49 protein-coding genes are annotated in these 57,671 nt (G+C 40.9%); 24 read left to right on the top strand and 25 right to left on the bottom strand.

The window, feature by feature from the left end; translation table 11 throughout:
* Nucleotides 1–7: 7 nt before the first annotated feature.
* The gene (locus tag HUW48_RS18205) at nucleotides 8–505 is read right to left on the bottom strand and encodes a hypothetical protein (RefSeq protein WP_182412296.1); all 498 of its coding nucleotides are present in this window, start codon (nucleotides 503–505) and stop codon (nucleotides 8–10) included.
* Between the two features lie 72 nt (nucleotides 506–577).
* Nucleotides 578–1,015, bottom strand: coding sequence for an OsmC family protein (locus HUW48_RS18200; RefSeq protein WP_182412295.1), 438 nt, complete (start codon nucleotides 1,013–1,015; stop codon nucleotides 578–580).
* Between the two features lie 223 nt (nucleotides 1,016–1,238).
* Between HUW48_RS18200 and HUW48_RS18195 the strand changes: the two genes are divergently transcribed.
* The 4 genes from HUW48_RS18195 to HUW48_RS18180 all read left to right on the top strand — a co-directional run bounded on the left by HUW48_RS18195 (nucleotide 1,239) and on the right by HUW48_RS18180 (nucleotide 6,768).
* Complete coding sequence (locus HUW48_RS18195; RefSeq protein WP_182412294.1) at nucleotides 1,239–2,741, top strand: GH3 auxin-responsive promoter family protein; 1,503 nt, start codon at nucleotides 1,239–1,241, stop codon at nucleotides 2,739–2,741.
* 254 nt (nucleotides 2,742–2,995) lie between these two features.
* Nucleotides 2,996–4,150, top strand: a complete 1,155-nt coding sequence (locus tag HUW48_RS18190; protein WP_182412293.1) for a 1-deoxy-D-xylulose-5-phosphate reductoisomerase — start codon at nucleotides 2,996–2,998, stop codon at nucleotides 4,148–4,150.
* 96 nt (nucleotides 4,151–4,246) lie between these two features.
* Complete coding sequence (gene rseP / locus HUW48_RS18185) at nucleotides 4,247–5,584, top strand: RIP metalloprotease RseP (RefSeq protein WP_182412292.1); 1,338 nt, start codon at nucleotides 4,247–4,249, stop codon at nucleotides 5,582–5,584.
* A 2-nt stretch (nucleotides 5,585–5,586) separates the two neighbouring features.
* Nucleotides 5,587–6,768, top strand: coding sequence for a LysM peptidoglycan-binding domain-containing protein (locus HUW48_RS18180; protein WP_182412291.1), 1,182 nt, complete (start codon nucleotides 5,587–5,589; stop codon nucleotides 6,766–6,768).
* A gap of 59 nt (nucleotides 6,769–6,827) precedes the next feature.
* Here HUW48_RS18180 and HUW48_RS18175 read toward each other — a convergent pair whose 3' ends face one another.
* Complete coding sequence (locus HUW48_RS18175; RefSeq protein ID WP_182412290.1) at nucleotides 6,828–8,816, bottom strand: OmpA family protein; 1,989 nt, start codon at nucleotides 8,814–8,816, stop codon at nucleotides 6,828–6,830.
* A gap of 430 nt (nucleotides 8,817–9,246) precedes the next feature.
* Here HUW48_RS18175 and lon point away from each other — a divergent pair, with 430 nt between their 5' ends.
* The 3 genes from lon to hslU all read left to right on the top strand — a co-directional run bounded on the left by lon (nucleotide 9,247) and on the right by hslU (nucleotide 14,334).
* Nucleotides 9,247–11,745, top strand: a complete 2,499-nt coding sequence (gene lon / locus HUW48_RS18170) for an endopeptidase La (RefSeq protein ID WP_246343538.1) — start codon at nucleotides 9,247–9,249, stop codon at nucleotides 11,743–11,745.
* A 30-nt stretch (nucleotides 11,746–11,775) separates the two neighbouring features.
* Nucleotides 11,776–12,819, top strand: coding sequence for a type IX secretion system protein PorQ (porQ, locus tag HUW48_RS18165; protein ID WP_182412289.1), 1,044 nt, complete (start codon nucleotides 11,776–11,778; stop codon nucleotides 12,817–12,819).
* 105 nt (nucleotides 12,820–12,924) lie between these two features.
* Nucleotides 12,925–14,334, top strand: coding sequence for an ATP-dependent protease ATPase subunit HslU (gene hslU / locus HUW48_RS18160; RefSeq protein ID WP_182412288.1), 1,410 nt, complete (start codon nucleotides 12,925–12,927; stop codon nucleotides 14,332–14,334).
* Between the two features lie 242 nt (nucleotides 14,335–14,576).
* Here the strand turns inward: hslU and HUW48_RS18155 are convergent, their stop codons facing one another.
* The 3 genes from HUW48_RS18155 to HUW48_RS18145 form a co-directional block, all read right to left on the bottom strand.
* The gene (locus tag HUW48_RS18155; protein WP_182412287.1) at nucleotides 14,577–15,443 is read right to left on the bottom strand and encodes a DUF2911 domain-containing protein; all 867 of its coding nucleotides are present in this window, start codon (nucleotides 15,441–15,443) and stop codon (nucleotides 14,577–14,579) included.
* Between the two features lie 190 nt (nucleotides 15,444–15,633).
* On the bottom strand, nucleotides 15,634–17,469 hold the full coding sequence (locus tag HUW48_RS18150; RefSeq protein WP_182412286.1) for an ABC transporter ATP-binding protein: 1,836 nt from the start codon (nucleotides 17,467–17,469) through the stop codon (nucleotides 15,634–15,636).
* Between the two features lie 139 nt (nucleotides 17,470–17,608).
* The gene (locus tag HUW48_RS18145; RefSeq protein WP_182412285.1) at nucleotides 17,609–19,093 is read right to left on the bottom strand and encodes a sodium:solute symporter; all 1,485 of its coding nucleotides are present in this window, start codon (nucleotides 19,091–19,093) and stop codon (nucleotides 17,609–17,611) included.
* 141 nt (nucleotides 19,094–19,234) lie between these two features.
* On the opposite strand from HUW48_RS18145, the gene HUW48_RS18140 reads away from it, so the two are divergent.
* A complete protein-coding gene (locus tag HUW48_RS18140) occupies nucleotides 19,235–19,402 on the top strand; it encodes a hypothetical protein (protein ID WP_182412284.1) in 168 nt (55 codons plus the stop codon).
* Nucleotides 19,403–19,447: 45 nt separating this feature from the next.
* Here the strand turns inward: HUW48_RS18140 and HUW48_RS18135 are convergent, their stop codons facing one another.
* On the bottom strand, nucleotides 19,448–20,458 hold the full coding sequence (locus tag HUW48_RS18135; protein WP_182412283.1) for an MBL fold metallo-hydrolase: 1,011 nt from the start codon (nucleotides 20,456–20,458) through the stop codon (nucleotides 19,448–19,450).
* Nucleotides 20,459–21,152: 694 nt separating this feature from the next.
* Between HUW48_RS18135 and HUW48_RS18130 the strand changes: the two genes are divergently transcribed.
* The 5 genes from HUW48_RS18130 (at nucleotide 21,153) to HUW48_RS18110 (ending at nucleotide 27,095) form a co-directional block, all read left to right on the top strand.
* Complete coding sequence (locus HUW48_RS18130; protein ID WP_182412282.1) at nucleotides 21,153–21,527, top strand: DUF3140 domain-containing protein; 375 nt, start codon at nucleotides 21,153–21,155, stop codon at nucleotides 21,525–21,527.
* A gap of 201 nt (nucleotides 21,528–21,728) precedes the next feature.
* A complete protein-coding gene (locus HUW48_RS18125; protein ID WP_182412281.1) occupies nucleotides 21,729–24,224 on the top strand; it encodes a PIG-L family deacetylase in 2,496 nt (831 codons plus the stop codon).
* A 104-nt stretch (nucleotides 24,225–24,328) separates the two neighbouring features.
* The gene (locus tag HUW48_RS18120; RefSeq protein WP_182412280.1) at nucleotides 24,329–24,469 is read left to right on the top strand and encodes a hypothetical protein; all 141 of its coding nucleotides are present in this window, start codon (nucleotides 24,329–24,331) and stop codon (nucleotides 24,467–24,469) included.
* Nucleotides 24,466–26,178, top strand: a complete 1,713-nt coding sequence (locus tag HUW48_RS18115; RefSeq protein WP_182412279.1) for a sodium:solute symporter — start codon at nucleotides 24,466–24,468, stop codon at nucleotides 26,176–26,178. Before HUW48_RS18120 ends, HUW48_RS18115 begins: the two co-directional genes overlap by 4 nt.
* A 185-nt stretch (nucleotides 26,179–26,363) precedes the next feature.
* On the top strand, nucleotides 26,364–27,095 hold the full coding sequence (locus tag HUW48_RS18110) for an SDR family NAD(P)-dependent oxidoreductase (RefSeq protein WP_182412278.1): 732 nt from the start codon (nucleotides 26,364–26,366) through the stop codon (nucleotides 27,093–27,095).
* An 82-nt stretch (nucleotides 27,096–27,177) separates the two neighbouring features.
* On the opposite strand, the gene HUW48_RS18105 is transcribed toward HUW48_RS18110, so the two are convergent.
* A complete protein-coding gene (locus tag HUW48_RS18105) occupies nucleotides 27,178–28,455 on the bottom strand; it encodes an MFS transporter (protein ID WP_182412277.1) in 1,278 nt (425 codons plus the stop codon).
* Nucleotides 28,456–28,984: 529 nt separating this feature from the next.
* The gene (locus HUW48_RS18100) at nucleotides 28,985–29,476 is read right to left on the bottom strand and encodes a hypothetical protein (protein ID WP_182412276.1); all 492 of its coding nucleotides are present in this window, start codon (nucleotides 29,474–29,476) and stop codon (nucleotides 28,985–28,987) included.
* A 417-nt stretch (nucleotides 29,477–29,893) separates the two neighbouring features.
* Here HUW48_RS18100 and HUW48_RS18095 point away from each other — a divergent pair, with 417 nt between their 5' ends.
* From HUW48_RS18095 to HUW48_RS18080, 4 genes are all read left to right on the top strand, one after another.
* Nucleotides 29,894–31,318, top strand: coding sequence for an MATE family efflux transporter (locus HUW48_RS18095; RefSeq protein ID WP_182412275.1), 1,425 nt, complete (start codon nucleotides 29,894–29,896; stop codon nucleotides 31,316–31,318).
* 240 nt (nucleotides 31,319–31,558) lie between these two features.
* Nucleotides 31,559–32,110: a YfiT family bacillithiol transferase gene (locus tag HUW48_RS18090; RefSeq protein WP_182412274.1), complete on the top strand. Its 552-nt coding sequence runs from the start codon at nucleotides 31,559–31,561 to the stop codon at nucleotides 32,108–32,110.
* Nucleotides 32,111–32,549: 439 nt separating this feature from the next.
* Entirely contained in the window at nucleotides 32,550–33,917 is a 1,368-nt protein-coding gene (locus tag HUW48_RS18085) for a M16 family metallopeptidase (protein WP_182412273.1), read from the top strand.
* A 12-nt stretch (nucleotides 33,918–33,929) separates the two neighbouring features.
* Nucleotides 33,930–35,219, top strand: coding sequence for a M16 family metallopeptidase (locus HUW48_RS18080; RefSeq protein ID WP_182412272.1), 1,290 nt, complete (start codon nucleotides 33,930–33,932; stop codon nucleotides 35,217–35,219).
* Nucleotides 35,220–35,337: 118 nt separating this feature from the next.
* Here HUW48_RS18080 and HUW48_RS18075 read toward each other — a convergent pair whose 3' ends face one another.
* On the bottom strand, nucleotides 35,338–36,561 hold the full coding sequence (locus HUW48_RS18075) for an MFS transporter (RefSeq protein WP_182412271.1): 1,224 nt from the start codon (nucleotides 36,559–36,561) through the stop codon (nucleotides 35,338–35,340).
* Between the two features lie 406 nt (nucleotides 36,562–36,967).
* A complete protein-coding gene (locus HUW48_RS18070) occupies nucleotides 36,968–38,221 on the bottom strand; it encodes a hypothetical protein (RefSeq protein WP_182412270.1) in 1,254 nt (417 codons plus the stop codon).
* Nucleotides 38,222–38,365: 144 nt separating this feature from the next.
* Between HUW48_RS18070 and HUW48_RS27350 the strand changes: the two genes are divergently transcribed.
* Together HUW48_RS27350 and HUW48_RS18065 are read left to right on the top strand one after the other, a co-directional pair.
* Complete coding sequence (locus HUW48_RS27350) at nucleotides 38,366–38,497, top strand: hypothetical protein (RefSeq protein ID WP_262891454.1); 132 nt, start codon at nucleotides 38,366–38,368, stop codon at nucleotides 38,495–38,497.
* Nucleotides 38,498–38,676: 179 nt separating this feature from the next.
* Nucleotides 38,677–39,180: a DUF4126 family protein gene (locus HUW48_RS18065; protein WP_182412269.1), complete on the top strand. Its 504-nt coding sequence runs from the start codon at nucleotides 38,677–38,679 to the stop codon at nucleotides 39,178–39,180.
* Between the two features lie 117 nt (nucleotides 39,181–39,297).
* On the opposite strand, the gene HUW48_RS18060 is transcribed toward HUW48_RS18065, so the two are convergent.
* A complete protein-coding gene (locus HUW48_RS18060; protein WP_182412268.1) occupies nucleotides 39,298–39,699 on the bottom strand; it encodes a GlcG/HbpS family heme-binding protein in 402 nt (133 codons plus the stop codon).
* Between the two features lie 420 nt (nucleotides 39,700–40,119).
* Here HUW48_RS18060 and HUW48_RS18055 point away from each other — a divergent pair, with 420 nt between their 5' ends.
* Complete coding sequence (locus HUW48_RS18055) at nucleotides 40,120–40,515, top strand: cupin domain-containing protein (RefSeq protein WP_220463951.1); 396 nt, start codon at nucleotides 40,120–40,122, stop codon at nucleotides 40,513–40,515.
* 52 nt (nucleotides 40,516–40,567) lie between these two features.
* Here the strand turns inward: HUW48_RS18055 and HUW48_RS18050 are convergent, their stop codons facing one another.
* Nucleotides 40,568–40,849, bottom strand: a complete 282-nt coding sequence (locus HUW48_RS18050; RefSeq protein ID WP_182412267.1) for a hypothetical protein — start codon at nucleotides 40,847–40,849, stop codon at nucleotides 40,568–40,570.
* Nucleotides 40,850–41,022: 173 nt separating this feature from the next.
* On the bottom strand, nucleotides 41,023–41,496 hold the full coding sequence (locus HUW48_RS18045; protein ID WP_182412266.1) for a hypothetical protein: 474 nt from the start codon (nucleotides 41,494–41,496) through the stop codon (nucleotides 41,023–41,025).
* Between the two features lie 95 nt (nucleotides 41,497–41,591).
* Here HUW48_RS18045 and HUW48_RS18040 point away from each other — a divergent pair, with 95 nt between their 5' ends.
* Nucleotides 41,592–44,525 carry an FAD-binding and (Fe-S)-binding domain-containing protein gene (locus HUW48_RS18040; RefSeq protein ID WP_182412265.1) on the top strand — a complete coding sequence of 978 codons (2,934 nt, stop codon included), beginning with the start codon at nucleotides 41,592–41,594 and terminating at the stop codon, nucleotides 44,523–44,525.
* Between the two features lie 59 nt (nucleotides 44,526–44,584).
* On the opposite strand, the gene HUW48_RS18035 is transcribed toward HUW48_RS18040, so the two are convergent.
* From HUW48_RS18035 to HUW48_RS18025, 3 genes are all read right to left on the bottom strand, one after another.
* Nucleotides 44,585–45,016, bottom strand: a complete 432-nt coding sequence (locus tag HUW48_RS18035) for a DUF5675 family protein (RefSeq protein ID WP_182412264.1) — start codon at nucleotides 45,014–45,016, stop codon at nucleotides 44,585–44,587.
* Between the two features lie 186 nt (nucleotides 45,017–45,202).
* Complete coding sequence (locus HUW48_RS18030) at nucleotides 45,203–45,649, bottom strand: DoxX family protein (RefSeq protein ID WP_182412263.1); 447 nt, start codon at nucleotides 45,647–45,649, stop codon at nucleotides 45,203–45,205.
* Nucleotides 45,650–45,929: 280 nt separating this feature from the next.
* Entirely contained in the window at nucleotides 45,930–46,619 is a 690-nt protein-coding gene (locus tag HUW48_RS18025) for a hypothetical protein (protein ID WP_182412262.1), read from the bottom strand.
* Between the two features lie 206 nt (nucleotides 46,620–46,825).
* Here HUW48_RS18025 and surE point away from each other — a divergent pair, with 206 nt between their 5' ends.
* Nucleotides 46,826–47,644: a 5'/3'-nucleotidase SurE gene (surE, locus tag HUW48_RS18020; RefSeq protein ID WP_182412261.1), complete on the top strand. Its 819-nt coding sequence runs from the start codon at nucleotides 46,826–46,828 to the stop codon at nucleotides 47,642–47,644.
* Nucleotides 47,645–47,677: 33 nt separating this feature from the next.
* Here the strand turns inward: surE and HUW48_RS18015 are convergent, their stop codons facing one another.
* From HUW48_RS18015 to HUW48_RS18000, 4 genes are all read right to left on the bottom strand, one after another.
* Nucleotides 47,678–48,196 (bottom strand): energy transducer TonB, encoded by a 519-nt coding sequence (locus tag HUW48_RS18015; RefSeq protein WP_182412260.1) that lies wholly within the window; start codon nucleotides 48,194–48,196, stop codon nucleotides 47,678–47,680.
* 245 nt (nucleotides 48,197–48,441) lie between these two features.
* Nucleotides 48,442–49,053, bottom strand: coding sequence for an energy transducer TonB (locus tag HUW48_RS18010; RefSeq protein ID WP_182412259.1), 612 nt, complete (start codon nucleotides 49,051–49,053; stop codon nucleotides 48,442–48,444).
* Nucleotides 49,054–49,494: 441 nt separating this feature from the next.
* Complete coding sequence (locus HUW48_RS18005; protein WP_182412258.1) at nucleotides 49,495–51,180, bottom strand: M56 family metallopeptidase; 1,686 nt, start codon at nucleotides 51,178–51,180, stop codon at nucleotides 49,495–49,497.
* Nucleotides 51,173–51,550: a BlaI/MecI/CopY family transcriptional regulator gene (locus HUW48_RS18000; RefSeq protein WP_182412257.1), complete on the bottom strand. Its 378-nt coding sequence runs from the start codon at nucleotides 51,548–51,550 to the stop codon at nucleotides 51,173–51,175. Before HUW48_RS18000 ends, HUW48_RS18005 begins: the two co-directional genes overlap by 8 nt.
* A gap of 259 nt (nucleotides 51,551–51,809) precedes the next feature.
* Here HUW48_RS18000 and HUW48_RS17995 point away from each other — a divergent pair, with 259 nt between their 5' ends.
* Both HUW48_RS17995 and HUW48_RS17990 read left to right on the top strand, forming a co-directional pair.
* Nucleotides 51,810–53,204 carry a M20/M25/M40 family metallo-hydrolase gene (locus HUW48_RS17995; RefSeq protein ID WP_182412256.1) on the top strand — a complete coding sequence of 465 codons (1,395 nt, stop codon included), beginning with the start codon at nucleotides 51,810–51,812 and terminating at the stop codon, nucleotides 53,202–53,204.
* 105 nt (nucleotides 53,205–53,309) lie between these two features.
* Nucleotides 53,310–53,522, top strand: a complete 213-nt coding sequence (locus tag HUW48_RS17990) for a hypothetical protein (RefSeq protein ID WP_182412255.1) — start codon at nucleotides 53,310–53,312, stop codon at nucleotides 53,520–53,522.
* 272 nt (nucleotides 53,523–53,794) lie between these two features.
* Here the strand turns inward: HUW48_RS17990 and HUW48_RS17985 are convergent, their stop codons facing one another.
* The 4 genes from HUW48_RS17985 to HUW48_RS17970 all read right to left on the bottom strand — a co-directional run bounded on the left by HUW48_RS17985 (nucleotide 53,795) and on the right by HUW48_RS17970 (nucleotide 57,340).
* Nucleotides 53,795–53,968 carry a hypothetical protein gene (locus HUW48_RS17985; protein WP_182412254.1) on the bottom strand — a complete coding sequence of 58 codons (174 nt, stop codon included), beginning with the start codon at nucleotides 53,966–53,968 and terminating at the stop codon, nucleotides 53,795–53,797.
* A gap of 247 nt (nucleotides 53,969–54,215) precedes the next feature.
* Complete coding sequence (locus tag HUW48_RS17980; protein ID WP_182412253.1) at nucleotides 54,216–55,337, bottom strand: chorismate mutase; 1,122 nt, start codon at nucleotides 55,335–55,337, stop codon at nucleotides 54,216–54,218.
* Nucleotides 55,334–56,509, bottom strand: coding sequence for a pyridoxal phosphate-dependent aminotransferase (locus HUW48_RS17975; protein WP_182412252.1), 1,176 nt, complete (start codon nucleotides 56,507–56,509; stop codon nucleotides 55,334–55,336). Before HUW48_RS17975 ends, HUW48_RS17980 begins: the two co-directional genes overlap by 4 nt.
* Nucleotides 56,510–57,340 carry a prephenate dehydratase gene (locus HUW48_RS17970; protein ID WP_182412251.1) on the bottom strand — a complete coding sequence of 277 codons (831 nt, stop codon included), beginning with the start codon at nucleotides 57,338–57,340 and terminating at the stop codon, nucleotides 56,510–56,512. It abuts the gene before it with no gap.
* Between the last annotated feature and the right edge of the window lie 331 nt (nucleotides 57,341–57,671).

Genomic DNA, 57,671 nt, shown 5'->3' with positions numbered 1-57,671 from the left:
GTTAAACTTACGAACGGTTATTAGCGGAGGGTTGGCCTTCAGTTAACTCAAAATCAAATTTCAAGGCCATTAAGCGCAGTTGTTCTTTAATCTTTTTTAAGTTTTTACGGCGGCTAATAATTCTTAAATCAATCAGATGGTTTTCTCCGTTTTTATAATTTAACCGCAAAGACAGCGGAGCAATATGCAGGTGAGTTACATCCTCGAAAGAATAAACCGATTTAGGCCGAAAATGACCCCGTTTTAAAACAATATAGGCCGGGGTAATTTCAAAATAAGATTGAGTGCCAAAAATCGGAGTGTTCTGGGACAGAATATAAATTAAATAACCAATGGCAAAAATTAAGAAAACGTAATTTACGAAGTGGCTGTCGTTGGTAGGGTTATCGGTGAAAAGAAAGAAAATGGCGTAAATTAGTAAAAAAAACGCCAATGCTAACTGTACTCCAAACGAAACCCGGGCATTCCGGGATGGCCGCAGGCCGACGCGTACCAGTGATTTCATAGACAAAGATTTGGTAATAATGATTTAGTAAGTAAAAGCATAGCGGCCAGGTTTTGGCCGCTAACTGCTAATTTACGCATTTTTAAGCGATGCCTGCAAGGTAATTTCGGGCACGCCCCCTAAGGCCTGCGAAACTGGGCAGCCTTTTTTAGCGGTTTGGGCGTGTTGTTGTAAATCTTCTTCACTCAGACCAGCTACCTGTACTTCAGTGGTAACATCAATCCGGTCAATAAACGGACCTTCGCCTTTGCGGCCTAAATGCACTTTAGCCGAAGTGCGGATGCTATCGGCCGGATGGCCGGCTTGTTCGAGTAAACTGCTCAGAAACATGGAGTAACAGCTTGCTAAAGCCGCCCCAATTAATTCTTCCGGGTTGGTACCGTTCGGATCGTTTTCGAAGCGGGTACGAAAAGTATAAGCAGTATTTAATGCGCCGCTTTCGGTAGATACGGTGCCATTACCGTTTTTTAAACCGCCGTTCCAGACAGCGTTTCCTGTTGTAAATGCCATTGTTTTAAGTTTAGATCTTTCGAATGCTTGAATACGCGATTTAAGTAAAATAAGATAAGAAAACAATGCAGAGATAAGATGGTTTTGTTTTGGTAACAAGTTTTGAGTAAAAGATGAATGCCTTGAAGGATACCTTTCTCTTTCGCAAAAACTATCTATGAACATCACAACTAATAGCGAATATACCTACCTTTACTAACCGCAAAGTGTTTAATAGTAAAATATGGGGATAAAAGCTGCTTTAAGTAAACCATTTGCTGCCTACGTACATCAGCGTAACCAAGCCTGGATGCAGCAACCCGTCCAAACGCAGCAAAAAGTATTTACTTCCTTAATTCAAAAAGGAACTTCTACAGCATTCGGCCGGGACCACGGGTTTAAAGATATTCGCAATCACTCGGATTTTACCCAGGCCGTACCTATACGCGACTACGAAGGTTTAAAGCCCTATTTTGAAAAAGTAAAAAAAGGGGAGCCCAACGTACTATGGCCGGGTAAACCTATTTACTTTGCTAAAACGTCGGGCACTACGTCGGGCACTAAATATATTCCTATTACCGCTGATTCTATCTCGAACCACATTAACGGCGCGCGCAATGCTTTGTTAGCCTACGTGCACCAAACGGGTAAATCTGCTTTTTTAGACGGTAAACTTATTTTTTTATCGGGTAGCCCAGAATTAGACGAAGTAAGCGGCATTAAAACTGGGCGATTATCCGGTATTGCCAATCACCATGTACCAGCTTATCTGCGGCGCAACCAACTGCCCAGTTATCAAACCAACTGCATCGACGATTGGGAAGAAAAATTAGAGGCTATTATTACCGAAACCCTGCATCAACCCATGACTCTTATTTCGGGTATTCCGCCCTGGGTACAAATGTATTTCGACCGGATTACGACTAAAACTGGGAAAAAGATAAAAGATGTATTTCCGGATTTCTCACTGTTTGTTTACGGGGGCGTAAACTTTGAACCGTACCGGGCCAAACTGTTCGAGAGCATTGGTAAACCCGTCGATTCCATAGAATTATTTCCGGCTTCCGAAGGCTTTTTTGCTTACCAGGACGAGCAGGAAGATCCGGGTTTATTGTTGTTATTAAATAGCGGCATTTTTTACGAGTTTATTCCGGTAAATGAGTATTACAACGAAAAGCCGCGCCGGTTGCAGATTGAAGAAGTAGAAGTAGGGGAGAATTATGCGTTGGTTATTAGCAGCAATGCGGGCTTGTGGGCCTACTCTATTGGAGATACGGTTAAGTTTACTTCTACCAGCCCGTATAAAGTAGTAGTAAGCGGCCGCATTAAACATTTTATTTCGGCGTTTGGAGAACACGTTATCAGCGAAGAAGTAGAAAAAGCCATGCGCCAAACCATGCAATTATTTCCGGAAGTAGAAGTAATTGAGTTTACCGTAGCACCTTTCGTGAGTCAATCAGCAGGACAATCCTACCACGAGTGGCTGGTAGCTTTTGGGCAACCGCCGCAAGATGAAATGGCTTTTCGACAAGAATTAGATCAACAATTGAGGCAGCTAAACGTGTACTACGACGATTTAATTACTGGTAATATATTAGCCCCATTAAAACTGACCCCGCTTTTACCCGACGCTTTTCAACAATACATGAAATCACAGGGTAAGTTAGGCGGACAAAACAAAGTACCTCGCTTAAGTAACGACCGGATTATTGCCGACGCTTTACTGGAGTTAAAAGTTAAAAGTTAGGAATTATAAGTTTACTAAGAATTGCTAAAATATTAATTTACTAAATTAACAAAATTGAAATTGCCTGTGTAATTGTTGGTTATTAGTTGTCGTTGTTAGGTTGGTAAATTTATGATAAGCAACAACTTATCATAAATAATAATCTCCAGTAATTTCGTTGAAGTGCTTATTTAATAAAAATTTAATAAAAATAGGCCGGGTGTCTAATAGCTTGATACTTGTGTCTTATTATTTACTAAAGAAGAGATAATAACTTGAAGAAAAGAATTGCCCTTTTAGGTTCTACCGGTTCCATTGGTACGCAGGCGTTAGAGGTTATTCAATCGCAACCCGATGCTTTTGAAGTAGAAGTACTTACGGCTAATTACAACGCCGATTTGCTTATACAGCAAGCATTAGCGGTGAAACCCAACGTGGTAGTAATTTGCCGCGAAGAGTTGTACGATAAAGTTTTTGATGCCCTCGACTCACACCACATAAAAGTTTACGCGGGTAAAAATGCCTTAAACAGCGTGGTGCAAATGGAAACCGTTGATCTGGTATTAACGGCAATGGTAGGGTATTCGGGTTTAGAACCAACCATTAAAGCCATTGAAGCCGGTAAAAATATTGCGCTGGCCAATAAAGAAACCTTGGTGGTAGCCGGGCAATTAATTACAGAATTAGCCCGCGATAAAGGCGTTAGTATTTACCCAGTAGACTCCGAACACAGCGCTATTTTTCAGTGTTTAACCGGTGAATTTCATAATCCAATCGAAAAAGTAATTTTAACTGCTTCAGGTGGCCCTTTCCGGGGCAAAGACCGTCAATACTTGAGTTCCGTAACCAGGGAACAGGCATTAAAGCATCCTAACTGGGAGATGGGGGCTAAAATTACTATTGATTCGGCCTCGCTCATGAACAAAGGCCTGGAAGTAATTGAAGCTAAATGGTTGTTTGATTTAACAAATAGCCAGATCGAGGTAATTGTTCATCCGCAATCCATTGTGCATTCGCTGGTACAATTTAAAGACGGTTCTTTAAAAGCGCAACTAGGTTTGCCCGACATGAAATTACCTATTCAATACGCCTTAAGTTATCCGTACAGACTAAAAAACAGCTTTCCGCGTTTTAGCTTCATGGATTATCCGCAGCTTACTTTTGAGAAGCCCGATTTAGAGACGTTCCGTAACCTGGCCCTGGCATTTTCGGCAATGGAGCGGGGCGGTAACGCACCCTGCATCTTGAATGCCGCTAACGAAGTTGTAGTGAATGCTTTTCTGCACAATAAGATAGGTTTTTTGCAGATGTCGGACATAATCGAAAGCTGTCTGGCAAAAGTTGCGTATATTGCCGGACCGGCACTTTCCGATTACATTGCCACCGACCAGGAAACCAGGCGGGTAGCTCAGGAATTTATAAAAGAATAACTAATTTCTGTGGTAATCTGAGTGCAGGTAGTAAAGAATAAATAGAAAAATCTATTTCTGATTTTTAACTCTAAATTTTAAATTTTTATTTTTTTAATGGAAGCATTAATAATGGTGGGTCAGTTAATTCTAGGCCTAACAATTTTAGTTGGATTACACGAATTAGGACATATGCTATCAGCCAAGTGGTTTGGCATGCGCGTTGAAAAATACGCCATTGGATTTCCGCCTAAAATACTCAGTAAGCAAATTGGCGAAACGGAATACATGATTGGAGCAGTACCACTCGGCGGATTTGTTAAAATTTCCGGAATGATTGATGAGTCGATGGATACGGCTACTATGGCCGAACCTCCTAAACCTTACGAATTCCGTTCTAAGCCCGCTTGGCAGCGCCTGATTGTAATGATGGGTGGAATTATCGTGAACGTTATCACTGGTATTTTTATATTCATTTTTCTTATTTATATCTATGGAGAAAGTTATCTGTCAATCTCAGAAGCCAAATACGGGATTGTAGTGAACGAAGATGGCCGGAAAATGGGATTAAGAGATGGCGATAAAATAGTAAAAGTAAATGGTAAGACAATTAAGGAGTTCGAAGAAATATATGATATAGATGCTTTAATGGGTTCTAACAGTTATTATACTGTTAATCGCAATGGTCAGTTAGTAGATGTTAAAATACCGGCTAACTTAATTGAAACTATATCTGCCCCTAAAAATAAGCAGAGACAACAACGCTTTGCTGAACCCAGAATACCTTTTACAGTAGCAAGGGTGGAGAAAAACACGGCAGCCGCCAAAGCTAAATTACAGCCCGGAGACCGGATTGTTCAAATAGATAATCAGCCTATTCACTATTTCCATGAACTACAAGCTGCTTTAGCCGCGAGAGCAGAAAAACCGGTTACTTTAGGAATTCAGCGGGGAAATCAGTTTTTAACTGCTAAAACTACAATTGAAAAAGAGGGTACTTTGGGCTTTTACCCGAACATTCTTATAAATTATAACACGCGCTATTTTTCATTTTTAAACTCTATTCCCAAAGGTACGGAGCAGGCATTTTCTGTGTTAGTGACCCACATGAAAGGCCTTAAAAAATTAGTTTCCGGCGAAATGTCGTCAAAGTCTTTAGGTGGCCCGATAATGATTGCCCAAACCTATGGCAGTACTTTTGATTGGTTTAAGTTTTGGACTTTAACGGGTGTATTATCCATTATTCTGGCTTTCATGAATTTTCTGCCCATTCCGGCCTTAGATGGTGGTCATGTTATGTTCCTAACTTACGAAATGGTAACCGGGCAAAAACCATCAGATAAATTTTTAGAAAAAGCGCAATTAGTGGGTATGGTTCTATTAATTGGCTTAATGATATTTGCCTTTGGTAATGATATTTATTACCGGTTGTTGCCGGATTCATTAGTAAAATAAGGATGATAAAACGATTGGTTGGGTGGATTGGGTTGGTTTTCTGGCTATTGTTAAGCAATAGTTTCTCTGGCTGGGCACAAACTACTCTTCCTCCCGATACCAATGTTTTTAGTAAAAAAGAAAAGCTGGAATCGATTAAAAATGTGCACCAGGTACAACCCGGTGATACGTATTACAGCTTATCTAAAAAATACCAGATCCCGGTAGATTCTTTAATAAAATGGAATGGCTCAGATCTGCCAATTGGTAAACTTATCCGGATTGCCGCTGAATCATTAGCAATAAACACTACGGATCTGGATACCTTAATCCAGGTAGCTCCGCCATCTGAAAAAGTTATACCGGAACAAAGACCTAGTCATTCACCTGAGATTTCTGGGCAAGCGGTAGAAAAATCAACCACTACTCAATCGGCGTACGAAGAACCGGAAGAAGGGGCGGGTTCGGATAAAATGATGCAACGGGTATTGGTAATTCCGTTTGATCCTTACTTGTATTTTTCGGATGCCGACGAAGATATTGCCCGACAATCGGATTTGCCTAAGCAAAATATCCGGTATATTTTCCGCTCCCGCCTGAATGCTTTTCTGGACCCAAACGGTTTTGAAATAATTAATTTACTCGACGGAAATCATTCACCTACCTCCGAAGAATTAAAAAATGCTTATAAATCTTTGGCTTACAGCTATCAGGATGTTACTACCTCACGCTTTCATCTCGTACCCCGAAAACAAAAATCTTTTTTTAGCGGCCCCGAATCCTGGTTCCGGAAGCAAAAGGAGAAAGCTGGTTTAGCAAGCCCAAGCCCCGAGGAGGCGAGTGTGGCGGCCGAAGGCGAAAAGTATTACGGGGTAAAAGTAAAATCGCCGGATTTTTACCGACACTTTAACCAACGTTATAACCTGGATTATTACATTTTCATAAACCAGTTCGAAATTCACACGGATTACACGAATTGCATCGACCGAACCACTCAAAATTTTATTCGTGAATTTCTAGTTCATTATACCATCTTCGATTCTCAAGGTGAGCTAATTGCGGGCAATAAAGTAAAAATACCGTACGTCTCAAATGTGAATGAAATTAATAAAATTGTGCGGGACAATCTAAGCAAAATCGCGCAGCGCATTCTGGCCGATTTACCTAATCCGCAAGTTCCAAGTTCTGAGGCCGCTCAGAATTAGAAAGAGCTTATATAAGCCAGATTAAAAATTTGTACACACAAAAAATTAAAGAGTAAAATTTACTCCTTTAGGTTGGCGGGTTCTGGTTTTATTAACTTAAATTCTACGCGGCGGTTAATGCGGCGATCTTCTTCAGTTATTTCTTCGCGTAATTGTTCCGAACTGCCGTAGCCCCACGCCTCAATGCGGCCTTCGGGGATTTTGCCTTTTTGCTCAATGTATTTTTTTATAGAATCAGCCCTTTTTTGCGAAAGTTCGGTATTAAAGTCAACATCCCCGCTGCTATCGGTGTGGCCGCCAATTTTAAGTTTAAACGTTGGGTGATCGGCCATAAATAAAACAATCCGGTCAAGAATAGGCTCCATAACAGGTTTTATATTGGATCTTCCTTCGTCGAATTCAATATTTTTGAAAATGAGCGGTATTTTATAATCAATAGCCGTAGTCATAATCTTAAAAATAGTATCCTGCTTTAAGTCAATCTCTTTCTCTACGCTAAAAAAATCCGGGCTTTGAATTAAAAGCATATAGCGGCTTTGGTCGATTAAATCAAAATCAAAGGAGCCGTCTTTCCGGATGTACTTAGAAGCTACTTCAATGCCGCTGGTAAGATCAATAACCGATACAATGCCGGTCAGGGGTTTATTCGTAACAGAATCTAGTAAGGTGCCTTCGAGTCGGGTTACGGCCAGCGGATGTGCTTCCATGGGCAAGGGAAAGGAAAACAAATCCAAGTTTTTTAAATCATTTTCCTCAGAACGGGCATAATACAAATTTTCCGATTTACCGTCGATGGTAAAGTAATATTCGCTGCCTTTGCCGTTTACGAGCGGGCCAATGTTACGCGGTTCTTGCCAGCGCCCGTTAACGCGGTAAGTTTTATAAATATCGTAGTCGCCGTTGTTGAGTAATTGCCCCCTCGAACTAAAATAAAGTACCTGGTATTTAGGATGAAAGAACGGACTTACCTCGTTTTCGCGGGTGTTTATTACCGGGCCCATGTTCTGGGCGGGTGCCCAGCGGCCATTTTTTTGTTTAAAAGTAAAGTAAATATCAGAAGTGCCAAAACCACCCAAACGGTCGGAGGCAAAGTACAAGGTATCTTCGTTCTGCGAAAGGGCAGGTTGCGAATCCCAGGAAGGACTATTTACCTGTAAACCCAAGTTTTTAATGTTGCCCCAGGTACCGTTTTTCATTTTTTTAGCCGTGTATAAATCACAGTTGCCAAAAGAGTCGGGGCAGTCGCAACGGGCAAAATACAAAGTTTGGCCATCTTTGCTGAGGCAAGCAGAGCCCTCGTTGTATACGCTATTAATGGGTTTCCCAAACGACTTAGCCTGGTTCCAGGTGCCATTATTATTTTCGGCGTAAAATAAATCTTCGTTGTATCCCGAGTTAATGGAAGGCCCGCGGTTGCGACGCGAAGTAAAAATTAAACGTTCGGTATTGGCGTTTATAGTAGGGCCGTAGTCTTCGTACTTAGAGTTAATATCCGGCCCCATGTTAGTGTATACTCCTTTGGGGGGTTGAAAAGTATTAACAGCTTTCCGGTATTCTACGAGTTCGTAATAATAATTTAATGGTACGTAAAACGATTTCGTTTTTGCTTCCAGGGAGTCGTAGTATAGCTTAACTTTTTCAATATCAGAGCGATGGTGTTTTATAGCAAGGCGGTAATAACCTTTCGCGTGCGCCATATCGTTTTTACGCTCATATAATTGAGCCAGACGCCAAAGCATGGGTGTATTCCGGTAAAAATTCTCAATTCCGAAATTATTTACGTATTCCTGCAGTAGAGGCAAGGCTTTATTGTAGTCGCGCCGACGTTCCAACCGGTTTATTTCTCTAAGTTTACCCCGGTCTTGGTAGTACGGAATTTTATTGATATTCGGGAAATCAATAGCTACTTCGGCTTTTGGCTGCCCTTGATGCTGAATACTGTCGTTTACTACTTTTCTTTTAAGCGAAAGTTTAGTCTGCGCTTTTAGTGGTTCCAGAGTGTTAAAAAGTAAGGCTAAAAATAAGCTAACTAAAAGAAAACGACGCATACAACCAAATCAGCATTATCCGAGAGGATATTCGACAATTCAAATATACCTTAAAATATTTCAAAACTGCAAGAACTACAATAAATCAGGCACTTATTCCAAGAAAAGGCTTCTTTACACTTTCTAAATAATACAATTTAATTTATCTGATTAACATTTTTACCAATAGTAAGAGTACCCGTACTGACTATATTTAAATTTAATTTTACTTCTCCTTATTTAAAATTTTTTTCGTTTAAATAAAATATACCGGTTAATCTTGGTTTTAAATTAACTAAATACAGAAAAGGCCAATTGAAAATACTTTTTATCTGAAGTTTTGAAAAATGGCAGCGCTTGTATTGGCATAGGAGTTGACAAATACTTATATTGATTAAAAATAACGAATTACTTCGCCAGCCGCTGTCAATTTGGCGCGGCCCTGTACGCTATGAACTATAACTCCGCTACTATTCTTCAGCAATTGTTTCTCACCGATTTAATGAGCGATGATAATGAAGAAATGATTTCCATTATTACCACTGAACCTGAAAACGGTGAATTTAACAATAAAAAAGTGCCTGAAGTATTACCCATATTACCTGTGCGTAATACCGTTTTATTTCCGGGAGTGGTATTGCCCATTACAGTCACCCGTAAAAAATCAATCCGGCTGGTGCGGAAAGCCTACCGGAGTAACAAAATTGTGGGCGTGATAGCTCAAAAGAATACCAACAGCGATGATCCTACGCGCGATGATTTATATACCGTAGGTACCATGGCTAAAATCTTAAAAATGCTGGTGTTGCCCGATGGTAACACTACCATTATTATTCAAGGACAAACACGTTTTCAAATCCAGGAGGTAATTCAGGAATTGCCTTTTTTAACGGCTAAAGTAAGTTACTGTCCCGAATCTTTTCCGGCTAAGCCCAGCAAAGAAGTAAAAGCTTTGGTGCAATCGTTAAAAGATGCCGCCGCTAAAATGCTGAAACTCAATCCAGAAATTCCGCAGGAGGCGCAGGTAGCTTTAGATAATATTGATTCTCCCAGTTTTTTAACGCATTTCCTGTCGTCGAACATAAACGTAGAAGTGCAGCAAAAACAATCGTTGCTCGAAATTAACGATGGGGTAGAGCGCGGCACTACCTTGCTGCAACTCATGCTACGCGAGATACAACTACTGGAAATTAAGCACGAAATTCATACAAAGGTACACACCGATATTGACCAGCAGCAACGCGATTATTTTCTGCGCCAGCAAATAAAAGTACTGCAAGACGAACTCGGGTTTGATGGTCCGGATCAGGAAATTGAACGTTTCCGGGAAGCCGCTAAAAAGAAAAAATGGCCGGAAGCAGTTGCCAAACATTTTCAGAAAGAAGTAGAAAAATTAGCGCGGCTAAACCCAGCTGCTGCTGAATATCCGGTTTCGGTTAATTACGTGGAATTTCTGCTGGATCTGCCCTGGGGCGAATACACGAAAGATAATTTTAATTTAAAGCGTACTAAAAAAATTCTGGACGCTGATCATTACGGTCTGGAGAAAGTAAAAGAACGCATTATTGAGTATTTAGCCGTTCTAAAACTCAAGAACGACATGAAAGCGCCTATTTTATGCTTGTATGGTCCTCCGGGAGTTGGGAAAACTTCGCTGGGGCGTTCCATAGCTAAATCGCTAGGTCGTAAATATGTCAGGATGTCATTGGGTGGCGTGCGCGACGAAGCCGAAATCCGGGGCCATCGGAAAACATACGTGGGCGCCATGCCAGGTAAAATTGTGAGCCAGATAAAGAAAATAGGGTCGGCTAACCCGGTAATTGTTCTCGACGAAATTGATAAAATTAGTTCTGATTTCCGCGGCGATCCTTCATCGGCTTTACTCGAAGTACTCGATCCGGAACAGAACAGTACGTTCGTGGATAATTACCTGGAAGTAGAGTACGATCTTTCTAAAGTATTATTCATTGCCACGGCTAATGCGCTGGATACCATTCAACCGGCATTGCGCGACCGTATGGAAATTATTGATATTACCGGATATACCATCGAGGAAAAAATAGAAATTGCTAAAAAACATTTGGTTCCGAAGCAAAAAGCCGAACACGGCCTGGAGCCCAAAGATGTAACTTTTTCAACGGCGGCCATTCAAAAAATTATTGAGGATTATACCCGGGAATCAGGTGTTCGAAGCTTAGAAAGAAAGATTGGTGCGGTTACCCGCAACATTGCCAAAGCTAAAGCCCTGGAAGAAGAATTTAAAAAAGTAATTGATCCCGCCGATGTGGTAAAGATTCTGGGACCAGAAATTTTTGATAAGGAAATGTACCAAGATAACGACACGGCTGGGGTAGTTACCGGCTTGGCCTGGACCTCGGTGGGCGGCGATATTTTATTTATTGAATCTATCCTGAGTAGGGGCAAAGGAAAATTAACTTTATCCGGTCAACTGGGCGATGTAATGAAAGAATCGGCTATTACGGCTCTTTCTTACTTAAAAGCGCATGCCTCCGATCTGGATATTGACTACCGGATTTTCGATCAGTACGATTTACATATTCACTTTCCGGAAGGCGCCGTGCCAAAAGATGGTCCATCGGCGGGTATTGCTATATTTACTTCTATTGCTTCGGTATTTACGCAACGCAAAATACGTTCGCACCTGGCCATGACCGGCGAAATTACTTTGCGGGGTAAAGTTTTACCGGTTGGTGGTATTAAAGAAAAAATACTGGCAGCTAAACGGGCAGGCATTAAAGATGTGATTCTATGCCAGAAAAACCGGAAAGATATTAACGAAATTCCGGCCGACTACATTAAGGATTTACAAATTCATTTTGTAGATAAAGCCTCGGAAGTGCTTAAAATTGCTTTGCTGAACGAGAAAGTAGAAAAACCGCTTCAGCTCGATGTTTCAGAAACAGTGTCACCTATTTCGGTTGTTGCTTAAAAAAGGAGAAATGGCCGAAATCTGGAGTGCATGCAATTAATAAAAGTAAAGGCCATTTTAATATTTTTTTTTCTGATAAATGCATTTAGAGCCGAGGCGCAGATTGGTGGCCGGCATACTTTTGATTTTTTAGATTTGCAAGCGGGTGCCCGGTTAGCGGCTCTGGGTGGGGTAAACCTTTCATCGCCGAGTTCAGATGCCACTATGATGCAGGCAAACCCGGCACTTTTGCAATCAGGAATGCAAAAGCACTTGGCCTTAAGTTACTCCGATTACCTGGCTGATATTTCTTTAAGCTCGGTGTTTTATGCTATAGACCATACGAAGTATGGCCAGTGGGGAGCAGGAGTGCAGTATTTAAGTTACGGTGATTTTACGCAAACCGACCCAACTGGTCAGGCAACTGGTACGTTTTCGGTGCACGATTACGTAGTAAGTGTAACCCATGCTTCGGTTATAAAGCCATTTACTTTAGGCGCTACCCTAAAATTTGCTTTATCGGGCATTGCCGAGTACAAGTCTTCGGCGGCTTTAATAGACCTAGGGGGCGTGTATAAACATTCGGATAAAGATTTTTACGTAGGTTTGGTGCTCAAAAATATTGGTTACCAAATAAAAACCTTTGCTGGCGGCCCGCGGGAAAGCATGCCCTTCGATGCGCAAATTGGTATGACCTACAAGCCCGAACACATGCCCTTGCAGTTTTCCATTACAGCCCACCACTTGCAGCAATTTGATATCAGCTACCAGGATACTACCCAAACCGGAAGTTTTAATTCCGGCTCCCAGCAGAAAACATTTGGCGATAAACTGGCCCGTCATTTTGTTGTTGGCGGGCAATTTATACTAAGTAAGAACTTTAGCGTTATGTTGGGATATAACCATTTGCGTAACCGGGAGTTGCGCCTGGAAACAAAAGCCGGCGGAGCAGGCTTTTCTTTAGGTACCGCTATACGAATAAAAGCGTTTGAGTTAGCTTTTACCCGGGCTTATTACCACGTAGCAGGAGCAAGCAATACATTAACGGTTGTTACGCAGGTTTCCCAGGTTTTTAGAAAAAAGTCGCGGGTATAATCGGGCTTATTTTTCTTTTAATCGTATGAAATTCTTTTTACTATTGTTTATAATCTGATAAAATTCAAATTTTTGCCCTTATAGGCAATCCATATTGATCTTAATATGCTAGATACCTCCCATTATTTAACGCCGGTTCAAATTGTAACCGAACTAGATAAATACATTATCGGGCAACATGATGCCAAGCGGAATGTTGCTATTGCTTTACGCAATCGCTGGCGCCGCATGCACGCTGACCCAGACATGCAAAACGAAATTGTACCCAATAATATATTAATGATTGGCGCTACCGGAGTAGGTAAAACTGAAATTGCCCGTCGGCTGGCCAGTATTGCCGATGCTCCTTTTACCAAAGTAGAAGCCTCTAAATTTACCGAAGTAGGTTACGTAGGCCGCGATGTGGAAAGTATGGTTCGTGATTTGGTAGAACAATCGGTGAATATGGTGAAAATGCGCCGCAAAGAAGAAGTAAAAGTGCAGGCTGCCCAGGTAGTAGAAGATATCATTCTGGATGCGTTAATTCCGCCTATTACCACTACACCAACCCCAACTAAACCTTACGCGGGCTTTGCTACGTCCGCTAATGAAGGTACAATGCCGGATAACGACCAGGAGCTAAATGAACGTACCCGCGAGAAGTTTAGGGTTAAAATCCGCAATGGGGAACTCGATGAGCGGAAAATTGAAATTAAAGTGCAGCAAAACAGTTCTACTGGAGTAGGGGTATTAGGTCCCGGCATCGACGAAGCTTCCATGATGAATATTCAGGAAATGATTAGCGGCATGATGCCCAAGAAAACCCGCAAACGGAAAGTAACGATTGCCGAAGCCCGTAAAATATTACTGGAAGAAGAAGCCGTGAAGCTGATCGACATGGACGAAGTAAAAGAAGAAGCCATTCGGAAAGCGGAAAATGCGGGGGTAATTTTTATTGATGAAATAGATAAAATTGCTTCGGCCAGTAACAAAGGCGGCGGTGGACCGGATGTAAGCCGCGAAGGAGTGCAACGCGATTTATTGCCTATTGTAGAAGGTAGTACCGTAAATACCAAGTACGGCGTAATTAAAACTGATCATATTTTGTTTGTGGCTGCCGGTGCTTTTCACGTTGCCAAACCATCCGATTTAATTCCGGAATTACAGGGCCGTTTTCCAATTCGGGTAGAATTGCAAAGTTTAACCAAAGAAGACTTTTACCGGATTCTTAAATTTCCTAAAAATGCTTTAACCAAGCAGTACGAAGCGTTGTTGCAAGCCGAAGACGTAGAACTTACTTTTTCCGACGATGCCTTGCACAAAATTGCCGAAATTGCTTTTGAAGTAAATGCCGAGGTAGAAAATATTGGCGCACGTCGGCTGCAAACGGTAGTGAGTCAACTACTCAACGAAATATTATTTGATGTGCCCGATAAAATCGGGGCGAATGCGCACATTCTGATTACCCCCGAAATGGTAGATGAGCGCTTGACCAACATGGTTAAAAACCGTGATCTAAGCCAGTATATTTTATAATATAAAATCGTATCAAAAAGTACCATAGATTTTGTTTGGTACTAAGGGTTTTCTTTGGAGCCTTGCAAAGACTCCAAAGAACAATATCAAAGTCTATTAGAGCAACTACTTCTTACTAATGGGTATAATTTAATTTTATTAAAAGACTAAAAAAAAGCCGCTGATGTATTCAGCGGCTTTTTCTTTAATGCAATAATTAAATTCTTTTATCAATTTACTATTTGAAGTGGATACACTCCAAGTTACTTTGCTTTTGCCCACTCGGCAATAACTTGCTCGTTCATCCGTACGTAATCGTCGTTTTTGGCGGCTTTAGCTAATTCTATGGATTTTTGGGCAGAGGCAGTAGCACCTTTAAAATCTTTGGCCCGGGCCTGGATTTTAGCTTGCGTGTGCATGTTCCAGAATTTTGGATCTTTTTCGTTGGCTTTTTTCATCCATTGTAAGGCCAAATTATTATCCTTGTTGTTTTCGTAGTAATAGCTGGCGGCGGCAGCGTACATATCAGCGCTCACGTTTTGACCATTAATTACCTGATCCTGAATTTGCTTCATTACTTTGCTTTCTACTTCGGTTACTACTTTAAATTTAACCGAGGTATTTTCCCACAGTAATTCCACGTTAGCGGTTGCCGGGGTTAAGTCAGAGAAATTAATAGTAAATGTTTCGGTTCTATTGGTCAGTCTTATAGGCTTTACAGTAAAACGAGTCACATCTTCAGTGGTTTTATACCCTTCGGTATTGCCGCCCAGAGTTAAATTTTTGTTTATTACTATTGTCCATTCATTTTCATTCGGAATGGTATAAAGAGCGTATTCACCGGCCGGTACTTTGTTGCCTTGTACCGTTACATCGTCTTTAAAAGTAATTTTAGTAGTTCCGTTGGCACCCGTCCGCCAAGCCTGCCCAAATGGCCGAATACCGCCAAAAACCTTACGTCCTCTGGCACTGGGACGGGAATATTCCACTGAAATAGTAGTAAGGCCAACTTTTTGAGTAACGGTGGCTAGCGGACTAGCTTGAGGAGTTTCTAATTGAGCAAAGGTAACACCGGTAGAAAGGAAAAAAGCTAAAATAACAGCTGCACTACCTGTAATAAATTTTTTCATATAAACAGTTTATTGGTTTGGTAAATAAATGCTATCCGTAAAAATAAGAAAAACCTACCATTCAACCGAAGTAATTTTAAAAAGGGTGGTTACCTAAATTAAAGATGACTAAAATTAAATACCCCGCTGCCTCTTTGCTAAATCGAAAAGAAACATCGGGGAATAAATTACTAAATAATTAGATGAATAATTAACTTAATTCAAACTGAAGCCGAAGCAAATTGGCGTATAAGCCGGCTTCGTTCAACGACAGTTCTTCGTGGGTACCTTGCTCGGCAATCTGACCGTTTTCAATTACTAAAATTTTATCGGCTTTCCGGATGGTTGATAAGCGGTGCGCAATAATAATGCTGGTGCGGCCTTTCATCAATTCGTCCATGGCTTGCTGTACCAATTTTTCCGACTCGGAATCTAAGGAACTAGTCGCTTCGTCGAGAATAAGAATGGCAGGGTTCTTTAAAATAGCCCGGGCAATAGCAACACGTTGCCGTTGACCTCCCGACAATTTAATACCGCGTTCGCCTACTACAGTTTCTAGTTTTTCAGGGAACGATTGTATAAACTGATAGGCATTTGCTTTTTTAGCTGCTTGTAAAATTTCTTCTTCGGTAGCATCGGGCTTGCCATAGGCAATATTTTCGCGGATGGTACCGCCAAATAATAATACCTCCTGCGGCACAATACCTATGTTGCGGCGTAACTCGGTTAAATTAATATGATTTATATCCTGTCCATCAATACAAATCTGACCACCTTTCAGGTTGTAAAACTTCATGAGCAAAGCTACAATGGTTGATTTTCCGGCTCCACTAGGTCCCACTAAAGCCACTTTTTCGCCGGACTGAATTTGAAAGGAAATATCTTTAAGCACCGCAATATCGGGCCGGGTAGGATAGGAGAAGGCAACCTGATCGTATTCAATGTTTCCGCTCACCTTTAAAGCAGTCCCTATCTGGTTAGTTAAATTAGTAGGTTCTTCTGGTTCGTCTAATATTTCTAATACCCGGTCGGCTGCGCCCAGAGAAGTTTGCACTCTACCGTACATATCGCCCAAACCACCTACCGAAGCGCCAATAAAAGTGGTATAAATAATAAATTGTACTAACTGCCCAATAGTTAATTCTCCGCTTTCTACGAGTGAGGCACCAAACCACAAAACCAGAATAATACCGCCAAAAAGGCCCACAATAATAAACGAAACAAAAGCACCCCGGAAGTAAGAAGCTTTTAAAGCATTCTTTACAGCATTAGATAAGGTACGGTTATAACGCCCAATTTCAAAAAGCTCGTTCGTAAAAGCTTTTACCACATTAATGGCTTGCAGCGTTTCTTCAACAATTACGTTGGTTTTACCAATTTCTTCCTGGGTAGCTTTTGCTAGCTTTTTAATCCTTTTTCCAAACACAAAAGCCAGTAATACTAATACCGGAAAAGTGCCCAGCATAAATAAGGACAATTTTACCGATGTAACCATAATAATGACTACTCCTACAATTAAAGTAACCAATTGCCGGAACAGCTCGGCCAGCGTAATAGAAAATGTATCCTGCAGTTGCGATACATCGGAGGTAATACGACTGGTAATTTCGCCAACTCGTTTCTGCTCGAAAAACGGAATAGGTAACACCACAAATTTAGCATATAACGACCGCCGAATGTCGGCTACGGCGTATTCGCTTACCTGGGCAAAAAAGTAAATCCGAAAGAAGGAAAATATTCCCTGCAATAAAATTACGCCGAATAAACCCAGAGCAATCAGGTTAATGTTTTTCAGGAAAGCAATACCTGTACCCGTAGCGGCTCCTGTTGCCGAATCTACGAGTTGGCCCGTGAGCGCCGGGAATACCATAAAGGTAGAACTCGATAAGGCCAGAAATATAAGCCCAATAATAAATTTAACTTTGTAAGGAAGGGTGTATCGAAAAATTCGAAGGCCTTTCTGAAAGTTTTCTTTGGTTAGTGGTTTTTTGCCGGAGGCTAAGTCGTCTGCACTAGTATTTCTTCCCCCGAATCCGCGTTTCGCCATTAAATAATGTTATGCTGGTAGTAGTGTTTTCTGATAAACACAAAGTAAGTATAAATCGTTTGCAAAGGTAGGTAATCTAAACCAGATAGCTGGTTTTAACCGTCGGAATTCCAATTATTAGTTAATTAGTTTTTACTTTTTAAGTGTTTACCATTTCGCCAGTTGCTGGCTCCAGCACCTCCGTTGCAGGACGGGAAATACTGAGTAAGCCTAGAATAGTAATAAAGCCATTTAGTATTAGTATTTCGAAACCGAACTCGTAGCCCCAAAACCATTCTTTAGAATTTATGTTGATGATGTAAGTAAGAATAGGCGCTAAAAAGCAAACTACCGGAACTAATTTATCCTGTAAGTTCCGTCGGATAAACAAACCAAAAGCATATAAACCCAACAAAGGTCCGTAGGTGTAACCGGCAATTTTAAATACCGCAGTTACTACACTTTCGTCGTTAATTATTTTAAAAATGACAATAACCAGCATTAGCAACAGCGAAAAACCAATGTGCACGTAGAATTTGAGCTTCTGCCGCTCGGTTTCGGGCCGGTTTTTAAATTCCAGAAAATCGACGCAAAACGAAGTGGTAAGCGCCGTAAGAGCCGAATCGGCGCTGGCGTAAGTTATGGCTACAATACCCAGAATAAATGCTATAGCCGCAAATGCCGGAAAGTAGTTAAGCGCTAAAAACGGAAAAACATCGTCGCCTTTGGTGGGTAAGGTAATGCCTTTGGCTTGAGCAAAAATATACAGCAAAGCTCCCAAGGATAAAAACAAAATATTTACTAAAACCAGGATAATACTAAAAGTAAACATGTTTTTCTGAGCTTCGCCGAGGTTTTTACAGCTCAGATTTTTCTGCATCATGTCCTGGTCCAGACCAGTCATAACAATGGTAATAAAAGCGCCGGAGAAAAATTGTTTCAAGAAGTAACGGCTGTCTTTTACATCCCAGAAAAATACTTTGGAAAAGCTGCTTTCTTCTACGGTTTTTACTAATCCCTGAAACGATAAATTCAGTTCATCCGAAATCAAGGCTATACTGGCTCCCACGCAGATGAGCATGGCTAGCGTTTGAAAAGTATCGGTCCAGATAATGGTTTTCATCCCGCCTCTAAAAGTATACACCCAAATAAGCGCAATGGTAATAAACACCGAAATGTAAAAAGGAACTCCTAACGCATCGAAAACGGCTAATTGCAACACTCCTGCCACTACGTACAAGCGCAAAGCCGCCCCAATGGTACGCGCCAGCAAAAAGAAAAACGCACCGGTTTTATACGACCAATAACCAAAGCGCTGCTCCAGGTATGCATAAATAGAAATTAAATTTAAGCGGTAGTACAACGGCATTAAAATGGTAGCAATAACCAGATAGCCTAATAAATACCCAAACACAAATTGCAGGTACGAAAACTCGGCCTTATTTACCATACCCGGAATAGATATAAAGGTAACCCCAGACAACGAGGTGCCAATCATACCAAAAGCTACCACAAACCAAGGCGACTTCCGGTTGGCCAGGAAAAACGAATCGGTGTTATCAGACTTGCTACTGGTAAGGAAGGAGATCAGAATTAATACGCAAAAATAAGCCGCAATAATGCAGATAATAATGATAGGCGACATATAATATCAGAAGGTTACTGGCTGCAAGTTACAAGTTTTTTGGTTTTATGGTTGGAAAGTTAAAAGGTTGAAAAGTTATTTTGGTTGGAAGATTTTAAAGTTGAAATGTTGTAAAGTCGAATGGTTAGAAAGTTAAAATAAATGTGTCTAACGCGAGCGTCCTCGCTCGTGTTGTTTATCGTCCGGCCTCTGGCCGATGATAGAATTACTCACATTCTCGTAGCCAAGCCCTATCAGTTTGCGCGCCCAACTGCCTACCAAATAATTAGCCACGAGCGAGGACGCTCGCGGCAGAGAACAATAGATTGATTAATCATCGTTTAACCTTCAACTTTAAAACCTTTCAACCTGCAACTACAAAAGCACCCGCTCGCCAACGGCCGGAATTTTAAGTTTACCGTTTAATTTACCGGCGGCGGCTAGTTCCTGCATCCACCGGATAGGTTCGCCGGCAGGCTCGTCGGAAAGGTCGAAAGTGCCGTAATGCATGGGAATAAAAGTTTTGGCTCCTAAATCGTTACAAGCTTGCACGGCTTCCGGCGGATTCATGTGGCTAAGCTGCATCATATAAGGTGGTTTATAAGCCCCAATCGGTAAAATGGCCATATCCGGAGGACCAAAAAAATCCTTAATGTCAGAAAAGTGTTTTTCGTAAGCGCTGTCGCCGCCAAAATAAATAAGATTAGAATTAGTTTTAAATAAAAAACTTCCCCATAAAATTTTGTTCATGTCGGTTAAGCCCCTACGATGCCAGTGAGCGGCGGGTAAATAGTAAACCGCTACCCCTAAATTTTCTGGCAGGGCGTATTGCTGGTACCAACCGGCTTCCTGGTACGTAATTCCGGGTGCCATTTGGTGCAGCAACGGTCCCATGGCCAACGGAATAAGAGCTTTTACCTGCGGGTTATTTTTTGCCAATAATTTAATAGATTTCTCGTCCAGATGGTCGCGGTGCCCATGCGAGAGAACCAAGTAATCAATATGCCGGATGTCTCCCAAAGAACAAGGTAAGGGATGTCTTCGCCGGAGAAAAGGCGAATCTACTAAAACCGGATCTATGAGAAACGAAATCCCGTTTAATTGCAGGAGAAAGGAAGCATGACCTAGCCACACCAACAAATCGTGGTTAGAAGTAAATAGTTGAGCATCCGGAATAACCGGTGGAACAAAAGTGTCTTTCTCTTTTTCTTCTTTTTGCGGATTACGGGAAAGTTGCCATTTCAGTACAGTTTGAAGCGAAGGTGTATACAATTCGTCGCCATTAGCAAATTGGCCGTTTATAACTTTATTGCCCGGATAATTAGGCTTAATGGTTTTCAGGTGCTCGTTGCGCAAATAACGGATGTTCGGTTGGGAAGTACTCACGTATAGCTAGCTGGTAAATGACAAGGTTATTAATTCATTTTAAGGGTAGAAAGTAGTACGAATAATTATAAATTTTGTGCTTTTAAGTTTTATGTTCTAACAGAAACTGCAAAAGCAAACTTCTTACTAGATGTTTAGGTAGCGGTTGGCTTATCCGCAGAATTATAGCCACCAGCACTGGAAAAATTCTGGGAACAGGTGTAAAGAAAATGGTTTGATTTTATTGCGGAATGTAGTTGATAATTAATTGTTTTAAGTAAATTTTCTGCCTGATTACAACTGCTATCCGTTAAATAACTCAGTTGATTTTTCTTATTATCTGCTCCAAATATCTACATAAAGTTCAGCTCAACTTTAACTCTCTACCCTAATATCCCAAGTAACTTCATTTTAGGTGAATAGGAACAATGTAGTAGCAATATCAGTCCTATTTCTTAATATAAACCTGATAGCAATGGAACTCGTAAAAATGCTAGAAAAAGATTTATAAAAAAATTGAATATATTATAGATAATAGATAGAGTAGTATTTTCCCTAGAATACTTAAAAATAAGCATATTAATTAACGTTGCCATAAATACAAACTAAAATTTTATTTGTAAAATTGAACTATTAAGTGAAAATTAGAATTTGCTTTATATCCTGGTAATTTTCTTTTTTATAAATTTCATTTAGGTAAATTAATCAACGCAATATGTTACATCTACTAAAACTTTCTAAAACGGTTGTTAAAACAAAAGATCAGATTTACACGGAGTTTCGTGAGTTGATAAACATGGGATCTGGTGAACTGGGGAAATGGCTTTATTCCAAAGAGTCAAAATTAGTTGACGAGGAGCCAATGGAAACGGATATTCCGGCCCGTAAAGCCGGCGATCGCACCATAAAGATTTTACGTAAAAAAAGATTTGAGCTAACTAAAAGTAATTTCGACCACATGGAGCGGGTTATTGCTTATCTTCCTAATAAAATAGAAGAACGTCCGGAAGGTGATATTACTAACTCTATTTGGCGCTATACTCTTATGAGCTGGGGCTACGATCCATTAAAAGAAACTAAATCAAAATAACATGATAAAAAATTTACTTTAGCAAAAGCCTGGAAATTCTCCAGGCTTTTTTAATCTGTGGAGCTTCTACTTTTTTCATTTATTTAGGTAGTTTTACAGTAGTCGTTAACGACTCATTTTAACAGGTATTCTAGGAGAGTGTAAGAATCTTGTAAATTTGGCATTTTTACAAACCCGGATATCTCTATCTCAACTTATTATATGCTAAATCGTTTTTCGTTACGTTACATTGGTACTGGTTTTCTTTTTTATTTACTTACAATTCTCGCGCAAGCGCAGGCTCCTGCGCAATATACTGGCTCCGATATTCAACGGGCTATTAGCAAATTAAATGTACTCGGAACCGCTCTTTACGTAGCGGCCCATCCCGATGATGAGAATACCCGGTTGATTGGCTGGCTCTCCAACGAAAAGTTACTAAATACCGGTTATTTGTCTTTAACCCGGGGCGACGGCGGACAAAACTTAATTGGACCGGAAATACGAGAACAATTAGGCGTAATTCGCACGCAGGAATTATTGCAGGCCCGCCGGATAGACGGTGGAAAGCAATTTTTTTCGCGGGCCAACGATTTTGGTTTTTCAAAAGATTGGCAGGAAACCGTGCGCATCTGGGACAAAGAGCAGGTACTAGCAGATATGGTTTGGACCATCCGCAAATTTAAACCTGATGTGCTGATAACCCGCTTTTCACCTAAACCCGGCGGCACGCACGGGCATCATACTACTTCGGCTATTTTGGCAGTAGAAGCTTTTACGGCAGCCGGCGATAAAAACCGGTTCCCGGAACAATTAAAAACAGTAGAAGTATGGCAACCTAAACGAATTCTCTGGAATACGTCTACATTTTTTTTCGGTCAAGGGCAAAAATTCGATGAAACGGGTAAAGTAATTGTGGATGTAGGAGGCTATAATGCGCTACTCGGAAAATCTTACGGGGAACTAGCCGCCGAAAGCCGTAGTATGCACAAAAGTCAGGGCTTTGGTAGTAGTGGTTCCCGGGGCACAGCTAAAGAATATTTCGAAAATTTAAACGGCGATAAAGCAACTTCTGATTTATTTGAAGGAGTAGATACTTCTTGGAAACGAGTAAAAAACAGCGACAAAGTAAGTAAATTACTCTCTAAAGTAACTACAGGCTTTAATCCGGCGAAACCGGCCGCGATCATACCCGATTTGTTAACCCTGCGGTTAGCCTTGCAAGCATTACCCGGATCGTATTACCGCGATCTGAAACTTACCGAATTAGATACTATTATTAAGGCTTGCCTGGGCCTTTATTTGGAAGCAGTTGCGGCCGAACCAACGAGTACTCCCGGCACTGCTATGCAGTTAACAATAGAAGGAATTAACCGCTCCGAGATTCCGGTACAATGGCAGAAAATATCTTTTTTACCCGTTAATCAGGATTCTACTTTGCAGGCGGCCTTGCCGAACAACCAGTCCTTACTTATTAAAAGAAAGTTAATAGTACCGGTAAATACGCCTTATTCCCAACCTTATTGGCTTCAAAAACCTGGCACAACGGGCATGTTTACGGTAGAAGATCGAAATTTAATTGGTCGTCCGGAAAACGCACCAGCCGCCTCCGTAGTTTGTGACTTGCTTATTAATAAGCAGCCTTTTTCTTTTACCATTCCGGTGGTGTATAAACGAACCGATCCCGTGGCAGGCGAAGTTTACCGGCCATTTGAAATTACTCCGCCGGTTTTTGTAAGCATGCGCGAAAAAGTGTTTGTTTTTGCTGATGATCAACCCAAGCCCATTACGGTGCGGGTAAAAGCAGGGCAGGCTAATGTAGCCGGCGATGCTACCTTAACGGTTCCGGAGGGCTGGCGTGTAGAACCTCAACGTATTCCTTTCCAATTAACTCAAAAAGGAGAAGAAGCCAGCTACACCTTCACCGTTTACCCCAGCAAAAACCAAAGCGACGGCGAATTAAAAGCAACGGCTATTGTAAATAGTAAAGTTTACCAGCAAAGTTTAATAACGATTAACTATCCGCATATTCCTACACAAACTTTACTGCCAATTGCCTCGGCCCGCGCAACCAAGCTCGACTTAAAAATAAAAGGGCAACAAATAGCTTACCTCATGGGGGCCGGCGACGAAGTAGCAGCCAGTCTGGCACAAATCGGCTACCAGATAACTATGCTCGACGACAAAGATATAAATGCAAAAGATTTAGCTAAGTTTGATGCTGTAGTAGTGGGAGTACGGGCGTACAATACACACGATCAACTAAGATTTTTGCAAGCGCAGTTAATGGATTATGTTAAAAACGGGGGTACATTGGTCGTTCAATATAACGTCAATAATGGTTTAGTAACCAAGCAACTCGGACCTTATCCGCTAAACATATCGCGCGACCGCATTACCGATGAAACAGCCCCGATACAATTCCTACATCCGGAACATCCGGTTTTAAATTCACCCAACAAAATCACCCCGAAAGATTTTGAAGGTTGGGTGCAGGAAAGAGGCCTTTATTTTCCGGATAGCTGGGATAAAAACTACGAGGCCATTTTAGCAGCCCAAGACCCAGGCGAACCCGCACAAAATGGGGGTTTATTAGTAGCTAAATACGGAAAAGGCTATTATGTTTATACAGGTTATGCCTGGTTCCGGCAATTACCGGCGGGCGTACCTGGGGCTTACCGCATATTTAGTAATTTACTAGCCCTCGGAAAGAAATAAGCATCCGGTTTCTGACGTTACCTGAACAACATCATCCTTAAAAGACTGTTTTTAAACTGTACTTACATAATTAACTACTCAAAAATTTCCCAAATATAAAATACATGTTTGAGCCATCACCCGAAGAAACTAACATTGGAAAACCGCCTTTTTTTAAATCCTGGAACAGAATGTATTGGCTGGTAATAGTAAGTTTAGCGGTGCAGGTACTGGTATTTTATCTTATAACCCAAGCTTATAAATGAGTACTATAGATTGGGTAGTACTCATTGGAACCCTGGCTTTTATTGTTTCTTACGGAGTTTGGAAAACCCGGCTGGCCGATAAAAATATTGAAGGTTACCTGAAAGGAGATAATAAGGAACGCTGGTGGATGATGGGACTTTCCATTATGGCTACCCAGGCCAGCGCCATTACCTTTTTATCTACCCCAGGGCAAGCCTATGAAGACGGCATGCGGTTTATTCAGTTTTATCTGGGCTTGCCGCTCGCCATGATCATTATTGCCGCTACTATAATCCCGAATTATTACCGGTTAAAAGTATACACGGCCTACGAATACCTGGAGAGCCGCTTTGATTTAAAATGTCGTTTATTAGCCGCTTTCCTGTTTTTGGTGCAACGGGGCTTATCTACGGGTATAACCATTTACGCGCCTTCTATTATTTTGTCTACTATCCTGGGCTGGAGCTTACAAATTACTATTTTAGTAATGGGCTTGTTAGTAACTATTTATACGGTTTCGGGCGGTACCCGGGCGGTAAGTGTTACCCACCAGCAACAAATGGCCATTATGTTATGCGGCATGGTAATGGCGGGTATTACCGTAATGTATATGTTACCAGCCGATATTTCTTTTGGCCAGGCCATTCAGGTGGCAGGTAAAATGGGCAAACTCAATCTGATTGATTTTAATTTTGATTGGGATGACCGGTATAATTTCTGGTCGGGAATGTTGGGCGGCTTGTTTGTGGCCTTGTCTTATTTTGGGGCCGACCAGTCGCAGGTAGGGCGTTATTTATCCGGGGAATCTATTTCTCAAAGCCGATTAAGTGTATTGTTTAATGGCTTATTAAAGATTCCCATGCAATTCCTGATTTTATTTATTGGAGTGCTGGTATTTCTATTTTATCAATTTCATCAACCGCCCATATTCTTTAATCAGGTAGAAAAAAATAAATTAATTGATTCGGAGCATGCTCCGGCTCTAAAGCAATTAGAAACCGAGTATTCCAGTAATTTCCGGCAAAAGCAGCAACAGGTAAACCAATTAGTAGAAGCTCTAAAAACAGAGGATGAAGCTCAGATAAATGCCGTTCAACAAGCGCTAACAACAACCGAAACGCAAGGAAAAGACCTCCGCAAACAAGTAAGCAGTTTGCTGCAGAAAGTAGACCCCAAAGGCGAAACCCGCGATACGGATTATGTTTTCATTACTTTTATTATTACCTACTTGCCCCACGGACTTATAGGATTATTAATTGCCGTTATTTTTAGTGCGGGTATGTCGTCAACAGCGGCTGGCCTTAATTCTTTAGGCTCCACTACCGTTATTGATTTTTATAAACGCACCATCCGGCCCGAGGCTTCTTCCCGGCATTATGTGTTTATGTCGAAAATTTTTACAATTGGGTGGGCGATTACCGGGGTTTTATTTGCGACGCTGGCTTCTCAGTTAGAAAACTTAATTCAGGCTGTTAATCTTTTAGGGTCTTACTTTTACGGACCAATTTTAGGAATTTTTATAGTTGCTTTTTACGTGAAATATATTCAATCTAATGCTGCTTTTTGGGGAGCTTTATTAGCGCAAGCGGCCGTTATAATAATTTCCATAACCACTAAAATAGCGTATTTGTGGTGGAACCCTATTGGCTGCGGTTTAGTAATAATTTTTGGACTGATTATTCAGGTGTTCCTAAATCAAAAGCAACAAGTGCTTACCCTGAAAAAATAGTAACGCTTTGTTAAAGCCTATTATAGTTATTTAATAATAAGGTGCGTAAAAATATTCTGAAGTTTGTTTAAACTACTTCCGGAATATTTTAATTTATTAAACCACTAATTACTTCGTGTAGCTTGTTAAATCTGCATGAAATAAGAATGTTTGCGTATATAATCCGAGCAATCATCAGGAAAACTATGAACTACTACATCATTACGGGAACGAGTAAAGGCATTGGCAAAGCTTTAGCCGAAGCCTTGTTGCAGGAGGAACATAACTACGTGTACGGAGTATCGCGTAATTGCTCTATTTCCCATCAGCGTTACCACCATCAGCCTTTAAATTTATCAGATATTGTAGCTTTAGAAAATAACTTGCACAAAGTATTTCCAGTTTTGAAAGATGCAGAAAAAATTGTGCTGGTTAATAATGCAGGCGTAGTAGGGGAGGTGGCGTATATGGGTAGTCAGGCCACGCATAATTTTTCTTACGTGTTTGATGTAAACGTAATGGCACCGGCTATTCTAATAAATACCTTTCTAAGTGCCTATCATTCTGAAAAATGCCCCAAAATTATATTAAATATTACTTCGGGCGCGGGTAAACGGCCCGTAGATGGCTGGTCGGCTTATTGTGCTTCTAAAGCGGCTTTGGATATGCTTTCGTTAACGGTGCAACAAGAACAATTGCTGCTAAATAATAATGTGCGGGTTTTTTCCTTAGCCCCCGGCGTGGTAGATACCGCCATGCAAGACCACATCCGGGACGTAGATGAAAGCCAGTTCAGCGAAGTTGAAAAGTTTAAGAAGTATAAAAGTTCGGGTACTTTAAGGCCGCCGGAAGAGGTTGCCGAAAAAATGAAACGCTTTTTAGATAATTACCAGCAATATAAAGAGGTGGTTTTCCGGATTGAAGCAATTGAGCAATAACAGGATTAAACCTGATTATTGCTCAATTACCTAAATAATAAACTTACTCAGTACTCTTTTCCTTAATCTGTTTACTGAAATTTTAAACTGCCTGCTTTACAGGAACAGGTGTTTGGGTAGGTTTGCCTTTTACAGCGTATAAAGTTATTATAGCAGACACTAGTAACGAACCAGCCATAAAAAGGTAGGAGGTTCCAAAACCATTGGTAGCACTATTGAGGTAACCTACAATATAGGCCCCTGCAAACGAACCCAATGCCCCCATACTGTTTATTAAAGCCATTGCTCCCCCCGCCACATTCCGAGGTAATATTTCGGGGATAATCGCGAAAAACGGACCATAAGGAGCATACATGGCACCACCCGCTAAAACCAATAAGATAAACGATAACCAAAAGTTATCGGACCCTATAGCGTAAGAACCATAAAAAGCTAAAGCTCCAATTAGTAAAAACGGCCACACAAATGCTTTGCGGTTTAAGGTTTTATCGGAAAAATAAGAAGCACTGAACATGCCAATAATAGCCAGCACATAGGGTACCGAAGAAAGCCAACCGGTTTTAACAATATCCATGTTGGGAGCCGCTTTTATAATAGAAGGTAGCCACATCACAAAGCCATAAACGCCAATGCTCCAAAAGGCATATTGTAGACTTAGCAGAATAACCGTGCGGGATTTAAAAGCTTCGGCGTAATTTTTAACCGGTTTAATACCTTGCTGTTCGGCTTGTAATTGTTCGGCTAAAGCTTGTTTTTCCGGTTCTGATAACCATTTAGCGGTAGTAGGTTTATCGTCTACTAATCGCCACCAGAAGAAAGCCCAAACTACTGCCGGCAGTCCTTCAATAATAAACATCCAGCGCCAGCCAACACTATTTATTAAATACCCAGATAAGATCGACATCCAAAGAATAGTAGCCGGATTTCCTAAAATTAAAAAAGTGTTGGCCCGGGAACGTTCAGTTTTAGTAAACCAATTACTTAATAAAATGAGCATGGCGGGCATTACTGCGCTTTCCACTACCCCTAACATAAACCGAATCACAATTAAGAGCCGGACATCGCTAACTAAACCAGTAGCTGTAGCTAAACCTCCCCAGAAGATTAAAGACCAAAAAATTAACTTTTTGGCGCTGTTATGGGCCGCATAATGTGCTCCCGGAACTTGAAAAAAGAAGTAGCCTAAAAAAAACAAAGAACCTAACAACGAAGAAGTAGCAGGAGTAATGTTTAAATCAGCGGCCATGCCGCTGGCAGCGCCAAATCCAAAATTAGCCCGGTCGAGGTAAGCCAGACTATACGTAATAAAAGCTATTGGAATTAAGCGATACCACCGCGAAGCAGCCAATGTTTTTTCCATGTTGATGTTGATAATGCTTTTTTGTTTGTAATTCGTAAATAAAGCAATCAAAGTAAACCTTTTTTTGCCAAGCTGCAAGAAACTGAGGTTTTCCGTGGAAATTTGATGGATTGTAAATGCCAGCGGCTCAACTTAAACTAACTGATTTTAAGTATATAAAGAAGAAATACTAACAGCTACATACTTTTAAGTTTACAGATGAGGCAGATTGATTTCTAGTTGGTTAAAAAAGAATACTCTACAGTAGTGGGAGGCAAACTGAATTAATAAGGTGGGTAGTAATCAAGCAAATTAAATCAAATCTAACCTAATAGAAGTACATTTTGGTAGCAAAGGTTAATGCTGCTTATTTGGAAAGCTTAAGTAAAAGAACGCAATGGAAAAAGCGGCTGGGTAAGTTTAGTTGGATTTTAAAATAAACGTGGATGTGTAAAGGAACATGAATACTATTCAAGGGCAAGCTCTTTGAACTTGCCCCTGAATAGTATTTTGTTGCCTAAAGGGCTTTCATTATAAAAAAAAAGAATAATTATGGCTTTTCCCCAACAGTCCAACCTTCGCGAAGTACCGGTTCGCTGGCTGGACCGGAAATGAGCAGATCGGCAACCGCGCCGGTGGTAAACGCATAAATTCCTTTATGTACTAAATCTATCACTTGTTCGTCTTTTGGCCAGGTCCAGGGTAGGGCACCAACACCGGTAGCATTCTCTAAGGTTTGATCGTTAAGCAAACGTACATTCATAAACAAAAACGAACCTACCGGTCCTCGTACCCCTGACTCGGCCATTATACCCCGTACAATGCCCATGAGTATACCTTGACCCCAGTGCATGGTCCAATTTAAGGCAAGTCGTTCTTCGTCGGGTTTAGGCGGTAAATTGAGTAATCGCTCTAAAGTATGTGCAGGTACGTAAGAGTTGGGCCGTTTAGTAATTAATTGCTCTATTTTTTCGGCCAGGGTCATGGCTGCTACCCCCACTAACCCTGCTGCTAGTCCATTTAAAATTGCCTTGGTCGTCATGGTAATTACTTTTTCAGGTTCTTTTTAGACACTTAGAATATTGTAAATTAGTTTTTGAATCTGCCTGATGTGTAGGTAAATTATTTGATTTAAAAGTTAAAAGTTCCTGCTTTTACGTTTGAAGTGGCGGATAGTTCTATTGTTCGAGCGCCGGATTTTTACGGTAAATAAGATGCCGTAAGGCTATTTTTTATACCCTTATTGTTACTATTAGATGTATCCAATAAAAAATTTTAAAGAATTATCTTGCGCGTAAGTATTTAAAAAACATATATTTGCGCGTCAAATGCGAAGAACGATGATTGTTTTAGCAGCCCTCCCTTTTCTATAGGGCTCCATTCCTTTCTTAGTTAATCTGTAAGGCCATGCTTTAGCATTGTGCCTCCTTATTTTATTCAATCATTTTTTCTTTTTAACATGTCGCAAACTGTCAAAACCCAGAGAAAGCAGTCTGCTTTCTATTCCTTACTTAAAGAATCTTTATACGGGGGCGAAATAGATTATACTATTGGTAGTATTCGTCGGTCGGTTATATTGCTCGCCATTCCCATGGTACTCGAAATGATCCTGGAGTCGGTATTTGCTTTGGTAGATCTGTATTTTGTGGGGCATTTACACAATAGTAGTTACGCTATTCAAACCGTTGGATTAACCGAATCGGTTTTAACTGTTATTTACTCGCTGGCCATTGGTATAAGTATGGCGGCCACGGCTGTAGTAGCCCGGCGCATCGGGGAAAAAGATCCGGTAGCGGCGGCCAAGGCGGGTATGCAAGCCATTTTAATAGCGTTGGCCATAAATACTTTCATCAGTATTGTAGGGTTAGTGTTTGCCACTAATATTTTACTATGGATGGGAGCTTCGCCGGAAGTAGCGCAACGCGGTACACCCTTTATGCAAATTATGATGGGAAGCAGTATTTTTATTATGCTGTTGTTCCTGATTAATGGCATTTTCCGGGGGGCTGGCAACGCTGCTATTGCCATGAAAAGCTTGTGGGTAGCGAATGCCGCTAATATTATTCTTTGCCCGGTTTTTATTAATGGCTTCGGGCCAATACCTGCTTTTGGACTTACCGGAGCAGCTTTGGCTACTACTATAGGCCGTGGCTTAGGGGTAGCGTACCAGATTTACCACCTGGCTAATGGTAAAAGCATTTTAAAAGTATTTGCCAGCCACTTTATTCCGGATTGGGAGCAAATTAAATCATTAGTTAAAATTGCTTCACCGGCCGTGTTGCAATTTGTAATTGCTTCGTGTAGCTGGATATTTCTGGCGCAATTAGTGGCTACTACCGGCGGCGACCATGGTTCGGCGGGTTACCAAACGGCCTTGCGGCTCCTGATGTTTTTTATGCTGCCAGCCTGGGGCTTAAGCAACGCTGCTTCTACGTTAGTAGGCCAGAATTTAGGGGCCCAACAAGTACAAAGAGCCGAAGATTCAGTAATTAAAACCGCTAAGTACAATGTAATATTTATGGCGGTTATTACGGTACTTAGTTTGGCCGGAGCCCGGTTATTTGTTTCTTTTTTTACCAACGATCCGCAAATTCAGGAAGTAGCGGTACAGGCCATTCGATTTATGAGCCTGGGGTATATTTTCTACGGAATTGGTATGGTGTTAATCAATGCTTTTAACGGAGCCGGCGATACCTGGACACCCACCTGGGTAAATCTTTTCGGCTTCTGGTTGTTTCAGATTCCGCTAGCCTATTTTCTGGCGAAGACGATGGAATTAGGGCCAACGGGCGTGTTTATTGCCATACCCATTTCCGAAACATCTATAACCTTAGCCAGCGTTGTTCTTTTCCGAAAAGGAAAATGGAAAAAGATTAAGGTGTAGGTTACAAGTTAAAAGTTAATTTTAGAAGCTTTTCAAGTTTAAACCCGGCAAGTTGTAAGAACTTGCCGGGTTTTTAATGCAAATCAGCAATGGTTTTTACCAAAGTACTACAAGTAAAAAGAGCATCTACTATTCTGCCAGCTTTGTTTCTCAACTCGATTTTACTTGGATAAAAGCCCATAAACCAGTATTAAATTTTCTGAAATTTTAGTAAATCGCTCTTCCAAAATAATTGATAACATGGAACACTTGCAGTACCCCATTGGCCGTTTTCAACCTAAACCAGATTATACTCCCGAAGAAAATGCCGCTCTGCTGCAATATTTAGAAAAAGCTCCGGCACTTTACGAAGAATTAATGGCTAACACCTCCGAAGCAGATTTAACAAAAACCTATCGGCCAGGTGCCTGGTCGGTGCAGCAACTGGTGCACCACGTAGCAGATATTCATTTGCTTAACTTTTTGCGCCTGAAAAAAGCTATTACCGAAGAAAATTACGAAATAACCTTAATCCGGATGGATAATTGGGCCGCTTTGCCCGATTCTACGCAGCTACCTATTAATAGTTCCTTGCTGATCTTTAAAGGCGTAAACCAACGGTATATTCATTTACTAAAAACATTAGATGAACAAACGCTTTCTAAAACGTACTACCACGCTGCCCGGAAACTAGATTTAAGTTTAAAACAATTACTGCACATGGCCACCTGGCACGTAGGCCATCATTTAGGCCACATCGAACTAGCCTTAGGGAAGCAGCCGCAAGAACTAAAAGTAGGTGCTGAGTTATAGTTGGCTCAGTAAAATTGCAGGAGTGTACTTAGCCTGGTAAAATCCATGAAGAACAATTCTTAGTTAACTCTACCGCTATAATGCTATAATTTTTGCTATACTTTTTTTAGCAAATTACTTCTTTAATCATCTAAAAGTCTACCCGAAGCAAAAGCGGCCATTAGAAAAGCTTGTTGTTCGAAGCAATATATAATATTAGCGATTAGCTCACCAGACTTTGAGCTAATCGCTCACTCCTGATATTTATAAACGGTAGTAAATCCTCTTGCTTCCATCCTCATTATTACCTTCCTAACGCATGCATGATCCGGATTTACTAAATTTTCGAATCCGGTAATTAAAATATTAAAAATTCTATATGTGATCTTGATTTTCGGAGCGCTTTTTGAAACGTATGTACAAATATTACTTCACTTTCATAGTTTAATATATTTTGCTTATGCGTAAAACTTTTACCCTTAGTATTATTTTATGTTTATTCATCGGGACTGTTCAGGCTCAACTAAAACTGCCGCCTAATATGTTTTTCCAGAAGCTGCCTAATGGCTTGGAAATGTTGGTAGTGGAAGACCACACGGTACCCATGGTAACCATAGAAATTGCCTGCAAAAATGGTTCATTTACCGAAACTCCTGAGTTTAATGGCTTAAGTCACTTGTACGAGCACTTGTTTTTTAAAGCAAACAAAGATTATCCTAACCAAATAGCCTATCATAACCGCGTAAATGAGCTGGATATTGATTTTAACGGTACTACCCGCGAAGAACTGGTGAATTATTACTTTTCGCTGCCCAAGGAAAATTTAGTCGGCGGCCTTAAATTTATGAATTCGGCCATTCGTTATCCTAAATTTAAAAAGCAGGACATGCTGCAGGAAAACGAAATTGTAAATGCTGAATTTCAGCGAAAAGAATCTAACCCGTATTATGCTTTAAAAGATGCCGTTGATCGTCATTTATGGGGCGACTTATATTCGCGCAAGCACGTTATCGGCGACCACAACATAATTCTAACCGCCACTCCGGATAAGATGGAAGTTATCAAAGACAAATATTATTACCCCAATAATTCTGTTTTAGTAATTGCCGGCGATATAAACCACGAAAAGGCATTTGCCGAAGCGAATAAAGTATTTGGGAGTTGGTCTGCTTCTAAGTTTGATCCTTTTCAGAAATGGCCTGTGCCGGAGTTTAAACCTTTAACTAAAACAGATTATTTCGTGGTTGAATCGGATATAGCTCAGGTGCCTAGTATTATGTTTTCGTGGCATGGCCCCGATACCCGTAATGATGTAGCCGGTACATTTGCCGCGGATGTTTTTTCTTTTATTGTTAACCAACAAGCCTCTCGGTTGTTTGAGTCGCTGGAAGCTTCGGGTTTGGCCTTAAGTACCGGCGTAAATTATTACACCCAAAAGTACGTGGGGCCGATTACTTTTTATGTGACTCCCAATCCCGACCGGATTCAGGAATGCCTGGCCGAAATGAAAAAGCAAATTGCCTTGTGGGACTCGGAGGATTACTTTACCGATAAGCAAATTGAACGCGCCAAACGTTTGCTGGCCATTGAGCAGGTTCAGCAAAACGAAATAACCGAAGAATACGCGCATACTTTATCGTTCTGGTGGGCTTCGTCGTCGGTAAATTATTATACTACTTACCAGGAAAACCTGAACAAAGTAACTAAAGCCGATTTGCAGGCTTACGTGCGGAAATACATTAAAAATAAACCTTATTGTGCCGGCCTGTTGATTAACAGCGCTATGAGCCGGGAACTTAAACCAACCGAATTTTTTAAAGAAAATTAATACCCTCCGGGCATGAAAAATATTTACTTATTGCTTTTTATCAGCTTACTCTCCCTCACCGTTGCCGCCCAGTCCGAAACAACAACGTTTACGGTAAACGGCTTAAAAGTAATTTTTAAACGTACGCAAAAAGAAACCATTAGTGTAAGTATGTTTTACCGGGGTGGAGTTACTAATTTTACTTTAGCTCAGGCAGGCTTAGAGAACTTAACTTTGAGTGCCGCTACTACTGGGGGTACCCAAAAATATAAAGAAGAAACTTTTCGCGATATGGCCGATGAACACGGCATTGATATTTCGGGACATTCGGGCTACGATTATGGTACTATTACCCTGGATTGCGTGGCCGGTAATTTTAACGAAGGCTGGAACTTATGGAGCCAGGCAATTTTAACTCCTACCTTTGATTCTAAACCTTTTGCTATGCAACGAGATCGGATAATGGCCGCTATCCGGAGCCACACCTCTGATCCCGAAGATCGGCTGGCGCAGCTAGCTATAGGATTAAGTTTTGCCGGTACACCTTACGCGAAAAGCCCGTTGGGCGAAGAAGAAACTATCTCTAAATTTACTGCTGATAGCGTTAAAAATTACTATTATCAACATTTACTAAATAAAAACCGGATGTTTTTGGTAGTGGCCGGTAAAATTTCGCGCGAAGACCTGGAACAAAAAATTAAAGAATCTTTCTCCACTTTACCCAATAAGCCCTATACGCCTTATGTGTATACTAACTCGCTTTTTCAGGAGCAACGGTTGGTTTGGGAGCAGCGCGAATTAGCTACTAATTACATGTGTGGTTTAATTAATGCACCAGCCATGACTAGCCCGGATTTTCCGGCTTATCTGTTAACCATAAAAGCTTTAAGCGGACGGATTTTTCAGGAAGTAAGAATTAAGCAAAATCTATCTTACGATCCGGGAGCAAGCCTTAATATCGGCCAGTTACCTTATGCTACCCTGTACGCCAGTTCTACTAATCCCAAAGCTACTTTGCTAACTATTGCCAGCGAGTACATTAAAATGCGCCAGAGCGAAGTATCGGCTGAGTTGCTGACTTTATTAAAGAAAAGTGTAAAACAAGGTTATTATCATACCCAGGAAAGCTCCCGGTCTTTAGTAAAAAGTTTAGGAGAGTCCGAAATTTTAGGCGACTGGAAATTGAGCGAAGATTTGTTAAGTAAAATAAATAACGTTACCACCCAAGAAATGAATGTTGCTTTTCAAAAATATACCAAGGGCATTCGGTGGGCTTATTTAGGCGATAAACAATTAGCGAAAGAAGCTTTTAATCAAAAATAAAAGAATCAAAAATTTTAATAAAAAGGCTGACTTTAATCCAAGTCAGCCTTTTTATTGTGAGTATAGAATTTTTATTAATAAGCTTGAAATTTTCTACAACTGATTAAAATCCCAGAGGTTAAGATTTCTTTTTTTCCAGGTTTGGTAAAAAAGTAGTTAATAAACCAATTAAAGGTAAAAAGGAGCATATTTTAAAAACAAAATTAATGCTGGTTTGGTCGGCTACTTTACCGAGGATGGCGGAACCAATACCGGCAATACCAAAAGCAAATCCGAAGAATAATCCGGCAATAAGGCCAACTTTACCTGGTACCAGTTCCTGGGCATACACCAAAATAGCCGAAAAAGCAGAAGAAAGTATTACTCCGATACACACAATTAACACTCCCGTCCAGAATAAATTAGCGTAAGGCAGCAGCAACGTAAAGGGCGCTACCCCCAGAATGGAACCCCAAATTACGTATTTCCGCCCGAATCGGTCACCAATAGGACCACCGATAAAAGTGCCCGCCGCTACCGAAAATAAAAATACGAACAAATACATCTGAGAGCTTTGCACCGACAAGTGAAATTTATCGATCAGGTAAAAAGTAAAATAACTGGTCATACTGGCCAGGTACACGTGCTTCGAAAAAATAAGAATAAGTAAAATCACCAGCGACGCGATAACCTTGTTCCGGGATATAGGCAGGCGCGTTTCTATGGGAGCGGCTACTACTTTCTTTTTTATTTTTGCCGTGTGATTTTTTTGCCAGGTACCTACCCAACTTAATACCAACATAGCCAGTAAAGCAGCCAGCGAAAACCAACCCAAATTAGTCTGTCCGTAAGGTACAATAATTAAGGCTGCTAGTATAGGGCCCAGCGAACTGCCCGCGTTACCACCCAATTGAAACAGTGACTGCGCCATTCCCCGCCGGCCACCCGAAGCTAAATGCGCCATACGCGAGGCTTCCGGATGAAAAATAGAGGAGCCCACCCCCACTAAACCAACCGATAGCAAAATCAATCCGAAATTAGTAACCCGCGATAACAACAATAAACCAATTAAAGTAAAGCCCATACCAATTACCAATGCATAAGGTTGGGGCTTTTTATCGGTATAATGTCCTACAAACGGTTGCAGAATAGAAGCGGTTAACTGGTTGGTAAGCGTAATTAAACCGATCTGAGTAAAATCTAAGCGAAAAGAATTCTTCAGTAAAGGGTATATTGCCGGAATCAGCGATTGCATAGTGTCGTTGAGCAAATGCGAAAAGCTAATAGCAAAAAGAATCGGAAAAACTGTTTGCTGCGCAATTTGCTTAGGCAAAGATGTTTCTTCGGTAAGAGTATTCTTCATAACACAAAATATTCGGTTATACGGAAAGCATAGCTGTTATGGCAATTGTTTCGTAAAGGATAAATCGCCTTTACAGCACAAATTTTAAATATAATGCTAGAGCTTTCCGGTCAAATAATGCTGTAAAGGTATTATAAAAAATACCTCGTCTAAATATTTCAACCGGGGAAAGATATTGTTTTAGGTAAAAAAAGTTGGGAAAATGATTTTTCTGGTATTATAGAATCTTAACCTAATTAAACAAAGGTTAAAAAAGGTAGCATGAAACAAAATCAACTTAAAACAAATCCGAATTTTCTATAACTGTCGTTCAAGAGGAACTTATATGCCATGTAGCTAAATAGTTTTCTCCTGAAGGACCGAATGGCTTAAATTTATTTAATTCATATCCTTATAAATTAATGGATTAGTCAATTTGATTTAAGCGGACGTTCACAACGGAATTGTTTGTGGAGCCAAACGTATAACTAATGCCAACTTGCGAATAGTAAAAAAACTTAGTGGGCAATTGCCGTCCGCCTAAAAGTATAACGTCTTCTTCGCCGGTAGCTTTTGCCAATGAAATTTGGTCGTTAATAAGCGAAACCGAACCTGAAAGGGTTACCGATAATCCTTCCGCCACCCGAATAGTAAGTTGATTATCCAGGCTTAAGCGGTTACGTTGAAAGTCGTTGAGAAAGGTGGATGCATTTAAAACGGTATTTACATTGCCCCAGGTTTGGGTATAATCTACCACTACCGAAAATTTATGGTAAGGAATAAGTTGACGGGTACGGTTATAAACAGTTTCTTCCAGGAAAGAGACCCGGTTATAACCAATCTGGTAGGCTAACCGGAACTGCCGCCGGATATTCTCGGAATAAGGAAATAAGTTATACTCCAGGGCGGGAGCTAAGCGCTGCGAGGTCCGGATATTTTCGTACACGGAGTGATAAAACGAATAAATAAGCCCACTGGACCAATGTTCGGTAAAGCTTTTTACGTAGCGGGCATCTAATCCGTAACTGGTGTAACCTACGGCCACGTCCTTCTCATTTACCTTAAATTTTTTATTATCGTAATTAAAGTAACCATCCAGGCTGGCGCGTGCTTTATTGGTAATTCGTTTAGCGGAAAAAGAATTATCCAGCGACATTGATTTTGAATTGCTTTCGCCCTGAAAAGTACCGCTGATGTTAGGCGTAAATACCCAGTAGTTCCACTTGTCCTGGGCTACCATGGCTTCCTCCGGAGTTCTTTTTTTAAATTCTAAAGTAATCTCATCGGCTAAATCAGTACGGGCCAGATAGCGAATTAATCCTTGTTTCAGTTTTTGAATAAGTTGCTTTTGAATAATAGCTTCGGTGTCGGAAGCTTTGGTAGAAAAAGTAAGCGTATCCTGAAGTTCCTGAAAATGATTCTGACCAATAAACGTTAAGGTATACAGCTTTCCACCACCTGCATTATCGGCATCAATTACTAGTACTTGAATATCAGCCTGAGCCTGATCGCGTACAATATCAAACAACGAAAGTTCAGTTTTAACAAAATCCTGAAAACAATTTCCGGGGCAGTTGAGGAATAATTTAGGTGGTTCTGTTTTAGAAGAATCTGGGGTTTGCGCCCATAGAGAATGTCCCCCAAATAAGAAGATAAATACAACTAGTAGTTTTTGTTCCATGCCCCACGTTTCTTTGTTGCCCGAGCATGTAACGGTTTACTTAATAACTTGTTACAAGATTATTGGTATAACTTCTAAAAAAGAAAATAATAACAAAAAGTACGAGTAAGTTGCTTGTTGTAAAATAAAATTTTAGAAATAACAATGAACATAACTCTGGAAACTGACCGCTTAACAGGCGGTACTAAATTATGCTTTTACACAATTACATTTTACTTATTTGGTGCTACCTGCAACTCGCCGCATCTGGCTTCTAAAAAGAATGAGAGCGACTAGGTATGCAATTAGTTGCCGAGAGAAATATGGATAATCAGGATATTACTTTTTATCGGATAGAGGCAAATAGTAAGTGAAGGGTCAACTAAATTTAAGTTGTTAGTTCTTAAAAGTTTAAGATTTCACGTGTTGGAATATTAAGGTTTGCCGTATATGAGTATCTATAATCTTTATTATATATGGCAACTACATCTTATACTGTTAATTGGCAAGCTTTCGACTGGGGAGCAATGGCTGGTATGCGCAGCTTATCGGCTCTTGCTTTCACCAGTCATTTTCTTTCTAAATCACCAGATGCAAGTTTATCGAATTCATTTCTGGGCTTTCTGCAATCAGAACGGGTTGCTACTACTTTAAAGGTTTTGGCTGCTACAGAAATTATTGGTGATAAATTGCCAAATGCTCCCAATAGAATTGCCGCTCCCGTATTATTGGTAAGGCTTTTATCGGGCGCTTTAGTTGGATCGGCCTGGAGCCAGCATAATGGTCAATCGAAGGAAGTAGGAGCTTTATGGGGCGGCGTTGGAGCTTTAGCCGCCTCTTATGGTTTTTATTATCTGCGGACCAAATTAAGCGCTAATACTTCTGCCCCCGATTGGGTATGGGCGCTTTTGGAGGATGGACTTACGGCATCGTTAGGCATAACTTTGGGCCAAGCTTCCCTCCAGAAAGAAAGTGTATAAGCCGAGCAAGGTAGTACTACCAAAAGACCTATCCAAGCGGCGAAAAATTTACTATTTTCATCAATATCAAGAATAGAAATGCTCCGGAAAGCATCTCTATTCTTGATATTTACTTTTTTATTGGATTCCCTGAATACCCGCTTCTGCTACGGTATGATCGTTTTCTACGGAATCTCCCGAAACACCAATAGCCCCAATTATTTGATCATCGCTATTCCGGATAGGAATACCGCCCGGAAAAGTAATTAATCCCCCGTTAGAATGTTCAATATTATACAACGGACCGCCAGGTTGGGAGAGTTTGCCAATTTCGCCGGTGTTCATATCAAAAAAGCGCGCTGTTTTTGCTTTCCGGATGGATATATCCAAAGAACCAAGCCAAGCTCCGTCCATGCGGGCGAAAGCAGTTAAATTGGCTCCGGCATCTACTACGGCAATGTTCATTTTAACACCCAGTTCCTGGGCCTTTTGTTGGGCAGCCTGAATGGCGGCTTCTGCTTGTTTTAAGGTTATGCTCATTGTTTATTTAATAATAAGTTTGAAAACGTAATTGAGGCACTATGTATATTTACTAGAATGCTTTAAAGACAAGGTAATTACCTTATTGTTTAGAAGGGAAGCAAATTTTTGCCTAAATTAATAGGTCGAACATACCTTCTATTTTATATTTATGGTCAAAGGGTTAAAGGAAAATATGCTTTTTGGAAGAAAAATTTTACTTACTGGCGGAGTAAAAATGTAAACCAGAGGTAATTATTTGGGCAGAAAATTACAGAAAACAGCATTGCTTATTACGTATAATCCAGTATATTTCCTGAGTGTTGTGGGTAAGTTGCCTGTATTAGCGGCGGTACAAAAAGCAAGTACAATTAATTTCTTCATTTATAGCCCACTAATAGTATTTCAATTTTATCTGTAAACCTTAAGTTAAAGAGCAATATGAATACGACCGATACTCTTTTAGCCCCTATGCCGGGTGCGGAACACCGCCTGGTGGGAGGGGTGCAACTGGATTATATGCAAACCGGTGCGGCCCGGGTGAAACGAGTAATTTACCCGGTGGGCTTCCGTTGGTCTACGGATATGAAGCCTATTATTGGGACCGAACTATGCATGCATGCTCATGCCGGATTTTTAGCACATGGCCAGTTGCGGATTCAATATGAAGATGGTTTTATCGAAGACTTTATTGCGCCGCAAGTAGTATCTATTGAGCCGGGGCACGATGGCTGGGTAGTAGGCGAGGAACCAGCCGTATTAATTGAGTTCGATTTTCTGGGTGATACCGTGCAGCATCTGCAAATTCCGGAAGTGCATTCGCACGGAGCTAAATAAGGCGGCTTCACCAAAAAATTTACTTTAGTAACTTTGGTGGTACGGACCGTGGCTATTTTAAAATACTAGAAACTAGTCTGCCTAATACGATATGGCCTAGAATGGTTTCGTGAGTACTTTCTTTAATCTGGTAAAAAGCAGCTTTGTTTTGTAAAAGAGGTTTTAATGGATGAGCTAAACTTTTAAGGTTTTCGTTGCCACTATTCACTATGCGAGATTTTGCTTTTTTAATTTCAATATCTATCTGAATCAGAAGCTTGTTGATAGAGGATTGGGGATAATACATTGCTACAAAAAAAATCACTGCAATCTCCAGTGGTAGAGGTTGGGTCAATTAGTAAATTTAGTAAAGGCGAATTTTTTACTGCCAGATGGGCTGCAATCCGGTAGCCCAAATAAAATTTAAGAATTACAATTTTATTTTCAGGATAGCTTTTTTTCAAAACATGGTACCCGGTTTGAGCATCAGAATAAAAGTTTTCTAATGATATTTCACATTTGCTTTTGTCATGTTGCCGGTATTCGGTGATAAGAATATCGTAGCTTAATATCAAAAACTGCGGTGCAATTTGTCCCCAATTTTTCAAAGTTCCCCGTTCCCTTTCCAAAAGCAAATAACTCTTTTCGAACTAATGCCTCTAAACAATAAAGCGTTTGTAATCCGCCATTTTTAGCCGGAAAGTTATATTCCTCAAAAACGTTCTTAAACGAATATTTAAAGTAATCCGGAGGCTTTTGACCTTTAAAGATATTTCCTTGTCCATCTTTAATGGATATCAAAAAGGCAAAAATTCCGAAGTAAACCAGTACTGCCAAAGGAAATAAGATTAAAATAGGATGTATTTTATCATTATTATGGCAGCAGTATAAGTAAGAACGTGTCATATACTGCGCAATAATACCCAAAGCGGATCCGGAAAAAGTAGCACGGGCATTGTCCGAGAACTGGTATTGCAACTTAGGAATTCTAACATTTTCCATCACCAACTCGCTGGTTAGCGGCTTGTGAATTACTGTTAGCTCTAGCTAGTCGAAACTTTTGCATTTTTGTTAAGAGTTTCGATTATTTTTGTTTTATGACAAACAGCCTTTCGGAATTAAAAAAAGCGTTACAAGGTGAATTTTATTACCAGGAAACCGGACTGGACAATGCTATGCGCCTGGTTTACGCCTCCGATGCTTCTATTTACCAGGAAAAGCCTTTGGCCGTAGCGTTGCCCAAAAACGAGGCTGATTTAAAAACCCTTATTCAATTTGCCGCTACGGCCCATGTCACGCTTATTCCGCGGGCAGCCGGTACTTCTCTGGCCGGGCAAGTTGTAGGAAACGGTATTGTAGTAGATATTTCGAAATATTTCGATCAGATTCTGGAAATTAACCCCGCTGAAAAGTGGGTACGGGTGCAGCCCGGCGTTATCCGCGATGATTTGAATAAAAAATTAAAACCATTCGGGCTGATGTTCGGCCCCGAAACGTCTACGGCTAGCCGGGCTATGATTGGGGGTATGGTAGGTAATAATTCCTGTGGTTTACACAGCATTCGCTGGGGCTCTACCCGCGACCATTTGCTGGAAGCCAAAGTATTGCTCAGTAACGGCGAAGCAGCCACTATTGGCGCCCTGACTGAATCTGAGCTAAATCAACTAGTAGCCGATAACGGCTATTTAGGTTCTATTTACAAAAATCTTTTTCAATTACTCCAAAAGCCGGAGAATCAATCCTTTATTCAGGAGAAATTTCCGCATAAAAATATTACCCGCCGGAACTCTGGCTATGCACTGGATGCCTTGCTGGAAACCACTCCGTTTTCTTCGATTCACGAGCCTTTTAACTTGTGTAAATTAATTGCCGGTTCCGAAGGTACGCTTTGCTTTTTAACCGAACTAAAGCTGCAATTAATGGAATTACCATCAGCCGAAAATGCCTTGTTGTGCATTCATTGTACGAGCGTAGGAGAGGCACTAAAGGCTAACCTTATAGCGATGCGCCACGATGTTTACGCTTCCGAGTTGGTAGATAAGCGCATTCTGGATTTTACCAAAGATAATCTTCACCAACGGCCTAACCGTTTTTTTATTCAAGGCGATCCGGGAGCTATTTTAATGGTAGAATTTTTTACCGACGATCGGGAGCATTGCTTGGTTATGGCCGAAGCTTTAATCCAGGAATTGAAACAAGCAGGTTTAGGTTATGCGTTTCCGGTATTATTTGGATCGGATGCAGTAATGGCTTGGGACGTGCGTAAAGGTGGTTTGGGTTTGCTGCGTAATATGCCCGGCGATGAGCAACCAGTTAACCTCATTGAAGATTGTGCCGTTGCGATTGAAGATTTACCACAATACGTGGCAGATTTAGATCAGTTATTACACCGGCACGGATTAGTGGCTTCGTATTATGCCCACGCCGGAGCAGGCGAGCTGCACGTGGAACCCATGCTCAACTTAAAAACCGCCGAAGGTAAAATGCTGTTCCGAACGGTTTTGGCCGAAACGGTGGAATTAGTAAAAAAATACAATGGCTCATTAAGCGGCGAACACGGCGATGGCCGTTTGCGCGGTGAGTTTATACCGGCAATTATGGGGCCGGAAGTGTACGAGTTGTTCCGGGAAGTAAAACGCATTTTTGATCCGCACTTTATTTTTAATGCGGGTAAAATTGTAGATACGCCACCCATGGATGAATACCTGCGGTACGTGCCCGACCAAACTACTCCCCAAATTAATACCGTTTTTAGTTTTGCGGGTCAGGGAAGTATTTTAAGGTTAGCCGAAAAATGCTCCGGATCCGGCGATTGCCGTAAAACGCAGCTTACCGGGGGCGTGATGTGCCCTAGTTACATGGCTACCCGCCAGGAAAAAGATACTACCCGCGCCCGGGCCAATATTCTCCGCCAATTTTTAACCCAGGAAGGTAACGTTAACGGCTTTAACCACGAGGAAATTAAAGACGTAATGGATTTGTGCATTAGCTGCAAAGGCTGCAAATCAGAATGTCCGTCGGGAGTGGATATTGCCAAAATGAAGGCCGAATTTTTACAGCATTATTATGATGCCAATGGCACGCCCCTACGAACCCGCCTGATTGGCAATTTCACTCGCCTCAATGCCCTAGCCTCAAAAATGCCTTGGGCTTATAATACTGTAATGAATAATGGTTTAACCGGAAAACTAGCCAAGCAAATGGTAGGATTTGCTCCGCAGCGCACTCTTCCGCCATTAGCCAAAACTACTTTGCGTAGCTGGTACAAACAATGGAAGAAAACAGCGCCGGTTTCCGGTAAAAAAGTATACTTTTTTGCGGATGAATTTACTAATTACAACGATGTAGAAATTGGTATTAAAGGAATTCAGCTACTTACAACTTTAGGTTATAATGTCATTATTCCGGAACACGTAGAAAGCGGCCGGACGTACCTGTCGAAAGGTTTGGTGCGGGATGCCCAAAAAATTGCCATCCGCAACGTAGAACTGCTAAGTAGGATAGTTACCAAAGAGGCGCCAATTGTAGGTCTGGAACCCTCGGCTATTCTAACTTTAGTGGATGAATATTTAGATTTAGTACCCGATTTTTTATTAGCTCAAGCCAACGCTTTAGCCCGGCATAGTTTTTACCTCGACGATTTTTTGGCGGCCGAAGTAGCCAATGGCTTTATTCGTCCGGAACAGTTTACTACAGCGTCCCGGCACATTAAACTGCACGGGCACTGCCACCAAAAAGCATTATCCACGCAAGCTACTACGGTCTCTTTACTGTCGTTACCTACCAATTATCAAGTGAGTGTTATTCCGTCGGGTTGTTGCGGCATGGCAGGTTCGTTTGGCTACGAAGCCGAGCATTACGACGTATCCATGCAGATTGGTGAGCTGGTTTTATTTCCGGCAGTACGCGCGGCAGAACCCGAAGTACTTATTGCTGCTCCTGGCACTTCTTGCCGGCACCAAATTAAAGATGGTACTTCGCGGCAAGCATTACATCCGGTCGAAATTTTATGGGAGGCTTTGCGTAAGTAAATGAGTTTTTTAAAAGCTGATTTTTACTAGAAGAAAGAGAGCTGTTGTTGATAAATTTATTAAGCAATAGCAGCTTCTTTTTCTATCTCGATCCAGATTTTTTCTTTTTTCTCTACGGCTTTAAGCAAAGCAACCAAACTATTTACTTTACTGGCACAATTCCAGATTTTATCCTGCATGTTGCTTTGTTCCCCAATTAAAATGCAACCCAGAGAATCTTTACAGGTATTACCCCCGTGAATCCGGATACCTTCAAAGCAGGGAACATTGAGCAGAAGCGGTAAATATTTCTGAAAATTATTACTAAAACTAAGTACTACCGGGTAGGTACCACTAACAATCGCGGTTTGACTTTTTTGTTTTTTCTGGCAATCACCTTTTAGGTTTCTATCGGTATCTTCTAAGGTATACGCGAAGAATTCGCTGTTAATAAACATTTTGCCTAAAGTGGAGGTAGGCGAATAAACCGAGCGAACAACTTTTATTTGCATAAAAAATAAATTTAGAGAGAATTAATCGGATTCATTTCTCTTTCAAAGTTCTGCTCCCAAAAAGGTAAACGCAATATTGATTTTTCAGTATTTTAATAAAACTGTAGAAGATAATAGGTTTGTACTTAATGCTTTAGTGTGTGTTGTGCAAGATTTTAATTTATAGAAATTCCGATTACATAAATACTAGCTGTTTAACCGGCGGCTATGGCTGGGAGCTTTAAATAATTTTTCGTCTAGGCTGATCTTTCCCGGGCCAATAAAGAACAAACTGATAAATAAAATACCGGCTTCTAAAGCGTGCGAATATGTATTAAAGTCATCGCCATTACTAATGTGCGAAGTAGTGGCAATGCACATGGTAAAAAACAGCATAAGCGTAACTGGCCGGAAAAACAATCCTAACAAAAGTAAAAAGCCGCCACCAAACTCCGCAAAAGCACCCAAAAAGCCCCAGAAAGTTGGTGCAAAGGTAATTCCCAAATTACCCATGGCGCCACCCAACTGTTCCCAAAATCCAGGTCCCCCTTTTATTTTAGGAAAACCGTGCATCATGAACGCCCAGCCAATTCCGACGCGTAAAAGAAGTAAACCTAAATTTCGGGTTGGGTAATAATTGCGGAAAAAATTCATAGTTCTTAGTGTGTAATCAGAAATAAAAATTTAAAAGTTTGGGCAAATATAGGGGCATCTGGCTTTTTCTACTAACTTTAAATTAGAGTTTCAGCAAGCAATTTCTTGGAATAAAGCAGGTAAAATGTTTCCTAAGCCCACCAGAATTTACTTTTTAGTAACGGAACAAAATTAATCTTATATACTTATTGTCGAAATAGACAAAATAATAAATTGATAACCTGTTACTTACATAAATAAAAGTCTAACATCTACTATCTTGGTACTGCTGTCTCTTTTTTTATAAAAGCAGCATCCCGATTATCGGCGTAGTATCCGGAGTGTTTTTTAAATTAAGGTGCGGAACCTGTTTAGGGGGAACTTTGCTTACATCGAGCATAAAAGTAAGTTTTGCTTCGTCGGCTACTGCAACAATTTCGGTTTCGCCGGCGCCTAAGTAAGTAATTTTGTAATGTTTTTTCACGTCGCCCAGGGTAGATCCTATTCCTAAACCTTCTTTTGTTTTGTAGGCTGAATCATATACCAGCACCCGCCATACCTTACAAGTGGGTTCACAAGTTTCTTCTACCCGCAAGCCAGCTTTATTTTCTTTTTCGGAACGCCGGATTTCGTAGGCCAGGTTGCCTCGTCCTTCTTTGGTAATCGGAACTTCTTTTAGTAACGCTGCTGGCACTGTTTTACGCATTTCGTTTATGGTCATACCAATCCGGATCGGACCTATTTGGCCACGAGAAATCAGCCGATTGTTAGGAGAATCAGAATTGGCTGCAACCGGGTTCGGGGCCGGGGTAGAAGCTGCTTCGCCCACAGAATCCAGCCGGGTAACGGTTCGGTCCGGCGGAACAACATCAGGCTTTGCCGAATCAATCGCAGCAGAAGTAGTAGCAGTAGTTGCATTGTCCTTAATCTTTTTCGGTTGACAGGTAATTAAAATAATGCCCAGCGCTAGTGGTAACAAAAATTTTTTCATAGGTAGATAAATAACGTATACAGCGTATTATTCTGCCTTCTTTAACTAAAGTGGGTAGGGTAAGGTTATGCTTAAGGTAATTGTTGATGCGGAAAATAGGTGTTTGCTTAACCCTTAGGCTATTTTCCAGTATGGGTAAGTAAAGATTTGTTACAACGGTACTGTTATATTTCACTTAACTTGCCGTAAAATTTACCGCTTTTATTATGGCCTCAAAAAAACCTTTAATATTAATTTCGAACGACGATGGCATTACTGCTCCTGGTATTCGCACCTTAGTAAACGTAATGAAACGGATTGGCGAAGTGGTGGTAGTTGCACCGGATAGTCCCCAATCCGGAATGGGCCACGCCATTACGGTGGCGAATACCTTACGCTTAGATAAATCTACTGCTTTTGCCGATGTAGAAGCCTACGAATGCTCCGGCACTCCCGCCGACTGTGTAAAGCTGGCTAAACACCACGTACTTAAAGACCGGCAACCCGATTTAGTAGTAAGTGGCATTAATCACGGTTCTAATTCCAGCATTAGTGTTTTGTATTCCGGTACTATGTCGGCTGCCATAGAAGCTGCCATAGAAGGATTACCTGCTATTGGCTTTTCGCTTTGCGACTACGGCCACGAAGCCGATTTTTCGCACACGGAACCCTATGTAGAACAGATTGTGCGGGAAGCCCTTAAACATGGAATACCGGTAAATACCGCGTTAAACGTAAATATTCCGAAGAATTCTGATACGCCCATTGCTGGCATAAAAGTTTGTCGCCAGGCACATGCCCGCTGGCAGGAAGAATTTGACGAACGTTTAGATCCGAATCAACGCCGCTACTTCTGGATGACCGGCAGCTTTGTAAACCCCGACAAAGGCGAAGATACCGACGAATGGGCGCTGGCGCATAACTTTGTTTCGGTAGTACCGTGCCAGTACGACATGACGGCTTACCATGCCATTGCGCAAATAAATAACGAATGGCAATTAGAAAATGATGATAAACCGGAAATAACAAAAAAGGCTCATGATTAATGAGCCTTTTTTGTTTGATTTTCTTCTGGTGCGTTACTGCGTAGCAAACCTGATAGGTAAAGTGTACTCAACGTTTACTGATTTGCCATTTTGTTTGCCAGCTTCCCAGTCCGGCATTAATTTAATAACTCGTAGTGTTTCGGCGTCTACTTGCGGGTTTATACTTTGTTCAATTTTCAGGTCTTTTATTTTGCCTTGGTCCGTTACTATAAATTTAGCAATTACTGTCCCGTCTGATGCAACTCTGGCTGATTTGCCGGGATGACGGATGTTATTTGCTAAAAACTGGTACATTTTCTTTAAACCACCCGGAAACTGGGGTAGCTGTTCTACATCTTTATATACGGTATCTTCTGGAGCAACTTGCTGTTTGAATATAGGTACTTTTCGCAGCATCTTACTTTTTAAAGAATATGTATTTCCCATGAAGCCTGTTTTAAAATTGTTCGCCCCTGCATTGCCGGATAGAAGCATGATCGAGGCCAGGCTCAAAAATAGGGTAAAGTTTACTTGCTTCCAGCTAAGGGTAAAATAGTTGGTTTGCATTTTCATAGTTTATCTTATTCGGGGAGGATAGTAACGAAAATTAGCGTTAAGAGAAAATTAATTCTGTTTAAGGAAGTAAGTACTTCAACGAAATTAGTTGAGACTGTTATATAGTAAGGTGTTGAGCATTAAAAATTTACTAAACGAACAACCAACCAATACTTAGCATTTAATAATCCGTAGATACAATACTCCACAGAGAAAATATAACAATTATTTTTGTCAGGTTTTAACCACTGACTATAATCCGCTTAGCCCGGTTTATTTTTTGTTGGAAATTCCGTTTTAAATTGAAATTTTAAAGGCAATGTATATTGCACATTTACCGGTTTGCCGTTTTGCTTACCCGGAATCCAGTCAGGCATGCGGGAAATTAAATTTTTAGCCTCAAAATCTGCTCCAGGATTTATACCTTTTACAATTCTGATATCTTTAATCTTACCTTGTTTCGTTATAATAAACTGAGTATAAACCGTTCCTTTTGCATTAGCATATTTGGGGTTTTGGGGTAATCGTATGTTTCTTAGTATAAAATTGCTCAATTCTTTCATACCACCCGGAAATTCAGGTTGTTGTTCCACAATGGTAAATACTTTGTCGTCCTGATTATTGGCAGGAATGGTGTCCTTTGTGATAATTGTAGGATTAACAAATTTTAGAGTATTGCTTCTTGCCGAACTTAAGGTATTTAATTTCTCTGTTTTTTTAATTTTCAAAGTTAGGGAAACAACAACCAGTTTCTTTAGAATATTGCTCCAAGCAACAGTATTTGAGGAAAGAAAAAATATTAAAATGGTAAAAATTAGTAAAGCAGGAAAGTGCTTTGATATAGTAAAGCCGCTTAATTTATTTATTATTTTCATTCCTTGTCAGAATAGGTGATGGAAAGATTAATAATAGGAGGCAAAGGAAAAACTGTTTTACCAGTAAGGAAGGATGCGGAATGGGGCATAAATTTGCTTTTATTTAGCAGTGCCCAACCATTCATAAATAGTATGTAAAATACGGAATAGTACCCATAAATCAGTACTAATTTTAAAAGAAGTTATAAAGGCCATTTTCCTAATTATAATCAATTTAAGAATATTTGTTCGTTGAAAGCTGATACAATTATTAATTGCAACAAAAGGAAAAGGTTAACAGGAGTGAGGAGTATTAATTTTTTATGCCATTATTCAAAGAGAGTCCCACGATAAGGTTTAGCTCTTTTTAACCCTGAATAGAGCAGATACATTCTAAAAATCACAAACCCGGTAGTTGGGGTTAACTACCGGGTTTGTGATTTTTAGAATGTAAAGTATTAGCTAACAATTATTCTGTAAGGGTGTGGTCCAGTTAATATAGCTGGTTTGAATGGAAGTAGATCTAGCACCCAAAGAAAAGCGTAGCGGCAGAGTATATTGTACGTTAACTGGTTTACCATTTTGTTTACCCGGAGTCCAGGGGGGCATTAATTTAATTACGCGCAACGCTTCGGCGTTTGTTTCAGCGGTTAAGCCTTTTACTATTTCAAGGTCTTTAATAATACCCTGATCCGTTATTACAAACGTGACCACCACGGTACCTTCTTTCTTCGCTTTTTGAGCGGCTGCCGGATATTTAATGTTTTTACCCAGGAAAGAATACATTTTCTCTATCCCACCCGGAAATTGCGGTAACACTTCTACTTGCGTAAAAATATTCTTATTTTGATCGTCTTGGTATGGAGTAAATCCCCTGATTTTTTCAGTGGCGGGTTCTCCTAAGGCAAAACGGATAGGCAAAGTGTATTTCACGTGTAAAGGTTTACCGTCTTGTTTGCCAGGTTCCCAGTTGGGCATTAAGGAAATAACTCTTTTTGCTTCGGCATTAGTTTCCGGGCTAAGGCTCTTTACAATTTTAATATCAGTTATTTTCCCAGCTTTGGTCACTACAAATTCTGCTACTACAGTTCCTTCCAAGTTGGCATTTATAGCTGCTTCCGGATACTTAATATTTTTACCTAAAAAGGCAACCATCTTTTCCATTCCACCTGGAAAATTTGGGGCTTGTTCCACAAAAGTAAATACTTCCTCCCCATCAATATTTAGGGTATTTGTTTTACTGTTACCTTTTGAAGATTGATTTACCGGGTTTTCCGGTTCAGCGCAAGAAAGTACAAACAATAAAATTCCTAAAACGGGCAAAGCAGCTAATAACTTTATTATACTCGGGCGATGAGGGATTTGCTGAATCATTTTCATACGTTTTAAAGTGAGAGATTTATTAAAGTAATTACCAAAAGAAAACTCCAGGCTGTGCAGCATTTGCCTGGCCAGTAAGCTGGTGTAAGTTTCTGGAGAAGTGGTGCGTAATACGGCCGCATCGGCAATAAATTCGTGGGTGTTGGTTAGGGCTTGCTGGTATAAATAAAGCAGCGGGTTAAACCAAAAAATTATTCTGAATAGTTCAAGGTAAAGAATATCTAAACTGTGTTTTTGCCGGATATGTACCGCTTCGTGCAGTAAAATACGTTCCTTTTCAGAAGTACTCAATGTTTGGCTGTTATCCCAGAAAATGCAGTTCCAGAAAGAAAAGGTAGGTTGAGCACCTTGAGTTTTATGAACCGGAATGTTTTGCCAGTAGAAAGAATCCGGTTGCGTTTTTTGCGCAAATTGGTGCAGAAGATATAATTGCTTGCCCAACCGAAAACTAAAAAAAGCGACCCCAACTGTATATAATATTCCCAATAAGGTTTGCCAGGAAAGTATCGTAGAATTAGAAGAAGGGGCAGAAGCATTAACGGTTATGGTAATGGGTGCCAGTTGCTGGGCTACGAAAATGGTAAATGGTTCGGGTTGCAAAAAAGGCAGTTCAACAAGCGGAATAATAAAAGATAAGAGGGGTGTTATTAGTAAATAAAAGCGATTGTACAGGAAACACGTTTCTCTTTTCAGAAGCAGTTCATACAGCAGGTAAAATACGAGCAAGCAAGTGCCCGATTCCAAGAGGTATAGCAAAATATTATTCATCTTGCGGTTGGTTTAAATCTTTGCTCACGTGCTTCAGCATTTCTTCTAACTCCTGGATATCCATATTTTTTTCTTTCACAAAAAAGGAAACCAGTTTCTCAAAGGATCCTCCAAAATAGCCACTCACAAAATTTTTGAGGTAATAGCTGCTGTACTGTTGCTTCTGAATGATAGGATAATATTCGTGGGTTTTTCCATAAGCCGTATACCCCAGAAATCCCTTTTTCTCTAATATTCTAACAATGGTGGATACAGTATTATAGGCTGGTTTTGGCTCAGGTAACTTCTCGAGGAAATCTTTTACAAACCCTTTTTTTAATTCCCAGATAATCTGCATTACCTGTTCTTCGGCTTTTGTTAATTCTTTCATGAGTATTTAAGATGGCTATAAAATGCTTAGATTCAGATGTGTTGTAAAAGCAACTACAATATTGTAAACGTATAACTAATTATTTAGTTATACAACTAAATAATTAGTTTATTTTATTAATTGGTTATTTTTCTTTAAAGCAAGTTTTAGATTAAAAATGAATTAGTAACCTGAAGAAGTTATTTAAAAAAGATAAAGGGAATATTCTGGCCAATTTCTTTTATTTTGAGCCGGTAATTATTTCTGCTATTTTAATTTTATGAGATTCAAGCGTACTATCTTTTTAATGGGAGCCTTGTTCGTTTCTTTGGCTGGTTCAGCCCAAATTTCCTCCGACTCCGTTTTTATCCGCAAAATTTTTGATGAAGCCTTAACGAACAGCCATAGCTATAAAAACCTGGAATATTTAAGTAACTCAATAGGAGGTAGGTTGAGCGGCTCTCCCGAAGCGGAGAAAGCAGTGCAATGGTCGAAAAAGTTAATGGAAAGCTACGGCTTCGATAAAGTTTACCTGCAAGAGGTAATGGTACCGCATTGGGTACGGGGTGCAAAGGAAAAAGCCAATATTCAATCCGGAAAAACTAAAATAGAAGTTCCTATTTGCGCTTTAGGCGGTTCGGTGAGCACGGGTACTAAACCGTTAACAGCCAGTATAATTGAAGTAAAAACTTTAGATGAGCTAAAAAATTTAGGGCGTTCTAAAGTACAAGGCAAAATTGTGTTCTTTAATCGGCCAATGGATCCGCGCCAGGTTTTAACCTTTATTGCCTATAGCGGTGCCGGTGATCAGCGTCGTCAAGGAGCCGTAGAAGCTGCCAAGTTAGGCGCAGTAGGAGTAGTGGTTCGTTCTTTAAATTTATTTCAGGATGATTTTCCGCATACCGGTTCTTTGCGCTACGATGAAGCGGTAACAAAAATACCTGCGGCTGCTATTAGTACCAATGGAGCGGATAAGTTAAGTAAAATGCTGAAAACCGATCCGAATCTAAAATTTTCTTATGAAATGCATTGCGAAACTTTACCCGATGTAAAATCTTACAATGTGATTGGGGAGTTAAGAGGCAGCGAAAAACCTACAGAAATTATTGCCGTAGGCGGTCATTTAGATTCCTGGGACTTAGCCGATGGCTCGCATGATGATGGTACGGGTTGTATGCAATCTATTGAGGTGCTGCGTTTATTTAAATCCTTAAACTACCAACCTAAACGTACTATTAGAGCGGTAATGTTTATGAACGAAGAAAATGGTACTCGGGGTGGTCGTAAATACGCAGAATTAGCCAAAAACAATAAGGAGAACCATTTGGCGGCTATTGAATCGGATGCCGGAGGGTTTACGCCTCGTGGCTTTGGTATGGAAGCTGATCCGGCCAAAATAAAAGCAATTCAGAAGTGGAAACCATTATTAGCCTCCTATGGCTTACACGATATTGGCCCTGGGCATTCCGGAACCGATATTGAACCACTAAGGGAAGTAGACAAAAATGCAGCCTTAATTGGCTTCTTACCTGATTCGCAACGCTATTTTCTGTACCATCATGCCGCAAACGATACTTTTGATAAAGTGAACAAACGCGAACTGGAGCTCGGCGAAGCTTCTATGGCTGCTCTTGTTTACTTATTGGATAAGTATGGTTTAGATGGTAGTAAATGATAGAGGATTAATTAGGAATTAGTTGGATTATATTCGATTTCTTTGGAGGCTTTTCAAGCCTCTAGGCTTAGGTGCTAACTTGTTTGACAAGCCTAAGATTGCCTCGTGGCCGGCGGGTCTCGTTTGGCTGTTGAGGGCCATTTAGCGAACCTTGGCTCACTGCGTGGCGCCATGCTGCTTTGCAGCACCGGAACGCTAAATGGCCCTCAACAGCCAAACTGGAGTCAGTTGCCTGTAGCTACCTTACTTCAGGTGGTAGGGATAAAGGATTTAGTAAATACGCCTCCTCGCGCAAGTGTTAAGCGAAGCGTCACTTGAGCGTAAGAACCTAGGTTAGTCTCCCGACTGACGTAAAATGGCTGAGTTTCCGTCAGTCGGGAGACTGACTTTTGTCCGTAAGGCACAAGTCCCGCCTCACTAAGACTTGCGCTAGCAAAACGTGCTAGAAAAAGATAACAGAAAGTAGTTAGCAGAGAAAGGCACGGAAGTAACTTCCGCGCCTTAGTAAGTATGTCTGTACGTCACTAGTCCCGCTCCGCTAAGACTTGCGCTAGTAAGGTTAACCAAGACAATAAATGAAGACAAGTTAATCAACCATCTTCATTCTCGGCTGAAGTAAGAAAAACAGTAGCTACTAGCAACTGATACCAGTTTGGCTGTTGAGGGCCATTTAGCGTTCCGGTGCTGCAAAGCAGCATGGCGCCACGCAGTGAGCCAAGGTTCGCTAAATGGCCCTCAACAGCCAAACGAGACCCGCCAGCCACGAGGCAATCTTAGGCTTGTCAAACAAGTTAGCACCTAAGCCTAGAGGCTTGAAAAGCCTCCAAAGAAAAGACAAGGAGATGCAGTCAACCACCCCTGCCCCTCCTAATCTTAAGAGGGGAGCCGGAATATTACTTTAATCAAAAAAGCTGAAAAGCACTTGTTTATCAAAATTTAGAAAGAACGCTAAAAACAAAAACGGCCACTTTTACTAAGCGGCCGTTTTTGTTTTTATGAGAATTAAATAGCTTAAGCTTTTGCTTCGTGCTCTTTTTTATTTAAAACATCGTTTTGGATGTTAATAGAATACTGGTGAATGCTTTGCAGAACAGATTTCATAAACTGCTCGTCTAATCCATTTTTACGCGCATGCTCCAGGCGATCAGCAATAATTTGATCCCAACGTTTAACCTGGTAAATAGTCATGTTATGCGCTTTTTTGTACTCGCCAATTTTACGCGATAAACGGGCACGACGGGCAAACACTTCTACCATTTCGTCGTCTAACTCATCAATTTGCTTCCGCATTTCTTCGAGTAAGTGGTGATCGTCTTCGGCTAGTTCTTCGCCTTCTGGTTTCCGGAAACGGATGCTGGCTAGCATTTTACCTAAGTTTTCCGGAGTTACCTGCTGGGCGGCATCGCTCAACGCTACGGATGGATCAATGTGGGTTTCAATCATTAAACCATCCATAGCTAAGTCCATTGCTTTTTGGGCAACTGGCAATAATAATTCGCGGTTACCGGCAATGTGGCTCGGGTCGCAGATTAATGGAATTTCGGGTAATAAACGCTTGAACTCAATGGCGCTGTTCCATTTTGGTAAGTTGCGGTAAGGCGCATTATCAAAAGTAGAAAAACCGCGGTGAATGGCTCCAATCTGACGCAAACCAGCCTGGTTTAAACGCTCAATGGCACCAATCCATAATTGTAAATCAGGGTTAACCGGGTTTTTAACTAATACCGGAATATCGGTTCCGCGCAAAGCATCGGCAATTTCTTGTACTGTAAAAGGGTTAACCGTAGTACGGGCACCTATCCACATAACATCAATACCCGCTTTTAACGATTCGTATACGTGCATGGCATTGGCTACTTCGGTAGCAACCCGCAGGCCGGTTTCGGCTTTTACTCTTTTTAACCATTTTAAGCCGGGTACACCCACACCTTCAAAAGAATTAGGACGAGTACGGGGTTTCCAGATACCGGCCCGGTAAATATTTACTCCCGGAATTTGTTTAATACCGTGGGCAGTAGCCATTACTTGTTCCTCCGACTCAGCGCTGCAAGGGCCAGCAATAATAAGCGGAGAGCCGTCTGCATTGATCAAAGCAGATTCGGTTAGGACATCGATTTGAGGTTTTGGGCTCATTTTGTAATAGTTAAAAAGTGGTGAATATTTTGAATTGCTTGGGTTATACTTTCTTCGGGGGCACAAACCGATACACGCACGTAACGCTCACCGTTTGACCCAAATATTTTGCCTGGTGTTAAAAACACGTGGGCTTCGTAGAGTATTGTATCTAAAAAGGCTTCTACATCGCTGATGTCGTCGGGCACCCGCGCCCAGACAAACATACCGGTAGCTTCGGTAGAATATTGGCAGCCTAATAAATCTAATAACTGGTAAATTAATTCCCGCCGGCGCGCATACACTGCATTGCGTTCGACGTGCCACGAATCCGGGTTTTGTAAAGCTTCAATGGCGGCTTGCTGCACCGGTAAAAACATACCGGAATCCAGATTGCTTTTTACCGCAATTATTGCATCTATGTAATCTTTCTGACCTAGAACCATACCTACCCGCCAACCGGCCATATTAAACGATTTGCTTAACGAGTTAAGTTCCAGACAACAATCCATTGCACCGGATACGTGTAAAATACTTACTGGTGGTTTGGTGTTAAGTACCAAACTATACGGATTGTCGTGAACGATTAATATTTGATGCTGACAGGCAAAATCAATGATTTTTGCGAAGTCAGCTTCAGTAGCTAAAGCCCCGGTAGGCATATTCGGGTAATTTAACCACATTAATTTCACATTGCTTAAATCTTGCCGGCTCAATTTTTCTAAATCAGGCAGCCAGTTGTTTTCGGCAGTTAAATCAAAATAAACCGGTTCGGCACCTACCAATTTAGTAACCGCGGCGTAGGCCGGATAGCCTGGGTTGGGTACTAACACTTTATCGCCCGAATTTAAAAACGCCAGTGATGTATGAAATACGCCTTCTTTAGAACCCAACAAAGGCAAAACTTCAGTTTCCGGATTTAGCTTTACGTCGTAGGTTTGAGCATACCAATCGGCCATGGCGGTACGAAGCGCCGGAATGGAACGATATGGTTGGTAACCGTGGCTATTAGGCAGTTGGGCCGATGCCGTAAGCGCCTGCACGGTGTTTTCCGAAGCTGGTAAATCCGGATCACCAATGCCCAGGTTAATTATTTTTTTGCTTTGGGCCATTAAAGCACGTACTTCCGCCAGTTTACGGGCGAAATAATATTCCTGTACTTCGTTCAGCCGGTTTGCTTTGGCAATAATCATTTATCTTTTTCCTCTTTGGTAAATACCCAAAATTTTCATTTCCACGATAAGCGGCGTAACTAAGCTTATGGATTCTTCAAAAGTAGAGTAATCCTCCCATTCCAGATCCAATAAAATGGCAAATTCGGTTGGTTGACTTAGAATCGGAATGGATTGAATGAGCGAAAGATTAATATTCAAATCCCGGAAAACATCTAATATTTTAGCTAACTCGCCAGCGCGGTGATGCAAAGTGAAAATAACGGATGCCTTGTTAGCCTGGCTTTTGTCGGCGAGCGGCTTCCGCGAAATAATCATGAAACGGGTATAGTTCTCTTTGTAATTCTCTACGCGTTCTTCTACAATTTCCAGTTGATAGCGTTCGGCGGCTAATTTGCTGGCAATAGCGCCTACACCCACCAAGTTATTTTCCCGGATTTCCCGGGCACTTTCGGCCGTATCTGCCGATTCTAATGCCTGAATATGCGGATTTTCTTCCAGGAAGTTAGTGCATTGCAATAAGGCCATTGGGTGCGAACGTACTAATTTTATATCCGACAATGACTGACCCGGTAAGGCCAGAAGATTTTGCTCAATGGGTAAATACGCTTCGCCGATAATAGAAACTGGGTAATCTTGCAGCAACGAATAGTTTCCCAGAATGCTGCCAGCCAGCGCATTTTCAATGGCCATCACGCCGAAATCTGCATCACGATTTTTTACGGCGGCACAAACCCGTTGAAAAGTCATACACGGAACAATCTCGGTAGTTTTACCAACAAAATATTGCTGGGCTACTACATCGTGGAAAGAAGCCGGACCACCTTGAATCGCTATTTTTAAAGTACTCATAAGTTAAAAAAAAAGCCCCGAATTTTCGGGGCTTTGGAGTTTTATATTTTGTTAATCTAAACGCAATACTATTCTCTTAAGACCCCTGAGAGGTACTAAAAAAGTAATAGTAAAAAAAGTATGCGTTAGTTATTCGCTTCATTTTCATTTATTTGATGGCTCAATATTAAAGAACGAATTTTTAAGAAGCAAAACTTTCTCGAAAAAAATTATTTTTTATTCTATTTTCCCTGCCTCATTAAAACCCCGGAGGCTTTGCTTTTATCATTAGCCTAATGTTTAAAGCTCGCTTATCTGAGCAAATACATTCTTCTTCGGTGAAAATCCGTCC

Origin of the sequence: Adhaeribacter radiodurans (assembly GCF_014075995.1) — a bacterium.
Lineage (GTDB): Bacteria > Bacteroidota > Bacteroidia > Cytophagales > Hymenobacteraceae > Adhaeribacter > Adhaeribacter radiodurans.
Note: the sequence above shows the minus strand (reverse complement) of the source record. Positions and strands in the feature narration are given on the sequence as shown.

What these genes read in the sequence shown, in the direction of transcription:
- HUW48_RS18205 (WP_182412296.1), bottom strand. Translation starts at nt 505, where the DNA reads ATGAAATCACTGGTACGCGTCGGCCTGCGGCCATCCCGGAATGCCCGG.
- HUW48_RS18200 (WP_182412295.1), bottom strand. Translation starts at nt 1,015, where the DNA reads ATGGCATTTACAACAGGAAACGCTGTCTGGAACGGCGGTTTAAAAAAC.
- HUW48_RS18195 (WP_182412294.1), top strand. Translation starts at nt 1,239, where the DNA reads ATGGGGATAAAAGCTGCTTTAAGTAAACCATTTGCTGCCTACGTACAT.
- rseP (WP_182412292.1), top strand. Translation starts at nt 4,247, where the DNA reads ATGGAAGCATTAATAATGGTGGGTCAGTTAATTCTAGGCCTAACAATT.
- HUW48_RS18180 (WP_182412291.1), top strand. Translation starts at nt 5,587, where the DNA reads ATGATAAAACGATTGGTTGGGTGGATTGGGTTGGTTTTCTGGCTATTG.
- HUW48_RS18175 (WP_182412290.1), bottom strand. Translation starts at nt 8,816, where the DNA reads ATGCGTCGTTTTCTTTTAGTTAGCTTATTTTTAGCCTTACTTTTTAAC.
- lon (WP_246343538.1), top strand. Translation starts at nt 9,247, where the DNA reads ATGAACTATAACTCCGCTACTATTCTTCAGCAATTGTTTCTCACCGAT.
- porQ (WP_182412289.1), top strand. Translation starts at nt 11,776, where the DNA reads ATGCAATTAATAAAAGTAAAGGCCATTTTAATATTTTTTTTTCTGATA.
- hslU (WP_182412288.1), top strand. Translation starts at nt 12,925, where the DNA reads ATGCTAGATACCTCCCATTATTTAACGCCGGTTCAAATTGTAACCGAA.
- HUW48_RS18155 (WP_182412287.1), bottom strand. Translation starts at nt 15,443, where the DNA reads ATGAAAAAATTTATTACAGGTAGTGCAGCTGTTATTTTAGCTTTTTTC.
- HUW48_RS18150 (WP_182412286.1), bottom strand. Translation starts at nt 17,469, where the DNA reads ATGGCGAAACGCGGATTCGGGGGAAGAAATACTAGTGCAGACGACTTA.
- HUW48_RS18145 (WP_182412285.1), bottom strand. Translation starts at nt 19,093, where the DNA reads ATGTCGCCTATCATTATTATCTGCATTATTGCGGCTTATTTTTGCGTA.
- HUW48_RS18140 (WP_182412284.1), top strand. Translation starts at nt 19,235, where the DNA reads ATGTGTCTAACGCGAGCGTCCTCGCTCGTGTTGTTTATCGTCCGGCCT.
- HUW48_RS18130 (WP_182412282.1), top strand. Translation starts at nt 21,153, where the DNA reads ATGTTACATCTACTAAAACTTTCTAAAACGGTTGTTAAAACAAAAGAT.
- HUW48_RS18125 (WP_182412281.1), top strand. Translation starts at nt 21,729, where the DNA reads ATGCTAAATCGTTTTTCGTTACGTTACATTGGTACTGGTTTTCTTTTT.
- HUW48_RS18120 (WP_182412280.1), top strand. Translation starts at nt 24,329, where the DNA reads ATGTTTGAGCCATCACCCGAAGAAACTAACATTGGAAAACCGCCTTTT.
- HUW48_RS18115 (WP_182412279.1), top strand. Translation starts at nt 24,466, where the DNA reads ATGAGTACTATAGATTGGGTAGTACTCATTGGAACCCTGGCTTTTATT.
- HUW48_RS18110 (WP_182412278.1), top strand. Translation starts at nt 26,364, where the DNA reads ATGAACTACTACATCATTACGGGAACGAGTAAAGGCATTGGCAAAGCT.
- HUW48_RS18105 (WP_182412277.1), bottom strand. Translation starts at nt 28,455, where the DNA reads ATGGAAAAAACATTGGCTGCTTCGCGGTGGTATCGCTTAATTCCAATA.
- HUW48_RS18100 (WP_182412276.1), bottom strand. Translation starts at nt 29,476, where the DNA reads ATGACGACCAAGGCAATTTTAAATGGACTAGCAGCAGGGTTAGTGGGG.
- HUW48_RS18095 (WP_182412275.1), top strand. Translation starts at nt 29,894, where the DNA reads ATGTCGCAAACTGTCAAAACCCAGAGAAAGCAGTCTGCTTTCTATTCC.
- HUW48_RS18090 (WP_182412274.1), top strand. Translation starts at nt 31,559, where the DNA reads ATGGAACACTTGCAGTACCCCATTGGCCGTTTTCAACCTAAACCAGAT.
- HUW48_RS18085 (WP_182412273.1), top strand. Translation starts at nt 32,550, where the DNA reads ATGCGTAAAACTTTTACCCTTAGTATTATTTTATGTTTATTCATCGGG.
- HUW48_RS18080 (WP_182412272.1), top strand. Translation starts at nt 33,930, where the DNA reads ATGAAAAATATTTACTTATTGCTTTTTATCAGCTTACTCTCCCTCACC.
- HUW48_RS18075 (WP_182412271.1), bottom strand. Translation starts at nt 36,561, where the DNA reads ATGAAGAATACTCTTACCGAAGAAACATCTTTGCCTAAGCAAATTGCG.
- HUW48_RS18070 (WP_182412270.1), bottom strand. Translation starts at nt 38,221, where the DNA reads ATGGAACAAAAACTACTAGTTGTATTTATCTTCTTATTTGGGGGACAT.
- HUW48_RS27350 (WP_262891454.1), top strand. Translation starts at nt 38,366, where the DNA reads ATGAACATAACTCTGGAAACTGACCGCTTAACAGGCGGTACTAAATTA.
- HUW48_RS18065 (WP_182412269.1), top strand. Translation starts at nt 38,677, where the DNA reads ATGGCAACTACATCTTATACTGTTAATTGGCAAGCTTTCGACTGGGGA.
- HUW48_RS18060 (WP_182412268.1), bottom strand. Translation starts at nt 39,699, where the DNA reads ATGAGCATAACCTTAAAACAAGCAGAAGCCGCCATTCAGGCTGCCCAA.
- HUW48_RS18055 (WP_220463951.1), top strand. Translation starts at nt 40,120, where the DNA reads ATGAATACGACCGATACTCTTTTAGCCCCTATGCCGGGTGCGGAACAC.
- HUW48_RS18045 (WP_182412266.1), bottom strand. Translation starts at nt 41,496, where the DNA reads ATGGAAAATGTTAGAATTCCTAAGTTGCAATACCAGTTCTCGGACAAT.
- HUW48_RS18040 (WP_182412265.1), top strand. Translation starts at nt 41,592, where the DNA reads ATGACAAACAGCCTTTCGGAATTAAAAAAAGCGTTACAAGGTGAATTT.
- HUW48_RS18035 (WP_182412264.1), bottom strand. Translation starts at nt 45,016, where the DNA reads ATGCAAATAAAAGTTGTTCGCTCGGTTTATTCGCCTACCTCCACTTTA.
- HUW48_RS18030 (WP_182412263.1), bottom strand. Translation starts at nt 45,649, where the DNA reads ATGAATTTTTTCCGCAATTATTACCCAACCCGAAATTTAGGTTTACTT.
- HUW48_RS18025 (WP_182412262.1), bottom strand. Translation starts at nt 46,619, where the DNA reads ATGAAAAAATTTTTGTTACCACTAGCGCTGGGCATTATTTTAATTACC.
- surE (WP_182412261.1), top strand. Translation starts at nt 46,826, where the DNA reads ATGGCCTCAAAAAAACCTTTAATATTAATTTCGAACGACGATGGCATT.
- HUW48_RS18015 (WP_182412260.1), bottom strand. Translation starts at nt 48,196, where the DNA reads ATGAAAATGCAAACCAACTATTTTACCCTTAGCTGGAAGCAAGTAAAC.
- HUW48_RS18010 (WP_182412259.1), bottom strand. Translation starts at nt 49,053, where the DNA reads ATGAAAATAATAAATAAATTAAGCGGCTTTACTATATCAAAGCACTTT.
- HUW48_RS18005 (WP_182412258.1), bottom strand. Translation starts at nt 51,180, where the DNA reads ATGAATAATATTTTGCTATACCTCTTGGAATCGGGCACTTGCTTGCTC.
- HUW48_RS18000 (WP_182412257.1), bottom strand. Translation starts at nt 51,550, where the DNA reads ATGAAAGAATTAACAAAAGCCGAAGAACAGGTAATGCAGATTATCTGG.
- HUW48_RS17995 (WP_182412256.1), top strand. Translation starts at nt 51,810, where the DNA reads ATGAGATTCAAGCGTACTATCTTTTTAATGGGAGCCTTGTTCGTTTCT.
- HUW48_RS17980 (WP_182412253.1), bottom strand. Translation starts at nt 55,337, where the DNA reads ATGAGCCCAAAACCTCAAATCGATGTCCTAACCGAATCTGCTTTGATC.
- HUW48_RS17975 (WP_182412252.1), bottom strand. Translation starts at nt 56,509, where the DNA reads ATGATTATTGCCAAAGCAAACCGGCTGAACGAAGTACAGGAATATTAT.
- HUW48_RS17970 (WP_182412251.1), bottom strand. Translation starts at nt 57,340, where the DNA reads ATGAGTACTTTAAAAATAGCGATTCAAGGTGGTCCGGCTTCTTTCCAC.